Consider the following 56,718-nt stretch of genomic DNA (forward strand, 5'->3'; position numbering starts at 1 on the left):
CGCAAGTATCTCGGAAGTGGTGGGTGATGACGGGATCGAACCGCCGACATTCTGCTTGTAAGGCAGACGCTCTCCCAGCTGAGCTAATCACCCGTTTGCATCTCCGAGGCCGCGAAATTTACGCAGGTAGCGAACCTAAGTCAATAGCAGGATTGAAGTTTTTCTGAAAAAGACAAAATCATTTCATTCCGGCCAGTGTCGGCAACCATCAGCCCGCCTGCTCGCGATGAGGGCGATACATTCAACACCTATATCACTCGCTGTAAATCATCTTTTTGGTCATGCCGCCATCGACCACGAATTCCTGGCCGGTGACAAACCCGGCGCTTCTCGACAGCAGCCAGGCCACCATCGCCGCGACGTCCTCAACCGTCCCTACCCTGCCCGCCGGATGCTGAGCATGATCAGCTTCGCTCAATGGCTCGGCACGTCGTACCGAGGGATCGCGCGCGTCGATCCAGCCAGGGCTGACGGCATTGACCCGGATCTCCGGGCCAAGGCTGATCGCCAACGCATGCGTCAGGGCCAACAGACCACCCTTGCTCGCCGCATAAGCCTCTGTGTCGGGTTCCGACTGCCCGGCGCGGGTCGAGGCCAGATTGACGATGGCACCGCTGTGAGCGCGCAGGTACGGCGCACAGTGCTTGGCCAGCAACATCGGCCCGCTGAGGTTCACCGCCAACACCCGATTCCAGTGAGACAGGTCGAGGCTTTCCAGGGTGATGTTGTGCGGATCGGCAACCGCTGCGTTGCATACCAGCGCATCCAGGCGCCCGAACTGGCCGAGCACCTCGGCCACGCCCAGCGCGACCTGGCCTTCATTCGAGACATCCATGGCGATGAACCAGGCGTTATCGCCCAGCACTTTCGCCACTTTCGAACCGCGCCCCCGGTCCAGGTCCGTCAGCACGACTTGCCAGCCTTCGCTGATCAGCCAGGCCGAGATCCCCAGGCCAATGCCCCGCGCAGCACCAGTCACCAGCGCTACGCGGCCATTTGAGCCGGTGGTCGGTGTAGACAACTCGATCACAACGCAGCCAGACCGCGCGCCAGATCGGCTTGCAGGTCCGCCACGTCTTCCAGGCCGACCGCAACGCGGATCAGGCTGTCACGAATGCCCGCCGCTTCACGCTCCTGCGGCGCCAGGCGACCATGGGAGGTGGTGCTCGGATGGGTGATGGTGGTCTTGCTGTCGCCCAGGTTGGCGGTGATCGAAATCAGGCGCGTGGCATCGATAAAGCGCCAGGCGCCCTCTTTGCCGCCCTTGACCTCAAAACTGACGACCGCACCGAAGCCCTTTTGCTGGCGCAGCGCCAGTTCGTGCTGCGGATGGCTCTTGAGGCCGGCGTAATGGACTTTTTCGATACCTTCCTGCTGCTCCAGCCACTCGGCCAGCTGCTGGGCGTTGGCGCAATGGGCCTTCATCCGCAGATTCAGGGTTTCCAGGCCCTTGAGGAAGATCCAGGCGTTGAACGGGCTCAGGGTCGGCCCGGCGGTACGCAGGAAGCCAACCACCTCTTTCATCTGCTCGCTGCGGCCGGCGACCACGCCGCCCATGCAACGGCCCTGGCCGTCGATGAACTTGGTGGCCGAGTGCACGACGATGTCCGCGCCCATTTTCAGCGGCTGCTGCAAGGCAGGGGTGCAGAAGCAGTTGTCGACCACCAGCATCGCGCCTTTGGCGTGGGCGATTTTCGACAGTTCGGCGATGTCGACCAACTCGGCCAGCGGGTTGGACGGCGACTCGACAAACAGCAATTTGGTGTTGGCCTTGATTGCCGCATCCCAGCCGGACAAGTCCGCCAGGGCCACGTAATCGACTTCAATGCCAAAACGCTTGAAGTACTTCTCGAACAGGCTGATGGTCGAGCCAAACACGCTGCGCGATACCAGAACGTGGTCGCCAGCGCTGCACAGGCTCATCACCACCGCCATGATCGCGGCCATGCCGGTGGCAGTCGCCACGGCTTGCTCAGCGCTTTCCAGGGCGGCAATGCGCTCTTCGAAGGCGCGTACGGTCGGATTGGTGTAGCGCGAGTAAACGTTGCCCGGGACTTCGCCAGCGAAACGCGCAGCGGCGTCGGCGGCGGTACGGAACACGTAGCTGGAGGTAAAGAACATCGGATCACCGTGCTCGCCTTCCGGCGTACGGTGCTGACCGGCACGTACGGCCAGGGTATCGAACGCTACGCCTTCGAGGTCGCTGTCCAGCCGACCGGCATCCCAATCCTGACTCATGCTGTCACTCCTTTCCCTATTCTCGTAAATTAAAAGCCAGATACAAAACCGGCCCCTCAGGGCCGGTAATTACTCAGTTGTTGTACAGATCGATGATCGCACTGACTGCCTGCGTCTTGACCTTGGAGGCATCGTTGCGTGCCTGCTCGATCTTGTTCAGGTAAGCCTCGTCGACGTCGCCGGTGACGTACTGGCCGTCGAACACCGCGCAATCGAACTTGTCGATCTTGATCTTGCCGCCACCGACCGCTTCGATCAAGTCAGGCAGGTCCTGATAGATCAGCCAGTCGGCGCCGATCAGGTCAGCCACGTCCTGGGTCGAACGGTTGTGGGCGATCAGTTCGTGAGCGCTCGGCATGTCGATGCCGTAGACGTTCGGGTAGCGAACCGCTGGCGCCGCTGAGCAGAAGTAGACGTTCTTGGCGCCGGCTTCGCGGGCCATCTGGATGATCTGCTTGCAAGTGGTGCCGCGTACGATGGAGTCATCCACCAGCATCACGTTCTTGCCGCGGAATTCCAGCTCGATGGCGTTGAGCTTCTGGCGTACGGATTTTTTCCGCGCGGCCTGGCCCGGCATGATGAAGGTCCGGCCGATGTAGCGGTTCTTCACGAAGCCTTCACGGAACTTCACGCCCAGGTGGTTCGCCAGCTCCAGCGCAGCGGTGCGGCTGGTATCCGGAATCGGGATGACCACGTCGATGTCGTGATCCGGACGCTCGCGCAGGATCTTCTCGGCCAGTTTCTCACCCATGCGCAGACGGGCCTTGTAGACCGACACGCCGTCGATGATCGAATCCGGACGCGCCAGGTAGACGTGTTCGAAGATGCACGGCGTCAGGGACGGGTTGGTCGCGCACTGACGGGTGTACAGCTTGCCCTCTTCAGTGATGTAGACCGCTTCGCCCGGCGCCAGGTCGCGAATCAGGGTGAAGCCGAGCACGTCCAGGGAAACGCTTTCCGAGGCGATCATGTACTCGACGCCTTCGTCGGTGTGACGCTGGCCGAAAACGATCGGGCGGATGCCGTGCGGGTCGCGGAAGCCGACGATGCCGTAGCCGGTGATCATCGCCACGACAGCATAACCACCGACGCAACGGTTGTGCACGTCGGTGACGGCGGCGAAAACGTCTTCTTCGGTCGGCTGCAACTTGCCGCGCTGGGCCAGTTCGTGCGCGAACACGTTGAGCAGCACTTCCGAATCGGAACTGGTGTTGACGTGGCGCAGGTCAGATTCGTAAATCTCCTTGGCCAGTTGTTCAACGTTGGTCAGGTTACCGTTGTGCGCCAGGGTGATGCCGTAAGGCGAGTTGACGTAAAACGGTTGAGCTTCAGCCGACGTCGAGCTGCCCGCGGTTGGATAACGCACATGGCCAATACCCATGTGACCGACCAGGCGCTGCATGTGACGTTGCTGGAACACGTCACGCACCAGGCCGTTGTCCTTGCGCAGGAATAACCGGCCATCATGGCTGGTCACGATACCGGCAGCGTCCTGGCCGCGGTGCTGGAGGACGGTTAGCGCGTCATACAGCGCCTGATTGACGTTCGACTTACCGACGATACCGACGATGCCACACATGCGACGCAACCCCTACTTAATGGATCTGAACTGAGCACTACTCACTGAGGCGTTTTGGCCGTCGGCAAGAGTTGCTCCTTGAACGGAATATCAGCGGGTACGCTGATTCCGCTGGCAAGCCACTGACTGCTCCACCCGAGGATCAGGTTTTTGGACCAGTCTGCAACCAATAGAAATTTTGGCACGAGCTGTGACTCTTTCCACCACCCGTCCTGCTGTACCGGCCCCAGGCTCAATAGCCCGACGGCGATGACCACCAGCAACCCGCCACGCGCGGCGCCGAAGGCCATGCCGAGGAATCGGTCGGTCCCGGAGAGCCCGGTGACGCGAACCAGTTCGCCGATAAGATAATTGATCATTGCGCCTACGATTAAAGTGGCGACAAACATGATGGCACAGCCCGTGATTATACGTGCCGATGGCGTTTGAATGTACCCGCCGAGGTACTCGGACAGTGAGCCACCGAACATCCAGGCTACGACTCCTGCGATGATCCAGGTCAGCAGCGACAGCGCTTCTTTAACGAAGCCGCGGCTCAGACTGATCAATGCGGAGATGGCGACGATTGCTACGATCGCCCAGTCAACCCAGGTAAATGGCACAGTGCAGCCTACAGACGGATAAGGCGGCGCATTTTAGCAGAGCCCATGCTTATCGGTAAGCTGCGATTGTCAGTGCATTTCATATCGGGGCGATAGTTTTAGCCACGTTCTGGTTGAAAGCGCACCACAAACCCCTTGAGGTTCTGCTGGCGGTTCAACAAGTCACGCAGCCGGTCGGCTTCAGCGCGCTCGATCAGCGGCCCGACAAACACCCGGTTTTTGCCGTCGGCGGTACGGATGTAGGCGTTGTAACCCTGGCTGCGCAGGGTTTTCTGAAGCTTTTCCGCGCTTTCACGGCTGGACAGGCTGGCCAGTTGCACTGACCAGCTGACAGACAAACCATTGGCATCGACACGGCTTTGCGTGGTGTCCGGCTTGCCCGGTGCCGCGGTGATCGGCTGGGCCGGCGCTGTTGCAGGTTTGGCCGCCAAAGCCGGGACCGGCGCGGGCGCGGGCGGTTTGGCTGCTGGCGCTGGAGCCGCAGGCACTGGAACCAACGGCGCAGTTGGCACCGCCGATTCCTGCTGGGCGATTTCGTCATCGCTCGGCACGGGCTCCTGAGGCAGGGCTTGCGGCTCGGGCACCACCACGGGCTCGACCTGTACCTGAGGCATCGCTGGCGCCTGCGGAGCCGCAGGCGCTTCGACCGCCACCTGGCGCTGTTCGTCCTGGCGGGAAAACAGCATCGGCAGAAAAATCACCGCCAGCGCGACCAACACCAGGGCGCCAACCATGCGCTGTTTGTATGCCTTATCCAGCAATGCCATTTGCCGCTTCCTCCGTGGAGCGCCGGGCCAGCCATTCAAGGGCCTCGGCGACACAATAAAATGATCCGAACAACAGGATTTCGTCGTCGCTCGTGGCCTGCGCGCACTGCCCTTCCAGGGCGGCCGCTACGCTGCCGTATGACGTGACCGACGCACCAAGACCTTGCAACGCATCGTGCAAATCCGCAACCGGACGCGCCCGAGGCGAATCCAGCGGTGCAACGGCCCAGTGCTGGACACTAGCATTCAATTCGCCGACAACACCACCCAGGTCTTTGTCCGCCAGCAGCCCGAATACCGCCAGACGCCTGCCGACCGGCGGGCGACTGGCCAGCCGGCGAGCCAGATACTCCGCCGCATGGGGGTTGTGCCCCACATCCAGCAATAGATTCAAGCGCTTGCCTTGCCACTCGAACTCACGGCGATCCAGGCGACCGACCACCTTCGTTGCCCGCAGCGCCTCGATAATCTGCGCATCCACCCAAGGCAAGCCGAGCAGCAGGTACGCCTGCAACGCCAGAGCAGCGTTTTCCATCGGCAGATCGAGCAGTGGCAGGCCGCGCAGCTCAACCGCGCACCCTTGCCCATCGACACCACGCCATTGCCAGTTGTGATCGGTCACACCGAGGTCAAAATCGCGCCCACGCAGGAAAAACGGGCAATTGAGCTCGCGCGCCTTGTCCAGCAAAGGTTGTGGAGGGTTCAGATCGCCGCAGAGCGCAGGCGCGCCCTGACGGAAAATACCGGCCTTCTCGAAGGCCACGGACTCTCGGGTATCACCCAGGTAATCCGCATGATCGACGCCAATACTGGTGACCAGCGCCATGTCGGCGTCCACCACGTTGACCGTGTCCAGACGACCGCCCAGACCGACTTCCAGCACCACCGCATCGAGCCCGGAGCGCTGGAACAGCCAGAATGCCGCCAGGGTGCCCATTTCGAAGTAAGTCAGGGAAGTGTCGCCGCGCCCGGCCTCTACCGCGGCAAAGGCCTCGCACAACTCGGCGTCCGTGGCTTCGACGCCATCGACCGTTACCCGCTCGTTGTAGCGCAGCAGGTGCGGGGAGTTGTAGACCCCCACTTTCAAGCCCTGGGCTCGCAGCAAGGACGCCACGAACGCACAGGTGGAACCCTTGCCGTTGGTCCCGGTGACCGTGATCACCCGAGGCGCCGGCTTGCCCAGTCCCATGCGGGACGCTACCTGCTGCGACCGCTCCAGGCCCATGTCGATGGCCGAAGGGTGCAACTGTTCAAGGTAGGCGAGCCATTCGCCAAGGGTACGTTGGGTCATAGGCTGGCAGGTACCGGTGGAACCACGATCGGCTCGATGGGTGCAGCCACGAACGTCGGCGTCGGCAGGCCCATCATTTGCGCCAGCAGGTTGCCCAGGCGCGGACGCAGCTCCTGACGGTCGACGATCATGTCGATGGCGCCGTGTTCCAGCAGGAACTCGCTGCGCTGGAAGCCTTCCGGCAGTTTTTCACGCACGGTTTGCTCGATCACACGCGGACCGGCAAAACCGATCAACGCCTTCGGCTCGCCGACGATCACGTCGCCCAGCATCGCCAGACTGGCGGAAACGCCGCCGTAGACCGGATCGGTCAACACGGAGATGAACGGGATGCCTTCTTCACGCAGACGAGCCAGCACCGCGGAGGTCTTGGCCATTTGCATCAGGGAAATCAGCGCTTCCTGCATCCGCGCACCACCGGAAGCGGCGAAGCAGATCATCGGGCAACGTTTTTCCAGGGCGTAGTTGGCGGCGCGAACGAAACGCTCACCGACGATGGCGCCCATCGAACCGCCCATGAAGGAAAACTCGAACGCCGAAACCACCACCGGCATGCCCAGCAAAGTACCGCTCATGGAAACCAGCGCGTCTTTTTCGCCGGTCTGCTTTTGTGCAGCGGTCAGGCGATCCTTGTACTTCTTGCCGTCGCGGAATTTCAGACGGTCAACCGGCTCCAGGTCCGCACCCAGCTCGGCACGGCCTTCAACATCGAGGAAGATGTCGATACGGGCACGGGCGCCGATACGCATGTGATGGTTGCACTTGGGGCAAACGTCCAGGGTCTTTTCCAGCTCCGGACGATACAGCACAGCCTCGCAAGACGGGCATTTGTGCCAAAGACCTTCAGGCACCGAGCTCTTCTTGACCTCGGAACGCATGATCGAAGGGATCAGTTTGTCTACTAACCAGTTGCTCATGCTTTCTTTCTCCAGTACCGGCGGCCCGAACGCTCTGGTTCGCGGCCCCGTGTATGCCCTAGCGCTAAATTCATGTGTGCGAAGAGGGTTGATGGACTACCACGGTCAGCGCGAAACATGACCTGCGTGCAACCACAAACCCTCGGATCTGCCTGCTGTGTGCAGTGCATCCGCTTTGTACAGTGCAGTGGACGGCGGCAGTCTGCCAGCCGTCACATCAACAGGTGCTACCGCGTACCGCTTTGATAAATGCCTGGACCTTGGCGTGATCCTTGATGCCCTTGCTCGCCTCTACCCCGCCGCTGACATCCACGGCATAAGGCCGGACGCGCGCAATCGCTTCGGCGACGTTATCCGGCGTCAGACCGCCCGCCAGAATGATCGGCTTGCTCAAGCCTTGCGGTATCAATGACCAGTCAAATGCCTCGCCGGTTCCTCCGGGAACGCCTTCGACATAGGTATCGAGCAGAATCCCGCTGGCGCTGGCATAAGCATCACAGGCCGCGGCGATGTCATCACCCGCCTTGACCCGCAGCGCCTTGATGTACGGGCGGTGCCAGCCTTCACACTCGGCCGCGCTTTCATCGCCGTGAAATTGCAGCAGGTCCAGGGGCACCGCGTCGAGGAGTTCACCCAACTCGCAACGGCTTGCATTGACGAACAAGCCCACGGTGGTCACGAACGGCGGCAGCGCCTTTATGATCGAGCGCGCCTGCTGGAACGTCACCGCACGGGGGCTTTTGGCGTAGAACACGAATCCGATGGCATCCGCCCCGGCCTCGACGGCTGCCAACGCATCCTCTATGCGGGTAATCCCACAGATCTTGCTGCGAACGGCTGACATGTCGACACAACTCCAAGACAAATCCGGGAAAGTCCCGGATGGTAACAAAAGCATTCGAGGGCGTCAGCCGCCAAGTTCCGAGAAGCCGGTCAGGAAGTGTGGGCCGATGTAACGCTCGGGCAATTCGAACTCGTCACGGTACTCGACCTGAACCAGATACAAACCGAAGGGATGCGCGGTCACACCACCGGTGCGTCGAATCCGGCTCTCCAGCACCTCTTTCATCCACTCCACCGGACGCTCTCCGGCGCCAATGGTCATCAGCACACCGGCAATGTTGCGCACCATGTGATGCAGGAAGGCGCTGGCGCGAATATCCAGCACGATCATCTTGCCATGACGGGTGACGCGCAGGTGATGCAGTTCCTTGATCGGCGACTTGGCCTGGCACTGGCCGGCGCGAAAAGCGCTGAAATCATGGGTGCCGAGCAGGTACTGGGCGGCCTCGGCCATGCGCTCGACGTCCAGCGGGCGGTGGTTCCAGGTCACCTCTTCGTTCAGGTGCGCCGGGCGGATCTGATCGTTGTAGATCACGTAGCGATAACGCCGGGCAATGGCCTTGAACCGCGCATGGAAATGCGCCGGCATGACCTTGGCCCAACTGACGCTGACGTCATGGGGCAAGTTGATGTTGGCGCCCATGGTCCAGGCCTTCATCGAACGATCGACCCGGGTGTCGAAATGCACCACCTGTCCGCAGGCATGCACCCCGGCGTCGGTACGTCCGGCACACATCAGCGAAACGGGCGAGTCGGCGACTTTGGACAAGGCGTTTTCGAGGGTTTCCTGCACGGTGAGCACCCCGGACGCCTGGCGCTGCCAGCCGCGGTAGCGCGAGCCTTTGTATTCGACGCCCAGCGCGATCCGGAAAAAGCCGTCGGCTGCCATTTCGGCGACCGGGTTATCTATATTTGCCAAGGAGGGACAGCCTGATGATGTACCAAAGGCTGGCATTATAAGGCCGACTGGTGGGGATGCCAGTACAACTGAGGGACTGGCGTGAATGTTAGGGCCTCATCGCGAGCAAGCTCGCTTGTATGTTTAGACTTGAAGGGGTCACAGCAGACGACATCAACTCATCGGCCAAACAAAAACGGCAGCCTCAATGGGCTGCCGCTTTTTTACAACCTACCGGACACTCAAGCCAGGCGCGAAAGCATTTCCTCAGCTTCACTCTTCTGCTCGGCACTGCCTTCGCTCACCACCTCTTTGAGGATGTCGCGAGCACCGTCGCTGTCGCCCATGTCGATATAGGCCTGAGCAAGATCGAGCTTGGTAGCGGCTTCGTCAGTGCCTGAAAGGAAGTCGAAGTCATCATCGTCGCCCAGTGCGGCATCTGCTTCGGTGAAGGTCGGTTCGCCGATGCTGTTGGACAGGCTCTCCAGCTCGGCGTTGACATCATCCAGCTCTGCCGCGAACGAATCCGGTGTGTCCATTTCGTCGGCCAGCGACAGATCGAAATCGGCCGGCAATTCCAGGTCATCCAGCGCGACCTCAGGAACAGCCGGGGTTTCGGCAACCGGGAAATCTTTCACGCCCTCATCCAGATCCAGCAGGAAATCGTCCTCAGCCAGCATCGCCGGTGACGGTTGCGCACCGAGATCCAGGTCGAGGTCGAAGTCCGACAGGTCGTCGAGGTTTTCCTTGATTTCAGTCTGCTGCTGCAACACCGACTCAAAACTCAGATCGTCGTCCAGCGGGAACTCTTCAAGGTCTGCCAGCGCCGTCACTTCGGGCTCCGGCGCAGGTGCAGGTACTGGCGCCACAGGCGTGATCGCGTCCAGATCATCCAGGCTCAGATCGAAGGCGCTGTCGAGGTCATCCTCGAACGGCGCAGGCGCAGGCTCTGGCTCTGGCTCTGGCTCTGGCTCTGGCGCCGGAGCTTGCGGCTCATCGAGCAACAGATCCTTGACGTATTGCGCGTCCAGCTCGGCAGCAACGGCGGCTGCGGCGATGCCACCGGCAGCCACCAGCGCCATGGCCGGGAAGCGGCTTTTGAGTTTTTCAACCTGGGCGAAGTTGTCGCCATTGGCCACCAACTGACGCTCCTGGCCGACGAACGCATCGCGGTCGCCTTGCTGGCCGTAGACTTCCATCAGTTTCAGGCGCAAGTCGCTGCGCTTGGGCTCTTGTTTGACACCGTCCTCCAGCAACGCGGCAGCCTGGTTCAGGCGACCGGCATTGATGTGCGACTGGGCCTGGCCCAGCACGTCGTCGGAGCGCTCGGCAGCCGGCGCCACCAATGGCGCGGCAATCGGCGTGGTCATCACCTCCGGAGCAACCACCGACGCGGGCGCGGGAGCAGGTGTCGGGGCAGTCGCCAGCTTCACGCTCGGCGGCGGAACTTCCAGGCCTTCGAAGCTGCTTTCCGGCAAGTCGAGATCGGCCGAGAACGGCTGCTCTTCGGCCAGTGCACGGGCCATGCGCAGATGCTTTTCCGCTTCTTGCTGGGCTTTGCGGCGACGCGCCAGCAACAGCAGCAGGAGCAGCAGAATCACCGCACCGCCACCCACCAGGCCCAGCAGCACCGGATTGGTCAGCAATTCATTGAACTTCTGATCGTCGGATGCCGCCGGTGTCGCCTCGACGGGTTTCTCGGCCGGCGCCGGAGTTGCCTCAGGGGCAGGCGCAGCGGCAACCGGAGCAGGCGCTGCGGCCGGGTTGGCAGCCAGTTCGGCCGACATCGCCGGCGCTGTCGCGGCCGCTGGTGCAGCCGCAGCGCCCTCGGTTTGCAACTTGGCCAGCTGATTGTTCTTCAACTCGATCAGGCGCTGCAGCTTGTCCACCTGACTTTGCAGGTCGGCCATGCGGCTTTTCAGTTCGGCGTTATCACGACGACTGGAGTCGAGGCTTTCCTGGGTCACCGCCAGCTTGTTGCCGAGGGCCTTGGCATCTCCGGCAGCCCCTTTGCCAGGGTTCTTGCCGGACTCGGCAGACACCAGGCTCAGCTTGTCGGTGGCCGCTTGCGCCGGAGCACCATCGGTACGAGCGCGATTAGTGGCGTCAAGCTGTTGCTGCCCTGCCCCAGGCTTCGCCACGTAACGACGTCCCTGACGCCATGCAGTGTTCTGCGCGGCCACTTCGGCAATGGCCTTGGCTTGCGGCAGGCCCACGCTTTGTGCCTGGTCCGGCAGGCGCAGCACCTGGCCGGTTTTCAGGCGGTTGATGTTACCGTCGATAAAGGCATCCGGGTTCAGCGCCTGGATGGCCAGCATGGTTTGCTGGATCGAACCGCCATTACGCGCCTTCGCAGCGATTTCCCACAGGGTATCGCGCGGCGTAGTGGTGTACTGGGACGGCTTGGTCGCACCGGTGACGGGCGCGGCAACCGTTGACGTCGGCTGTGCGGCCGCTTCAGCGGTTTGCGGCGAGAATTTGGACGGATCGAGCAGCACACTGTAGTCGCGCAGCAAACGGCCGTTCGGCCACATGACCTGAACCAGGAATTTCACCATGGGTTCGGACAGTGGCTTGCTGGAGGTCACGCGCAGGATGCTTTTGCCGCTGGCGTTGAGCACCGGGGTGAAGGTCAAGTCGTTGAGAAACGCCTGGCGGTCGACACCGGCCTTGGCGAAATCATCTGGTGAGGCCAGGCTCGGCACCACTTCGGCGGCGGTGAGGTCCTTGACATCGAGCAGCTCGATTTCCGCCACCAACGGCTGGTTGAGCGTCGATTTCAGGGTCAACTCCCCGAGCCCGAGGGCATGCGCCATACCGGAGGACAGCGCCGAGGCGGCCGCTATTGCTAACACCAGTTTGCGAACTTGAACCATTAGCTCATCCTTAGTTTGAACATTCCTCGGCCAGCGAGAAGGTATTGATAGTCGCTGCCGCAAGGCATTGCGCGCAACGGCGAGGGTCGTCGCGCGCGATCATTTCATTGATGCCCGGCAACGCCCCGCAGAGGGCCCGCCTTCAGCACTCCGGCAAGCATAGGCTCGCGGGGATTCATTCGACAAATTGTTGCAAAGTATCTTTTACAGCAGGTCTTTTATCAACAACTCGGCCAGCTGCACAGCGTTGAGCGCCGCGCCTTTGCGTACGTTATCTGACGTCAGCCACAGATTAAGTTCCGACGGGTCGTCAATACCACGACGAACCCGACCAACGTAGACCACATCCTGGCCTACCGCATCGCCCACCGGGGTCGGGTAATCGCCGGCTTCCACCAGCTCGATGCCGGGTGCGTCTTCCAGTGCCGCATTGACTTTCCCCAGGTCGATTTCACTCGCGGACTGCAGGGTCACGCTATAGCTATCGCCAAAAAACACCGGGGCTTGAATGCAAGTGACGGAAATCTTCAATGAAGGCAGCCCCATAACCTGACGCAGCTCGCGCACCAGGCGTTTTTCCAGCAGCGTGTGACCTTGCTCATCCGGCTTGCCGACCTGGGCCAACAGGTTGAAGGCCATCTGCCGATCAAAGAATTTCGGCTCCAGCGGACGCACATTCAGCAGCTCGGCGGTCTGCCGGGCGAGCTCGGTCACGGCTTCGCGGCCCTGGGCCGATACCGCAAGGCTCGCGGTCAGGCTGATGCGCTGCAAGTCGAGCAAATCCATCAGTGGCGCGAGTATCACTGCCAGGGTGGTGGCCGACGGGCTTGGGCTGCTGACCTGAAAGGGCTTTTTCAAGCCGGCCAACACCTGGGCGTTGGCCTCGGGCACGACCTGCGGCGCCTTTTCGGCCGCCAAGGCACCGGAGAGATCGATCACCGAGCAACCGGCATCGGTCGCGCGGGAGGCGAAGCTCAACGAAACCGCCGGGCCGGCGGCAAAGAATGCTAATTGCACTTTGCTGAAGTCGAACTCATCGACTTCCCGCACCCGCACGTTCTTGCCGCGGAACGGTACCGAACTGCCGGCCGACTCACTGCTGGCCAGCAGGTGCAGGGTGCCGATCGGGAAATCGCGCTCTTCGAGAATCTGCACGAGTGTTTCGCCGACAGTACCGGTGGCGCCGATCACGGCAATATCAATGGTCTGGCTCATGGGTTTTACCTCTGGCGAAACGGGGGGAGCGGCACTTTACCGGGTGGTGGGGATGCAGGCAATTCGGCGGGAGATTTGTGGTGTTCGTGCCGGCCTCATCGCGAGCAAGCTCGCTCCTGCAAGGATAAAAAAACCCGCACCTCTTGCAAGGCGCGGGTTCTTTCATTGCATCAGTCGATCAACGCTCGAGCAGGATCCGCAGCATGCGGCGCAGCGGTTCGGCCGCGCCCCACAGCAACTGGTCGCCGACGGTAAACGCGCCGATAAATTGCGAACCCATGTTCAGCTTGCGCAGACGGCCAACCGGGATGTTCAGGGTGCCGGTGACCTTGTTCGGGCTCAGCTCCTGAATGCTGGTTTCGCGGCTGTTCGGCACCAGCTTGACCCAAGGGTTGTGCTGGCTGATCAGCCCTTCGATATCAGCGATCGGCACGTCTTTGTTCAGCTTGATGGTCAGCGCCTGGCTGTGGCAGCGCATGGCGCCGATGCGCACGCAGATGCCATCGACCGGGATCGGGCTCTTGAAGCGACCGAGGATTTTGTTGGTTTCGGCCTGGGCCTTCCACTCTTCGCGGCTCTGGCCGTTCGGCAGTTCCTTGTCGATCCACGGGATCAGGCTGCCGGCCAGCGGTACGCCGAAGTTTTCGGTCGGGTACGCGTCGCTGCGCATGGCTTCGGCCACACGACGGTCGATGTCGAGGATCGCGCTGGCCGGATCGGCCAGTTGATCGGCAACAGCGGCGTGGGTCGCGCCCATTTGCTTGATCAGTTCACGCATGTTCTGCGCGCCGGCACCGGAGGCCGCCTGATAAGTCATGGCGCTCATCCACTCCACCAGACCAGCTTCGAACAGGCCACCAAGGCCCATCAGCATCAGGCTGACGGTGCAGTTGCCGCCGATGTAGTTCTTGGTGCCCGCATCCAGCTGCTGGTCGATGACCTTGCGGTTGACCGGATCCAGAACGATCACCGCGTCATCCTGCATGCGCAGGCTGGAAGCGGCGTCGATCCAGTAACCCTGCCATCCGGCTTCACGCAGCTTGGGGAAGACTTCGCTGGTGTAGTCGCCACCCTGGCAGGTCAGAATCACGTCGAGGGTTTTCAGCTCTTCAATGCTGTAAGCGTCCTTGAGCGGAGCAATGTCCTTGCCCACGGACGGGCCTTGGCCACCGACATTGGAAGTGGTGAAAAACACCGGCTCGATAAGATCGAAATCCTGCTCTTCCAGCATCCGCTGCATGAGCACGGAACCGACCATGCCGCGCCAACCGATCAGACCTACACGTTTCATCGCAACTACACCTTCTTGAAATGTGGGCCGCTACCTTGTCTTGAATTTGGCAGCGGGCCCGAGAGATTACAGATTCCGCAGCGCGGCGACTACTGCGTCACCCATTTCCTGCGTACCGACTTTAGTGCAACCGCCCGACCAGATGTCGCCGGTGCGCAAGCCCTGATCCAGCACCAGGCTGACGGCTTTCTCGATGGCGTCGGCCGCGGCCTGCTGGTTGAAGCTGTAACGCAGCATCATCGACACCGACAAAATGGTCGCCAGCGGGTTGGCAATGCCTTTGCCAGCGATGTCCGGCGCCGAACCGTGGCACGGCTCGTACATGCCCTTGTTGTTGGTGTCCAGGGACGCCGACGGCAGCATGCCGATGGAACCGGTGAGCATCGAGGCCTGGTCGGACAGGATGTCGCCGAACATGTTGTCGGTGACGATCACGTCGAACTGCTTGGGTGCACGCACCAGCTGCATCGCGGCGTTGTCGACGTACATGTGGCTCAGTTCGACTTCAGGATAATCCTTGGCCACTTGTTCGACCACTTCACGCCACAGTTGGCTGGAGGCCAGTACGTTGGCCTTGTCCACCGAGCACAGCTTCTTGCCACGGACCATGGCCATGTCGAAACCGACACGGGCGATGCGGCGGATTTCGCTTTCGCTGTACGGCAGGGTGTCGTAGGACTGGCGTTCGCCGTTTTCCAGGGTACGGGTACCGCGTGGCGCGCCGAAGTAGATGCCGCCGGTCAGTTCGCGAACGATCAGGATGTCCAGCCCGGAAACGATTTCCGGCTTCAGGCTGGAAGCCTCGGCCAGTTGCGGGTACAGGATCGCCGGGCGCAGATTGCCGAACAGGCCCAGTTGCGCACGGATTTTCAGCAGGCCGCGCTCAGGGCGGATGTCACGTTCGATGGCATCCCATTTCGGGCCGCCAACGGCGCCCAGCAACACGGCGTCGGCCGCGCGGGCACGCTCCAGCGTCTCGTCGGCCAACGGCACGCCGTGCTTGTCGATGGCAGCGCCACCGATCACATCAAAGCTCAGCTCGAAGCCCAGGGAGAACTTGTCGCTGGCCAACTCCAGCACCTTGACCGCCTCGGCCATGATTTCCGGGCCAATACCGTCACCTGGGAGAATCAGAATCTGCTTGCTCATGCTTTCCTCATGTCATCAGTCGGTGCGCCCATGGACGCACCCGGAAAAATTCTATCGCTCAGCCATCAGCACCAGTACATCGGTACTGAACGAACCATCGGCCTCTATCTCAAAATATTCGCGTACTTCATTACCCATCGACTGCTGCAACTCGCGGATCGCCGCGCGCATCACTTCAGGCGTGCGCATGCGCTCGACCCAGCTGTTGTACTCCAGGCGCAGGCGCTGACGGGTGGTACTGCGGGTGTGCAGCCCCGCTTCGCTGACCTGGCGCAACCACTCGCCGGCGGAATAATCGCGCACATGGCTGGTGTCGCGCAGCACTTCGACGCTTTGCAGGTAAGTGTCGAACAGCGGGCTACCCGGTGACAACACGTCGACGAACGCCGCCACACCGCCCGGCTTCAGGACTCGACGCACCTCCCGCAGGGCCACGCCCAGATCACTCCAATGGTGCGCCGAATAACGGCTGAAGACGAAATCGAATTCGCCATCGGCGAACGGCAGGCGCTCAGCGGCCCCGTTGACCGTGGTCACGTTGCTCAAGCCACGATCGACAGCGGCAGCGGTCACCACGTCGAGCATCTGCTGCGACAGGTCGTAGGCCACTACTTCTTTCACCAATGAGGCTACGTGAAAACTCACGTGACCGGCGCCGCAGCCAAGGTCCAGGACCCGGGCATCGCTCCGCCCCGCCAGCTCGGCCTGTAGCAGCGCGAATTCAGTGCCTTGAGCGTGGACGGCACTGCTCAGGTAGGCCGAAGCCTGCTCACCGAATTGTTTCTGGACTACCTGGGTGTGCTGGGCGGTGCTGGTCATGGGGACTTCCTTTTAGTCTTGTGGTGCCTGTTCCGACCTCATCGCGGGCAAGCCCGCTCCCACAGTAATTGCGGTGCACACAAAACCTGTGGGAGCGGGCTTGCCCGCGAAGGGGCCGGCCCTGACTACATCAATCTCGGATCAATCACGCGTCGCGAAACAACCAAGGCTGGCTCTCACGATGCTTGGCTTCAAACGTCGCAATCGCATCGCCGTCCTGCAAGGTCAGGCCGATATCGTCCAGGCCGTTGAGCAGGCAATGTTTGCGGAAGGCATCGATTTCGAAGCTCAACACCTTGCCGTCAGGGCGGGTCACGGTCTGGGCTTGCAGATCGACCTGCAACTGATAGCCCGGATTGGCCTCGACCTGCTGGAACAGTTCATCGACTTCGGCATCGCTCAAGATGATCGGCAGCAAGCCGTTCTTGAAGCTGTTGTTGAAGAAGATGTCGGCATAGCTCGGCGCGATGATGCTGCGGAAACCGTACTCTTCCAGGGCCCACGGCGCGTGTTCACGGCTGGAGCCGCAACCGAAGTTCTCACGGGCCAGCAACACGCTGGCGCCCTGGTAACGTTCGGCGTTGAGGACGAAGTCCTTGTTCAGTGGACGCTTGGAGTTGTCCTGGTAAGGCTGGCCCACATCCAGGTAACGCCATTCATCGAACAGGTTCGGGCCAAAGCCCGTGCGCTTGATCGACTTCAGGAATTGCTTCGGAATGATCTGGTCGGTGTCGACGTTGGCACGATCCAAAGGCGCGACAAGACCAGTGTGCTGGGTAAAAGCTTTCATGCTGCGCTCCTTTAGATCAATTCACGGACGTCGATGAAACGACCGTTCACAGCTGCGGCCGCGGCCATGGCCGGGCTGACGAGGTGCGTACGACCACCGGCGCCCTGACGGCCTTCGAAGTTACGGTTGGAGGTCGAGGCGCAATGCTCGCCGGACTCCAAACGGTCCGGGTTCATCGCCAGGCACATCGAGCAACCCGGCTCACGCCATTCGAAACCGGCTTCGAGAAAGATCTTGTCCAGGCCTTCCGATTCCGCCTGGGCTTTGACCAGACCCGAGCCCGGCACGACGATGGCCTGCTTGATGGTCGAGGCCACTTTGCGGCCCTTGGCGATTACCGCCGCAGCGCGCAGGTCTTCGATCCGCGAGTTGGTACAGGAACCGATGAACACGCGGTCGAGCTGAATGTCGGTGATCGCCTGGTTGGCGGTCAAACCCATGTACTTCAAGGCGCGCTCGATGGAACCGCGCTTGACCAGGTCCATTTCCTTCGCAGGATCCGGCACATTCTGATCTACCGCCAACACCATTTCCGGCGAGGTGCCCCAGCTGACTTGCGGCTTGATCTGGGTCGCATCGAGCTCAACTACGGTATCGAATTTGGCGTCGACATCAGACACCAGATCTTTCCAGGCTTCGACGGCCAGGTCCCATTCCGCGCCTTTCGGTGCGAAAGGACGGCCCTTGACGTAAGCCACGGTTTTTTCGTCCGCCGCCACCAGGCCTACGCGAGCGCCGGCTTCGATGGACATGTTGCAGATGGTCATGCGGCCTTCGACGGACAGGTCGCGAATCGCGCTGCCGGTGAATTCGATGGCGTGGCCGTTACCGCCGGCGGTGCCGATCTTGCCGATCACGGCGAGCACGATGTCCTTGGCGGTCACGCCGAACGGCAATTGGCCTTCGACCGCTACCCGCATGTTTTTCATTTTCTTGGCGACCAGGCACTGGGTGGCGAGCACATGCTCGACCTCGGAAGTGCCGATACCGTGAGCCAATGCGCCGAATGCGCCGTGGGTCGAGGTGTGGGAGTCGCCGCAGACCACGGTCATGCCCGGCAAGGTTGCGCCCTGCTCCGGGCCGATGACGTGGACGATGCCCTGGCGAACGTCGTTCATCTTGAACTCGACGATGCCGTATTCATCGCAGTTGTCGTCGAGGGTCTGGACTTGCAGGCGCGAGACCTGGTCAACGATGGCGTCGATGCCGCCCTTGCGCTCCGGTGTGGTCGGTACGTTGTGGTCCGGGGTCGCGATGTTGGCATCGATGCGCCATGGCTTGCGCCCGGCCAGACGCAGGCCTTCGAAGGCTTGCGGCGAGGTCACTTCGTGGATGATGTGACGATCGATGTAGATCAGCGCAGAGCCATCGTCGCGCTGCTTGACCAAATGCGAATCCCAGAGCTTGTCGTAGAGCGTTTTGCCGGCCATCAGACGGTTCCTCATCAGCTTGTTTCTATGCCCCGGGCCTTGATGTGCTCAATAACCCTTTGGCTTGTGAGGCTGATCCTATGGGGTTACATTAAATAACTCAAATTCATATTTTTTATGCTTTGGATAACCAGCTGGAATACGACCATGGACCTGGCCAACCTCAATGCTTTTATTGCCATCGCCGAGACCGGAAGCTTCTCCGGCGCCGGCGAGCGGCTGCACCTGACCCAACCTGCGATCAGCAAACGTATCGCCGGCCTGGAGCAGCAATTGAAGGTGCGCTTGTTCGATCGCCTGGGGCGTGAAGTGAGCCTGACCGAGGCCGGGCGCGCCCTGCTGCCGCGGGCCTACCAGATTCTCAATGTCCTTGATGATACGCGCCGCGCCCTGACCAACCTCACCGGCGAAGTGACCGGCCGTCTGACCCTGGCCACCAGTCACCACATCGGCCTGCACCGTTTGCCGCCCTTATTAAGGGAGTTCACCCGGCGATACCCACAGGTGGCGCTGGATATTCAGTTCCTCGATTCGGAAGTGGCCTACGAGGAAATTATCCATGGCCGCGCCGAACTGGCGGTCATTACCCTGGCGCCGGAACCCCATGCGCTGGTCAAGGCCACCCCCGTGTGGGACGACTCGCTGGATTTCGTGGTCGCCCCGGAGCATTCGTTGCTCAATAACGGCAAGGTCAGCCTGGCGGACATCGCCCGACACCCGGCGGTCTTCCCCGGCGGCAACACCTTTACCCACCACATTGTGCAGCGGCTGTTTGAAGCCCAGGGCCTGACGCCCAACATCGCCATGAGCACCAACTACCTTGAAACCATCAAGATGATGGTCTCGATCGGCCTGGCCTGGAGCGTTTTGCCGCGCACCATGCTCGATGACCAGGTGGCGCGCATACCTTTGCCGGGCATACAGCTCACTCGCCAGCTAGGCTATATCCTGCACACGGAAAGGACACTGTCGAACGCCGCGCGGGCCTTCATGGCGCTGCTGGATGCTCAACTCGATCCGCCAGGGACTCAAGGCTAAGTTGTGCTACTCCTATAGAGCCGCGAATTCCCGTGCCAAACGCCCATTCAGCCTAAGGCTTGCCAATGCCCAAATCTGTTGATCGTATTCCGCCTATGCCGCGTATACAGGCACTTGACCCGAAAAACTCCGAACAGAGCTGGGAAAGTGCCTCACAACTGTTGGCCGCGCTCAACGGCGCGCGCCTGGGTGCCTGGTATTGGGACATCGAGCGCGGGCAGATCAGCTGGTCCCGGGGCACACAGGCGCTGTTCGGCTTCGACCCCCGCAAACCGTTGCCTTCGGACCTGGAATACCTTGACCTGCTGCCCCCGGAGGATCGCGCGAAAACCCTTCGCGCATTCCATGCGGTCATCGCTGGCGCGCCACTGGAGCAAGCGATGCATCACCGCATCCGCTGGCCCGATGGCAGCCTGCACTGGCTGGAAATCAACGGCAGCCTATTGCCGGACAAGCACGGCAGGCCACGGATGATCGGCGTTATCCGCGAGATTACCCACCAGCGCCAGCGCGAACAGGCGTTAAGCAGCTCGGAAAAACGCTTCGCCACCCTGTTTCACCTGTGCCCGAACATGGTCCTGCTGACCCGCCAGGAAGACGGCCTGATCTCCGAAGCCAACCAGTATTTCGAAAGCCTGTTCGGCTGGCCGGTGCAAAACGCGATCGGCCGCACCACCCTGGAGCTGGGCCTGTGGGTACATCCCGAGCAACGGGACGAACTGGTCAAGGCCACTAAAGCCAAAGGCGACCTGGTCAGCATGGAAGTGCAGTTTCGCGCCAGCAATGGCCAGATCCACGACGGCATCCTCAGTGCGCAAAAGGTCGAGCTCGAAGGCCAGCCCTATCTACTGAGCACCTTCCTTGACACCACCGAACGCAAAGTCGCCGAACAGGCCCTCAAGGACAGCCAGGAACGCCTCGACCTGGCCCTGGACTCGGCGCAACTCGGCACCTGGGACTGGCACATTCCCAGCGGCATGCTCTACGGATCGGCACGGGCCGCCCAACTGCACGGCCTGGACGCCAAACCTTTCCACGAGTCCTTCGACGAGTTCTTCGAAGGCGTGCCCGGCGAAGAACGCGACACCATGCGCGACGCTTACCGCAGCCTGCGTGAAGGCCCGGCCGGCAACTACCAATTGACCTACCGCGTGCAATTGCCCGACGGCAGCTCGCGCTACCTGGAAAGCCGTGCCCGCCTCTACCGTGATGACAGCGGCGTGCCAGTGCGCATGGCCGGCACATTGCTCGACATCACCGACCAGGTGGAGCGCGAACAACGGCTGGTGGCCTCCGAAGAAAAATTCGCCACGCTATTCCAGGTCAGCCCCGATCCGATCTGCGTCACCCGCCAGGACTCCGGCCAGTTCATTGAAATCAACTCCAGCTTCACCCAGACCTTCGGCTGGAGCACCGCCGACGTGATCGGCCGCAGCGCCGACGAAATCGGCCTGTGGGACGCCTCGGCGAAAAGCCTGCGACGGATCGAACAAGTGATCCGCGAACAAGGCCTGAACAACGTGGCCATTCTGGTCCAGCACAAGGACGGACAGGTCTTGACCTGCGTGATTTCCAGCCGTCAGATCAGCGTCGGCGACCAGCCCTGCATCGTCACCACGCTGCGTGACATCACCCAGCAACAACGCTCGGAAGCGGCGCTCAAGGCCAGTGAGGAGAAATTCGCCAAGGCCTTCCACTCCAGCCCCGACGCCATCACCATCACCGAACGCGATACCGGACGCTATCTGGAGGTCAACGACGGTTTCTGCCGCCTGACCGGCTACCGCGCCGAGGAAGTGGTGGGCCGCACGGTGTACCAGGTCGGGATCTGGGCTGAAGAAAAACAACGCTCGGCGCTGCTGGCTGAATTGCAGATCAAGGGCCGGGTTCATCACCAGGAAATGCTCGGGCGCAACAAGCTCGGCGAACTGCTCACCGTCGAAGTCTCGGTGGAACCGATCACCCTCAACGAAACCGCCTGCCTGCTGCTGACCGCACGAGACGTCAGCCTGCTGAAAAACGCCGAAGCGCAGATCCGCCACCTGGCCTACCACGACCCACTGACCAACCTGCCCAACCGCGCCTTGCTGATGGACCGCCTGAGCCAGCAGATCGCCTTGCTCAAACGGCATAACCTGCGCGGCGCGCTGATGTTCCTCGACCTCGACCACTTCAAGCACATCAACGACTCCCTCGGGCACCCGGTGGGCGATACCGTGCTGAAAATCATTACCGCGCGCCTGGAAGCCAGCGTGCGCATGGAGGACACCGTTGCGCGCCTGGGCGGTGACGAATTCGTGGTATTGCTCAGCGGCCTCGAAGGCTCGCGCAGCGAGGTCAGCGAACAGGTTCGCGAAGTGGCCGACACCATCCGCGAGTTGCTGTCCGAACCAATGTTCCTCGACGGCCAGCGCCTGCAAGTGACACCCAGCATCGGCATTGCCCTGATCCCCGATCACGGTTCGACCCCGACCGACCTGCTCAAACGCGCCGACATCGCGCTTTATCGCGCCAAGGACTCGGGGCGCAATACCGCGCAGATGTACCACAACACCATGCAGAAGGCCGCGAGCGAACGCCTGCGCATGGAAACCGACCTGCGCCTGGCGCTTTCCCGGGGCGAATTTCGCGTGCATTACCAACCCCAGGTCGACGCCCGGGGCGACCGCATCGTTGGTGCCGAGGCCCTGGTACGCTGGAATCATCCGGAGCTTGGCGCGCAGTCACCCACCGAGTTCATCAAGGTGCTGGAAGACAGCGGACTGATTCTGGAGGTTGGCACCTGGATCCTCGACGAAGCCTGCCAGGCCTTCAAACGATTGATCGACGACGGCCTGGTGAATCCGTACAAGTTCAGCCTGTGCGTGAACATCAGCCCGCGCCAGTTCCGCCAGAACGACTTCGTCGAACGGATTGAAAACAGCCTGGCCAGCTATGGCCTGCCCTGCTCCCTGTTGAAGCTGGAAATCACCGAAGGCATCGTCATCCAGAACCTGGAAGACACCATCAGCAAAATGCGCCGCCTGAAAAAGCTCGGTGTGAGCTTCGCCATGGACGACTTCGGCACCGGCTACTCCTCGCTGACCTACCTCAAGCGCTTGCCGGTCGACACCCTGAAAATCGACCAGTCATTCATCCGCGACGCCACCAGCGACCCGAACGACGCCGAGATCATCCGCGCCATCGTCGCCATGGCCCGCAGCCTGGATTTGAAGGTGATTGCCGAAGGGGTGGAAACAGCGGAACAGCTGGAGTTTTTGCAGGGGCTGGAGTGTCACTTCTACCAGGGGTATTTGCACAGCCAGCCGTTGCCGGTTGAGGAGTTTCAGTTATTGCTCAAATAGGCGGTGGGGGGATCATTCTCACTCGCCAACCATCAGGTGACTTGAATACAGAACAAACCTACACCAGATTAAGAAACGTCTGATTTATCCCCCTTATCGCCTCACCTAGCGTGCTCGTCCCTGCAGATTACAGAAGGACAGATCAGGCATGAGGCGCTATCACATCACCGTCGGGGCCAAAACCACTGCTGACGGCACCGTGCGTACCGGCTGGGACTGCAGCACGATCAATGGCCAGGCCATGGCCCGCGAAGGCGATGAGGTCGATTGCCCGAAATGCGACAGCACCGGGACGATTGTCTGCGACGGCCCGCGTCTGGTGGATCTGCTGGAGGAGCGTAACGCCGCTCTGGACGGTGACCTGTGCAAGTGCAAGTGCGACCCCCTGCCACGGCTGATTGCCAACCAGACCCTCAGTTGTCAAGAGATCGAGGGCGGCTTCGCGCCGCATGCCCGAGCCACCGCCCAACCCACGACGCCGGTCACGCCTCGCCCTTCGACAGCCGAACCTCACCCTTCCGGGTTTACTTCAGCGCCAAAGACTGCCACGCCTTCCTTCAGCGAACGGCCGGGAACGGTCTGCGAGAACCTCTGGCGCGGCTACCAGCAACGAGTCGAAAACGTCGTGGCGCCGGGTGGCAGGCTGATCACCGACCCGAAAGCGCGCAACAAAGCAATCAACGCAGCGTACGCGCAGTTGTGGCGTCATGATCAGCGCTTCCAGTGGGCGGGGCTGGCGGCCTTTGCCTCGAAACAGGTCGGTTGTGGTCTGCTGCATGCGGCCGAATCGATCGACAAGATGCAAGCAGAAGAAGAGGCAATGCAGCAATTGAGGGAAAGTTCCCGAAAAGGGCTGGCCGGAATGCTCAGCCCCAGCGAGCGGGAAAAGCGGGCGACGATTCGGGAGTTTGAACAGCGCCAGCGCGACTACGAACAGGCCAACCGTGACAACCCGATGTGGGGCTTCACCCATTGGGGTGTCGACATTGCGTTGCCCCTCGCGCAACGGATGTACCGGTTCGTGCACGAGATGCTGGCCATGGGCAATACCACGCTGTTCCTGGATGTGTATCCGCTGCATGTGTTCTATGCGGAGCGGGGGTTGGAGGCGCTTAAGGCTTGTCTGGATTCACGGAAGAACATCTATGGCACTGGTGAGCATCCGGTGCTGTGGCCGGTCGGGCAGGAAACGCTGAAGTTTGGGACCGATCATGATGAAATCCTCCTGGCCTTCGAAGCGATTGAGGCTGGCAATATCGCGCAAAGTGTCGCGTTTCTTGCAACGCACGAGCAGGTCAATATTTTGCAACCGGCGATGTACGATGACACTGGACTGAAATGGTTGCTGCGCGGTAACCATTTCTCCTACGTCACCAACCTTCCTTCCGGGGCTGCTCAGGCCATTGAACTGACCCTGGCCAGCCAGTGCCGTCCCGTCGAGGACAGACGCACCATTGGGTTTAGCAACTTTCCCTTCGCGGACCTGGCCGACGTCGAGCGGCGCATGGCCTTCGTGCTCAAGGCCGCGGCGCAGTTTGACGATCTGCTGCATAGCGACCAGCGCGATCGGATTGAGCAGTCGATTCGGGAGATCGCTCTAAGTGGAGGAGTGCGATGAGTCTGTTGCATCGTTTAGGCTGGCGCCGCAACTTCTCGTTGCTGGCAGTCGCGGCCCTCCTGACAGCAGCGGCAATTCAAGTCCTGTCGGATGAACCGGAAATCGCCCTACTCATTGGCGAGCCTTACGAGGCTATGCGTCAGCGCTCCAGCGCGGCCATCGGTCCGGCTATTCCCGGGCAGGTGTCGTTCAACATTCCAAAGACCGATGCCCGTCTGCGTTTCATGGATCCCGAGTACAGTTTTATAACCCCGCTAGCCAGCTTTTTTACGATTATTTATAACAAAGAGGTGATCAACAGCGTCCGCATGTCCCCGCAAATCGAGCCACTACTGCTCGACGACACCCTCAAGGTCGTACTTGATCTGCAAGAGCAATGGCGTAAAGCCGGCTGGGTACCCATCCGGCTCAAGGACTACCCATCGTTCGCCGACACCTCGCAATGGCGAGCCCAACTGCGCGACGTCAACAAAGGCGGTACAGCCTACTGGCGAGCCGGTGACAAGTACCAACTGATGCTGGTGGTCAGTCGCTTCAGGGACAACAAGCGTCCCACCGAGGAACGCTACCTCATCACATTGGGAATCCACCGATCACGGGGCGTGCAATGAGTCTGTTGCAGTGCATGGGGGCTGAACTTGAGTCAAAAAAAGACCCCGACAAGTCGGGGTCTTCTGGTGTCGGTCGGCTGAGTGACGCTCACTCAGCCCGACCTTTGACTATGACTCAGTGTTGCAGAGCATTATTCTGCGTGCCGTTGATCGGGATGCGCTTGGCTTTCGCCTCTTCCGGAACCACGCGCAGCAGGTCGATACTCAACAGACCGTTGCTCAGGCCGGCAGCCTTGATCTCGATGTGGTCCGCCAGACGGAAGGACAGTTTGAAGGCACGTTGCGCAATGCCCTGATACAGATAAGTGACGTCTTCGTTCGCGTCGCGTTTACCGCCACTGATGGTCAGCACACCTTTCTCGACTTCGAGTTCCAGATCTTCTTCCTGGAAACCGGCCGCGGCAATCACGATGCGGTATTGATCGTCGCCGTGTTTCTCCACGTTATAGGGTGGATAGCTGCTGCCTGGCTCGTTGCGCAGGGCGGTTTCGAACAGGTCGTTGAAACGGTCGAAACCTACCGAGGAACGGAACAGTGGGGCCAGGGATAATGTAGTAGCCATGATGCAAATCTCCTGAAAACAATCAGCAAGGTTTTTTGTCTCCGCGACCCGAATTCGGCATCGCGTAATCCTTAAATAGGGACCGCTGATTGCATTTCAAGAGGTTATTTTCAGCTTTTTTTACAACAAGTTTCAGGCCGCTTCCGCCACGGGCAGACCCAGCAAATGCGAGACGTTATCCAGCTCAGTCTCACGGCGCAGCACGGTGAAAAGCTCAACCGCCTCGGGATAATTGCGGGTCAACATCGCCAGCCATTGTTTCAGGCGGCCCGGTGACTGGCGTGGCGTCATCTGTGCCTTGGCTTGCAGCCAGAAGTCCTGGATCAACGGCAGCAACTCGGCCCAGGTCATCTCGACGACCTCCTCCCCGGCCCGCGCTGCGGCGATCTGCCGGGCAAGGTCCGGACGCGAAACCAGGCCGCGACCGAGCATGATGTCTTCCACGCCGCTGATCTCGCGGCAGCGACGCCAGTCTTCGACGCTCCAGATGTCGCCATTGGCGAACACCGGCACCTTGACCACGTCCTGCACGCGTGGAATCCACTCCCAGTGCGCCGGCGGCTTGTAGCCGTCGACCTTGGTCCGCGCGTGCACCACGATATGTTCGGCGCCGCCTTCGGCCAAGGCCGTGGCACACACCAGCGAACCGTCCGGGCTGTCGAAGCCCAGGCGCATCTTGGCGGTGACTGGAATGTGCGCGGGAACGGCACGACGGACGTGCTCGACAATCTGGTTGAGCAGCTCAGGCTCCTTGAGCAATACCGCGCCGCCACGGGATTTATTGACGGTCTTGGCTGGACAGCCGAAGTTCAGGTCGATCACTTCGGAACCCAGCTCGCAGGCCAGCGCGGCATTTTCCGCCAGGCACACCGGGTCGGAGCCGAGCAGTTGCACACGCAGCGGCACGCCGGAGGCTGTCCGGGCACCGTTGAGCAACTCCGGGCCGAACTTGTGGAAATAGGCAGGTGTGAGCAACTGGTCGTTGACCCGAATGAACTCGGTCACGCACCAGTCAATACCACCCACGCGGGTCAGCACATCGCGCAGGATGTCGTCGACCAACCCCTCCATGGGCGCCAAAGCAATTTGCATGAAAAACACACTCGAGGAAAAACGTGCGGCAGTTTACTGGATTGCGCGGAGAATCTGCAGAACATCGCGACCACCTGTGGGAGCGAGCAGGCTCGCTCCCACATGAGATCAGGGTTGCACCAACTCCTGCGCCCGGATCGCCGGGCCATAGCCCTCGATGAACTCTACTGGCATGCGCTTGGGCTTGCCGGTAGACAGTTCGATGCAGACGAACGTGGTCTGCGCGCGCAATAGCGTGGTGTTGTCGCTGGGGCGGATCAGCTGGAAGTGTCGGGTCATTTTCAGGCGCTGATCCCAATCGACGATCCAGGTCGCCAATTGCAACTCATCATCCTCATAGGCTGCCGCCAGGTAATCGATCTCGTGCCGCACCACCGCCATCGCCCGGTCCAGCCGCCGATATTCGACCAGGTCCAGGCCAAGGCGCTGGGAGTGGCGCCAGGCACAGCGTTCGAGCCAGGTCACGTAGACCGCGTTGTTCGCGTGCCCCAGCCCGTCAATGTCCTCGGCGCTCACTTGCAGATCAATGATGAACGGCGTTTCCCGATCCCAGCCCATGCCCGACTCCCTGGTCAGATAATTTAGACCGGGGCAGTGTAACGGAAGCTCAGGCGGATTGGCGTGATTGCAAACTGCGCCCGGCCAGCAGTGATATCACGCCATCAATCACCCGCGGGTCGGCCAGCACTCGCTGATGACCACCGTCTTTCAAACGCAACAAGCGGCTGTCGAACCAGGCTTCGTGAATCAGCTGGGATTCCTTCACAGAGACGAGGTTGTCGTCTTCGGCGTGGACAATCAGGCCGGGCATGTCGAGTTGATAGTGCGCGACATCCAGCGTCGCGGCTCGCATGCCGACGTCTTGCTCGACCTGGCGAATGAACGCCGAGCGGGCCTTCGGTGGCAGCCCGACATAGCGGGCAAAACCACGCAACACGCCGAGAATCCGCGCCGGAGCGGCAATGGTGACCAGGGTTTCGGTGCGCAAGCCCAACTGGACCGCGAGCATCGCACTAGCGCCGCCCATGGAGTGGCCGATGACCGCTTGCAGGGGTGGCAGTTCGGCGGCCGCTTCAAGCATGGCCCGGGCGAACAGCACCACATTCGCCTCACTGCCCGGCGAGCGACCATGGGCCGGACCATCCAGGGCCACGACCGAGTAACCGGTATCGACCAGCGCGGTGATGAGGCTGGCAAACTGCGTCGGCCGCCCTTCCCAACCATGCATCAGCAAGACTGCCGGGCCCTGGCCCCAGCGCAAGGCCGAGAGGCCGAAACGCAGGGTGATCCGCTCGGACTTGGCCAACAGTGGCAGCTCCCAGTCACGCAGCGGCAGATCCCGTGGCGTCATGAACGCCTGTCGCATTTTGCTTGCGACCAGTTTCGGGGCGAACCAGCCCAAGGTGCCATTAACGCCACGAACCCACTTTAACGCGCTCATCGCATTCTCCTCAGGCCGCAGCCTTCAGGTCAACGCACTGCCGATTTGGCGGCGCGCAGTAATCGATCGGACAACTCTCCCGGCCCCAGCGCCCGCGCCAGAGCCAGCCCACCCACCATCAAGGCCATGTCGGCCAGGGCTTTTTCGGTTTCTTCAGGACTGGCCGCCAACTGCGCGACCATCAATTCCACATGCTCGTTGAGAGCGACACGAAACGCTTCCGGCAACCGCCCCAGTTCGCCGACCGAAGCCGGGATCGGACAGGCCGATTCGGAGGAATCACGGTGCTTGCGCGACAGATAAAACGCTGCCACCAGCGCGCGACGCTCTTCACCGGTCAACTGCGCGTCCATGTCGGCAATCAGGTCGCGACGATGACCGAGCAATTGCCTGAACGCCTCAAGCATCATCGCGTCCTTGCTTTCGAAGTGGGCGTAGAAGCCGCCGACCGTCAGGCCCGCCGCGCCCATCACTTCGCCCACACTTGGCTCGGCCGGGCCGCGTTGAATCAGCGCTGCGCTGGCAGCCTTGAGGATGCGTTCTCGGGTTTGAGCTTTTTTATCGTTCATCGTTGCCTCCGAATATTACGATTGAAATATTATTCTCATAATAAATTTTAGCAAGTCATGTGTGTGACCGCTGGTCTGAAGAACAGTTTTTTTGGAAATGGAGGAATTTGGCCAAACGCCAGACAAACAAAAGGGCCATTCAATAATTGAATGACCCTTATAAAATCCCGCAGAGCGGGTAATCGTGGCGTCCCCTAGGGGACTCGAACCCCTGTTACCGCCGTGAAAGGGCGGTGTCCTAGGCCACTAGACGAAGGGGACACAAACCCTTCTATACAACTGATCAGTGCTGAGTGCTGATCGATTCAAGGCCGGTGTGGCCAGACCTTGAACTGTAAAATTGGTGGAGCTAAGCGGGATCGAACCGCTGACCTCCTGCATGCCATGCAGGCGCTCTCCCAGCTGAGCTATAGCCCCGGATTTTTCGCCTCGCGGCGGAGCGACATCTTGCAACATCGCTTCTGTAAAACTGGCGTCCCCTAGGGGACTCGAACCCCTGTTACCGCCGTGAAAGGGCGGTGTCCTAGGCCACTAGACGAAGGGGACGCAAACCCTTCTATACAACTGATCAACGCTGAGAGTTGATCGCTTCAAGACCGGTGTGGCCAGGCCTTGAAGTGTAAATTGGTGGAGCTAGACGGGATCGAACCGTCGACCTCTTGCATGCCATGCAAGCGCTCTCCCAGCTGAGCTATAGCCCCTCATCGTTGATGTCATCGCTGAGGACGGGGCGAATCTTAAGGGCGTATCGAAAGCCTGTCAAACTTATTTTTCAAAATATTTAAAATTTTTTGCCGACATAACAACCACTTACCGCCCTCCCCCCATAAATTCGGGGGAAAAACGCCGGAGGACAGGAACAAAAGATCCCGGCCTCCGACGGCTACCGCAGAGTCAGACGTGCTCAGGCGATAGCACCCAGCAGCTTTTCCCACTCTTTGTTTTCTTTCTTCGACACGCCGCCCAGCAGGTCAATGGCCTGGCGCAGACGGAAGCGGGTCAGGTCCGGCCCGAGGATTTCCATCGCATCGAGCACCGACACCGAACTGGCCTGGCCGGTGATCGCAGCGAACATCAGCGGCATGGCGTCACGCAGCTTCAGCTCCAGGGACTCAACCACCGCTTGAATGGTGGCGGTGATGCTGTCCTTCTCCCACTGACGCAGGCTTTCGAGCTTCCACAGGATCAACTGCATCAACTGACGAACCTGATCGCCCGACAGTTTCTTGGATTCGAACAGCTTGGCATCCGGATTCACGCCACCGGCAAAGAAGAACCCGGCCAGGGGTGCCACCTGGCTGAAGGTTTCAACGCGGCCCTGCACGTGCGGCGCGATCTTCATCATGTATTCGGAGTTGAACGCCCACTTCTGCACGCGCGCGGCGAACTCTTCCACGGGCAAGTCACGCAGCCACTGGCCGTTGAGCCACGACAATTTCTCGATGTCGAAGATCGGCCCGCCGAGGGACACGCGCTTGAGGTCGAAGTTATCGACCATTTCCTGCAAGGAGAACTTCTCGCGCTCGTCCGGCATCGACCAGCCCATGCGGCCCAGGTAGTTGAGCATCGCTTCCGGCATGAAGCCCATGCGCTCGTAGAAGGTCACCGAGGTCGGGTTCTTGCGCTTGGACAGCTTGCTCTTGTCCGGGTTACGCAGCAGCGGCATGTAGCACAGCTCCGGTTGTTCCCAGCCGAAGTACTCGTAAAGCAGGATCAGCTTCGGTGCCGATGGCAGCCACTCTTCGCCACGCAATACGTGGGTGATGCCCATCAGGTGGTCATCGACCACGTTGGCCAGGAAGTACGTCGGCAAGCCATCGGTCTTCATCAGGACTTGCATGTCCATGCGGTCCCACGGGATTTCAACGTCGCCGCGCAGCATGTCCGGTACCACGCAGACGCCTTCGCTCGGCACCTTCATCCGAATGACGTGGGGCTCGCCAGCGGCCAGGCGACGGTCGACTTCTTCCTTGGACAGCAGCAGCGCGCGGCCGTCGTAACGCGGGGTTTCACCGCGAGCCATCTGCTCGGCGCGCATCTGGTCCAGCTCTTCGGCGGTGCAGAAGCACGGGAAGGCATGGCCCATTTCAACCAGCTGCTGGCAATACTTCTGATAAATATCGCCGCGCTCGCTTTGACGGTACGGACCGTGCGGACCGCCGACGTCCGGGCCTTCGCTCCAGTCGATCCCCAGCCAGCGCAAGGCGTCGAAAATCTGCTGTTCGGACTCGCGGGTCGAACGCAATTGGTCGGTGTCTTCGATCCGCAGGATGAACTCACCGCCGTGCTGCTTGGCAAAGCAGTAGTTGAACAAGGCGATGTAAGCGGTACCTACGTGGGGATCCCCGGTAGGCGATGGCGCGATGCGAGTGCGGACGGTGGTCATGGCATGTCTCGAAAAGAATAAAAGCAAAGTTCAAACAAGGCGCGAATGGTAACAGGCGATACCCGCCCGGCTCCAGTGAACAGGGCATTTAAGCCAAGGTTGCGTCTGTAACGCCCGTATAGACAGGTGAATGGCCGAATATCAGCCGATGGCATTTACCGCTTATCGGCTGTATGCCAGATTTGCCTGCTGATACCTTCCCTTACAATTTCTCGACTACAGTTTTCCCATGCCTGCCCAACTCAAGCGTCGCCTCTTCACATTCCTGCTGATTGTCCTGCTGATTGCCGGGGGCCTGTTTGCCCATTGGCTGCTCAAGGGACGCTTTTATGAAAGCACCGACAACGCTTATGTCCAGGGCGAGATCACCCGCGTGTCGAGCCAATTGGGCGCGCGCATCGACCAGGTGCTGGTGCAGGACAACCAGCATGTCGAGAAAGGCCAGTTGCTGGTCAAACTCGAAGGCGACGACTTCCGCCTCGCTGTCGACCGCGCCAATGCTGCCCTGGCCACTCGCGAGGCCGAGCGCCTGCAAGCCCAGAGCAAACTGACCCAGCAGGCCAGCCTGATTGCCGCCAGCGAAGCGCAAGTCGCCTCCAGCCAGGCCAGCCTGGGTCGTTCGCAAATCGACCTGACCCGCGCCGAGACCTTGCGCAAACCAGGCTTTATTTCGGAAGAACGGGTGACCACCCTCTCCGCCGAATCCCACATTGCCCGCTCGCAAGTGGCCAAGGCCCAGGCCGACGCGCAAAGTCAGCGCCAACAAGTCAACGCACTGAACGCCGAGATCAAACGCCTCGACGCGCAGATCGCCAACGCCAAAACCGACCTGGCCCAGGCCGAACTGAACCTGACCCGCAGCGAAATCCACGCGCCCATCAGCGGCCTGATCGGCCAGCGTGCGGCCCGCGAAGGCCAATACGTCCAGGCCGGCGCTTATCTGTTGTCGATCGTGCCGGACGAAGACATCTGGATTCAGGCCAATTTCAAGGAAACCCAGATTGGCCACATGCAGCCCGGCCAGGAAGCCGAACTGACCTTCGACGCCTACAGCGACACCCCGATCAAAGCCCGGGTCGACAGCCTGTTCGCCGCCTCGGGTGCGCAGTTCAGCCTGTTGCCGCCGGACAATGCCACGGGCAACTTCACCAAAGTCGTTCAACGGATTCCGGTAAAACTGACCTTCGCCGCGGACAATCCGCTGCGCGGCAAGATCCGCCCGGGCATGTCGGTCACCGCCAAGGTGAACATCAAGGACGCCCCTGAAGATGTCACCCCCAAAGTGAGCCACAAAGACGCCCCTGACGATGGCCGGTGATCAACTGATCCGCCCGGTCGGCGAACCGACCCGGCGGGACTGGATTGCGGTGATGAGCGTGATGCTCGGTGCGTTCATGGCGGTGCTGGACATCCAGATCACCAACTCCTCGCTCAAGGACATCCAGGGTGCGCTGTCGGCGACCCTGGAAGAAGGTTCGTGGATTTCCACCTCGTACCTGGTGGCGGAAATCATCATGATCCCGCTCACCGCCTGGCTCGTGCAGTTGCTGTCGGCGCGACGCCTGGCGGTGTGGGTGTCCCTCGGGTTCCTGGCCGCGTCCCTGCTCTGCTCCATGGCGTGGAGCCTGGAAAGCATGATCGTGTTCCGCGCCCTGCAAGGGTTTACCGGTGGTGCGCTGATCCCGCTGGCGTTCACCCTGACCCTGATCAAGCTGCCAGAACACCACCGCGCCAAAGGCATGGCCATGTTCGCCATGACCGCCACCTTCGCGCCCTCCATCGGCCCGACCCTCGGCGGCTGGCTGACGGAGAACTGGGGCTGGGAATACATCTTCTACATCAACATCCCGCCCGGCCTGATCATGATCGCCGGCCTGATGTACGGCCTGGAGAAGAAAGAGGCCCACTGGGAGTTGCTGAAAAGCACCGACTACGCCGGCATTCTCACCCTCGGCGTCGGGCTCGGCTGCTTGCAGGTGTTTCTGGAGGAAGGCCATCGCAAGGACTGGCTGGAATCGAGCCTGATCGTGACCCTGGGCAGCATCGCGCTGGTCAGCCTGATTACCTTTGTGATCGTGCAGTTTTCCAAACCCAATCCGCTGATCAATCTCGGCATCCTCGGCAACCGCAACTTCGGGTTATCCAGTATTTCCAGCGTCGGGATGGGGGTCGGGCTGTACGGTTCGATCTACCTGTTGCCGCTGTACCTGGCGCAGATCCAGAACTACAACGCCCTGCAGATTGGCGAAGTGATCATGTGGATGGGCGTGCCGCAGCTGTTTCTGATTCCTCTGGTGCCCAAGCTGATGAAGTTCGTCTCGCCGAAATGGCTGTGTACGCTGGGTTTCGGGCTGTTCGGGCTGGCGAGCTTCTCTTCGGGCGTGCTGAACCCGGACTTCGCCGGGCCGCAGTTCAATCAGATCCAGATCATCCGCGCCCTGGGGCAGCCGCTGATCATGGTCACCATCTCGTTGATCGCCACCGCCTACATCCTGCCCCAGGATGCGGGGTCGGCCTCGAGTCTGTTCAACATCCTGCGCAACCTCGGCGGCGCCATCGGCATCGCCCTGCTCGCCACGCTGCTGGATGCGCGGACCAAGGTTTACTTTGACTACCTGCGTGAATCCATCGTACCGAGTAATCCGCAGGTGGCTGAACGGATCGCCTCGCTGGCTGACCGGCTGGGCAACGAAACGGCAGCCCTGGGCAAACTCAGCGAGATCGCCCACCAACAGGCGTCGATCATGGCCTACAACGATGCGTTTCACTTTGTCGGGATTGCGCTGGGGATCAGCATGGTGGCGGTTTTGCTGACCAAGAAGTTGCCGGAGGGGTTGAAGGCTGGAGAAGCGCACTGATATCGAGTCATACACAACACTGTGGCGAGGGGGCTTGCCCCCGCTCGGCTGCGCAGCAGTCGTAAAACCTGCCAACCATGTACAACTGACACAACGTGGCCTCAGGTTTTGGGGCCGCTTCGCGACCCAACGGGGGCAAGCCCCCTCGCCACAGGGACCGCATTTTAAATTCAGACCGTCAGTAGGCGCTCGCGCAACTTGGTAATCTCGTCGCGCATCTGCGCTGCCGCTTCGAACTCCAGATCACGAGCAAGCTGATACATCTTCTCTTCCAGGGCTTTGATACGCTTGGCGATCTCGCCCGGAGAGCGCAGTTCGGCCTCGTACCGGGCGTTTTCCTCGGCGGCCTTGGCCATGCCCTTGCGCTTCTTGCTGCGCGAACCCGGCACGGTGGCGCCTTCCATGATGTCGGCGACGTCCTTGAACACGCCTTTGGGGGTGATGCCGTTGGCCAGGTTGAAGGCGATCTGCTTGTCGCGACGGCGCTCGGTTTCGCCGATGGCCCGCTCCATGGAGCCGGTAATCCTGTCGGCATACAGAATCGCCCGACCATTGAGGTTACGCGCCGCGCGGCCGATGGTCTGGATCAGCGAGCGCTCGGAGCGCAGGAAACCTTCTTTGTCGGCATCGAGGATCGCCACTAATGAGACCTCCGGCATATCCAGGCCTTCGCGCAGCAGGTTGATCCCCACCAGCACATCGAAGGTGCCGAGGCGCAGGTCGCGGATGATCTCGACCCGCTCCACGGTGTCGATGTCCGAGTGCAGATAACGCACACGCACGCCATGATCCGCCAGATAGTCAGTCAAGTCTTCGGCCATGCGTTTGGTCAACGTGGTGACCAACACCCGCTCCTCGACTGCGACGCGCTTGCTGATTTCCGAGAGTAAATCGTCGACCTGGGTCAACGCCGGGCGGATCTCGATTTGTGGGTCTACCAGCCCGGTCGGGCGCACCACCATGTCAATGACGCGCCCGGCGTGCTCGGCTTCGTAGTTGCCCGGTGTCGCCGAGACGAAAATCGTCTGCGGGCTGATCCTTTCCCACTCATCGAAGCGCATCGGCCGGTTGTCCAGGGCCGAAGGCAGGCGGAAACCGTATTCCACCAGGGTCTCTTTACGCGAGCGGTCGCCCTTGTACATGGCGCCAACCTGCGGAACGCTGACATGGGATTCATCGATCACCAGCAAGGCATCGGCCGGCAGGTAATCGTAAAGGGTCGGTGGCGCCGCGCCAGCTTCGCGACCGGACAGATAGCGCGAGTAGTTTTCGATGCCGTTGCAATAACCCAGCTCGAGGATCATCTCCAGGTCGAAACGGGTGCGCTGCTCCAGGCGCTGGGCTTCCACCAGTTTGTTGTTGGAGCGCAGGTATTCCAGGCGCTCCTGCAACTCGACCTTGATGCCTTCGACCGCGCCCATCAGGGTTTCCCGTGGCGTCACGTAGTGGCTCTTCGGGTAGAAGGTGAAGCGCGGCAGTTTGCGAATGACTTCGCCGGTCAGCGGATCGAATGCCGACAGGCTTTCCACTTCATCGTCGAACAACTCGATGCGGATCGCCTCGAAATCGGATTCCGCCGGGTGGATATCGATCACATCGCCACGCACGCGGAAGGTCGCACGGGCAAAATCCATGTCGTTGCGGGTGTATTGCAGGTCGGCCAGGCGGCGTAGCAATTCGCGTTGATCGAGCCGGTCGCCGCGATCCACGTGCAACACCATCTTCAAATAGGTTTCCGGGCTGCCCAAACCGTAGATGCAGGACACCGTGGTGACGATGATCGCGTCCTTGCGCTCAAGCAATGCCTTGGTCGCCGACAGACGCATCTGCTCGATGTGATCGTTGATCGACGCATCCTTCTCGATGAAGGTGTCCGAGGACGGCACGTAGGCTTCCGGCTGGTAGTAGTCGTAGTAGGAAACGAAATATTCCACCGCGTTGTTCGGGAAGAACGCCTTGAACTCCCCGTACAACTGCGCCGCCAGGGTCTTGTTCGGCGCCAGCACCAGGGTCGGGCGCTGCACCTGGGCGATCACGTTGGCGATGCTGAAGGTCTTGCCCGAGCCGGTCACACCGAGCAGCGTCTGGTGCGCCAGCCCGGCCTCGATGCCCTCGACCATCAGGCGGATGGCTTCCGGCTGATCGCCGGCGGGCTCGAAACGGGTGACTAGCTGGAATTCAGACATGAAATACCTCTGGATCACTCTTGCCGGTAAAAACGGCACGAACGAGAAAGACCGCAAACGACCGATGTCGCCCGAAGAAAAAACTGGATTGTGCTCAATGTGGAGCCGATTGCCAGCGCTTTCAAGGCAAACGTCCTACATCGCGCAAAACCTTTGCCGACGCCATTCGACTACCGATCGAGAAATAATCGGAAAAACTTACCCGAAATGCTGATTCGCCTGTCGCCAGCCATCGTCGATGGCCTCTATACTAGCTCCCCGTTTGTGCACCGCTCTAGTGCATTCGGCTGGAGCGCGACACGTCCCTCCACACTCCATTCAGAGCCGCCGCAATAATGAGCCTGTTCTCCGCTGTCGAAATGGCACCACGCGATCCAATCCTGGGCCTCAACGAAGCATTCAACGCCGATACCCGGACCAACAAAGTCAACCTGGGAGTCGGTGTTTACTGCAACGAGGAGGGGCGAATTCCACTCCTGCGCGCCGTTGTCGAAGCCGAAACCATTCGCGCCGCTCAACACGTTTCCCGTGGCTACCTGCCAATCGACGGCATCGCCGCCTACGACCAGGCCGTGCAAAAGCTGCTGTTCGGCAATGATTCGCCGCTGATCGCCGCTGGCCGCGTCATCACCACCCAGGCCGTTGGCGGTACTGGCGCACTGAAAATCGGTGCCGACTTCCTCAAGCAACTGCTGCCGAACGCCGTTGTGGCGATCAGCGACCCGAGCTGGGAAAACCACCGCGCGCTGTTCGAAACCGCCGGTTTCCCGGTGCAGAACTACCGTTACTACGACGCCGCGACCCACGACGTGAACCGTACCGGCATGCTGGAAGACCTGAACGCGCTGCCAAACGGCTCGATCATTGTGCTGCATGCTTGCTGCCACAACCCGACCGGCGTGGACCTGAGCCCGGCGGACTGGAAAAACGTCCTGGAAGTCATTAAAGCCAAAGGCCACGTGCCATTCCTCGACATGGCCTACCAGGGCTTTGGCGATGGCATCGACGAAGACGCCGCCGCCGTGCGCCTGTTCGCTGAGTCGGGCCTGACTTTCTTCGCTTCCAGCTCGTTCTCCAAGTCGTTCTCGCTGTACGGCGAGCGCGTTGGCGCCCTGTCGATCGTCAGCGAATCGAAAGAAGAAAGCGCGCGCGTGCTGTCGCAAGTCAAACGCGTAATCCGCACCAACTACTCCAACCCGCCGACCCACGGTGCCAGCGTTGTTGCTGCCGTACTCAACAGCCCGGAACTGCGCGCCCAGTGGGAAGCCGAACTGGCCGAAATGCGCCTGCGCATTCGTGGCATGCGTACCCAGATGGTCGACCTGCTGGCACAAAAAGCGCCTCAGCGCGATTTCAGCTTCGTCGGTCGTCAGTGCGGCATGTTCTCCTACTCCGGCCTGACGGTTGAGCAAGTTCACCGTCTGCGCAACGAGTTCGGCATCTACGCCCTGGACACCGGCCGCATCTGCGTGGCCGCACTGAACCAGAGCAACATCAAGGTTGTGACGGACGCTATCGTCCAGGTCATCTGATTACGCCTTGAAATGAAAAACGGGAAGCCATGTGGCTTCCCGTTTTTTTATTTGTTGCAGATTAATCTCAAAGCGGTGGCTCTGCCCTCTAAACTCCACAGGCTTGTATACACCCTGGAATTCCTGCGAGAACCCACATGAAAAACGATGACCTGCGCGCCGACCGCGATGACCTGGATGACCTGGATCACTTCACCCCCCGCGCCCCGACAAAACGCGGCAACAACCTGGTGATGCAAGTGGCCGCCGGTGTGTTTCTCGGCGGCCTGGCCCTGTGGCTGGTGCAATTGGGTGCCACGGCGCTCTACGCCAAACTGATGCTTGGCACGATTACCTTCGGCGGTTAAGCCAGTTCGGTCGCACGCTGGCTGGCAGCGTCGTCGTAGGCGACATACAGCGATTCAGCGACCTGGCTCTTGATCGCCTTGGTGCTTTCCAGGCCCAGGACAAAACCTTCGGCCTTGCCGCCAGCGCGATTCAATGCTTCAGCGGTGCCGGCCTGCGTGATGGCGTCGAACAACTTTTCGGCGTGGGGGCCGACACCTTTGGGCAGGCTGATCTGAGAGATGCTCATGGGCGCACCCCGTGGTGTCGAGGTGTGAGGGTCAAATGATTCATGGCGCGTACCTTTTCGGCGAATGGCCGGCAGCGCGTGTCACCACTTCCGGGCGGCCATGGTAGTCCTCTGGGGCGATCCTGGTAACCGCCAATCGCCGCTAAACCACCGCCCGTCCCGCTGATTCGCTCCAATTGTTAATCGATGCTTGACTTCTCTTTTTGAATCAGTAAGATACGCGCCATTCCGCGATAGCTCAGTTGGTAGAGCAAGTGACTGTTAATCACTGGGTCCCTGGTTCGAGTCCAGGTCGTGGAGCCAGACAGCAACATCGAAAAGCCCCTGAATCGAAAGATCCAGGGGCTTTTTTGTGGGCGATTGAAAAGCCAGTTCCTGAAAAGCAAAAAGCCGATCTGTCTATTCGACAGATCGGCCCTTTTCAGTCGCCGTGAACGTCAGACATGCTCACTGCTTTTCGCATGCACCGCGTGTGGCTCGCCATGCCCGTGGTCCACCTCAACCACTGGAATCTCCTTGCCGTCGCAATCATGCAGTTTACCTTCGCTGAAGTAGTCCCCTTCACGCAACGCCGCCAGATCCTGATAACGCAGCACACGCTCGGTACCGGCCGCAAACACCGATTGCTGGTCGGAGTTACCGGCGGTGAGGTGGTTGAAGGTCAGGTTCAGCACGATGGCCATGATCGCCGAAGAACTGATGCCCGAATGGAAAATGGTCGCGAACCAGCTCGGGAACTGATCGTAGAAGCTCGGTGCCGCGATCGGGATCATGCCGAAGCCGATCGAGGTCGCGACGATGATCAGGTTGACGTTGTTGCGGTAATCGACCTTGGACAAGGTCCGAATGCCGCTGGCGGCGACGGTACCGAACAGCACGATGCCGGCGCCACCCAGTACTGAGGTCGGTACGGCGGCGATGACCCGGCCCATGAACGGCAGCAGGCCGAGGAGCACCAGGAACATACCGCCAGTGGCCACCACGTAGCGGCTCTTGATGCCGGTGACCGCCACCAGACCGACGTTCTGGGCGAAGGCGCTCTGGGTGAAGGAACCGAAGATCGGCGCAAACATGCTCGACAGCATGTCGGCGCGCAGGCCGTTGCCCAGGCGCTTGGAGTCAACCTTGGTGCCGATGATCTCACCGACGGCCAGAATGTCCGCCGAAGTCTCCACCAGCGTCACCATCACCACGATGCACATCGACAGGATCGCAGCGAAGTGGAAGGTCGGCATGCCGAAGTGGAACGGCGTCGGGAAGCCGAACATCGGGCCCTGGGTCACGGACGAGAAATCCGCCATGCCGAGGAACACCGCGATCACCGTACCGACGACCATGGCCAGCAGAATCGACAGGCGGGAGATGGTTGCACTGCCGATTTTGCTCAGCAGCAGCACCAGCACCAGCGTTACCGCCGCCAGACCGATGTTCGCCATGCTGCCGAAGTCCGGCGCATGACTGTTGCCGCCCATTGCCCAGCGCGCGGCTACCGGCATCAGTGTCAAGCCGATGGTGGTAATCACGATGCCAGTTACCAGCGGCGGGAAGAACTTGGTGATACGCGAGAACACCGGGGTTATCAGTAACCCGATCAGGGACGCCGCTATCACCGCCCCCAGCACCGATTGAAACCCGCCCTCCCCGCCACTGCTGACAATCGCCACCATGGTCGCGACGCCGGAGAAGGATACGCCCTGCACCAGCGGCAATTGACAACCAAAAAACGGTAAACCCAGGGTTTGCAGCAGCGTTGCCAGCCCCCCCGCAAACAATGAAGCAGCAATCAACAAACCGATGTCCGCCGGCGAGAGCCCGGCCGCCTGGCCGATGATCAATGGCACCGCGACGATACCGCCATACATGGTCAGAACATGTTGCAGGCCATAAGCCATATTCGCGCCGATCCCAAGATTTTCGTCCTCGGGCCGTTGGTGTGAAACATGGGGCGTTTTCATGGAGGGGGTTCCCTGGTTTTTGTTATGCGCACACTGTATGCAAGACACAGGACAAATGTCTATAGAGTTGTATACAACTTATCGGTCACAAAATGGATACTTGTCCATTACCGCCTGATAGCCACCCTCATGGCCCCGCCAAAAACCTTGAAATACATCCCTCGCTGCCCACCACCGGGTGCTGTCTAGTCTTTTGAATTCCTGGCGACCATCGGTAAGGCCCGCCTCTTTTTTATACATATAAAGTATGCATAATGAAGTCATTCGAAATTCAGTTCCACAAGGCCAAGAACGCAGCCAACAAGCTCAAGCACCAAGGCATCAGCCTCGCAGAGACTGAACCGGTATTCCATGACGAACGAGCGCTGACCATCGAGGACAACCACCATGATGAACAACGCTGGATCACCTTGGGGCTGGATGCCAAAGGCCGGTTGCTGGTTGTCGTGTACACCCACCGCGATCCGGATTTCGTTCGAATCATTTCCGCGCGCATCGCCACCAAAAGCGAGCGCCGTCAGTACCTGGAGGCATGACCGATGAAAGACGAATACGATTTCAGCAACGCCAGGCGCGGGGCCGTGGTGCCCGCCAAAGGCAAGACCCGCATAACCATCATGCTCGATGACGCTGTCATCGAAGCGGCCCGGGCACTGGCAGAACACGAGGGGTACGGCTACCAGACGGCGATCAACAATACCTTGCGCCGAGCCCTGCTCAACGAAGGCAAGAGCGCACACCTGAAACAAACCCTAACCCCTGCCGAACTCAAGGGCCTGGAGCAGAAACTGGCCGAGGCCTTGCGCGAAATCCAACGGGTGATGGAACCGGGTGTGCGGCCCTGAAACACAAAGGGCCGATCAATCGGATCAGCCCATTGTGATGCCTGCGATCAGCTAGCTATTGCGGCGCTGCGATCAATCGCTCCAGCGTCCGCGCCAATTGCGCCTGTTCCGGTACGCGAATGCCGAACTCGCGGCCCAGCAGGCCAATCAGTTCCTGCACATCCGTCACCTCCCGCCGCTCGCTGTCATGGCCAATCCGGTGAATCGCGAAGCTGCCGTTGTTGAGTGTGCGCCGCCAGCCCTCCCCGGTGCGCGCCACCATCAACTGCTTGACGAAAGACGACTCGGAGTGGGTCGAGACGTACCAGTTGCCCACCGCAAAATCGATATCTTCCTGGCGTTGCAGGTCGAAGATGTACATCGCTCGCCATTCGCCCGCGACGTTGGCGCGCAAGGTGAAGCCGTCGACGTGCAGGTCGATGCGATACGGCTCGTGCGGAGTGGGTTGTTCGGCGCGGGTATCGAGCAACAGGGGCGCGGTCGGCACCATGCCACCGAAGCCGACGTCGGTGATGTAGCGCACGTCATCGATGATGACCAGGCTCAGGCGATGGGTCCGGGCCGTCCAGGCACCCTCCGGTTGGCCCATCACAACCCGGCCGCTGATGGCTCGGGCTTCGAAACCCAAATCCTGAAGCAAGGCCAGAAACAGGTTGTTGAGTTCGTAGCAGTAACCGCCACGACCATCGTGCAAGACCTTCCGCTCGATGGACGGCAAGTCGATCAGCACCGGTTCGCCGGATAATGTGGTGAGGTTTTCAAACGGAAAAACGCCGGTATGGCGCAATTGCAGTTGGCGCAGGGTTTCAAGGGTCGGTGCAGGAGGTGCATCGAAGCCCAGGCGTCGCAGATACAAAGCAAGGTCGGTCAGGCGTGGCTCGCTCATCGTTCAATCCTTTTGCACGCAAGCGGCGGATTGCTCCGCCAGTGGTCGCTATGTATACGGGATCAAGCACTGCCGCCGACAATTGATTTAGCCAATCGCAAACTCGGTGCGCTTCAGTATCATCGATGACCAGTGGTCGTGGATGCGGCAGAACCTTGAGTGCAAGCTGGACGATGATGGCCTGCGCTGAGACAGCCACTCGTCATTCGGTCGGCACCCACCGCGCGCCCCTTCACACCAACATCAGGTAACGACTCACCCCAGGAGACGACCATGATGAACATCAGAATGACTTCACTGCTCATGGCCGGATGGTTGTCGGCAGCGTCCCTGGCCACCTTTTCGGCGTCCGGCGAAGCCCCTGGCGCGCCCGGTACGGCACCCGGCGCAACCCGCAATTCAACCCTGCTGCCAGACAACAACAGGCCAAGCTATCCCTCGGGCAACAACAGCAGCAGTCGCGGCCCCAGTTCGTCAAGCGGCAGCACCGGCGTCAATGGTCCGGGCAGTGGCGCGGGCGGCGGCACCGGTGCGCCCGGTGGCGGAACCGGCGGTGCTGGCGGCGGGACAGGTAGCTGGACAGGCCAAAGCCGCCAATGACCTGCAGTCATTGGCCGCTTTTTGTCACCGGAGACTTACATCGGCTTGACCGCCGGCGGGTTCCATTTGCCATTCAACGCCTCGGCTTTCGGGCCGTACAGACGCATGGTCAGGTTGAACGGCCCTTTGGGTGCCGGCAGCCAGTTGGCCTCCAGGTCCTTGCCGGGGCTTTCGTTCTGGAAATAGAGATCCAGCGAGCCATCGGCGTTGTCCTTGAACGGCATCCAGCTACTGACCGCAAAACGATCGAGTGAGTTGGCGACCTGGAACCCTTGCGGGTCATACAGGGTGATCGACCAGAAGGCGTTCACCGGCGGCGCCTCGCCCTTGTTGAAATGCAGCACGTACTTGTTGGCACCCTCGAGCGGCTTGCCGTTGCTGTCGCCGATGTTCAGCGGATAGATCGCGTCCTCGGGCAGGTTGGCACCGAGCCCCATCTGCGTAACGATGGCGCGCTTGAGGTAGTAGTTGCCGTAGACGCCCATGGTGTCGGTGTTCATCGACCAGCCATTGACCTCCCGCGCCAGGGTCGGCACTTTCCAGGTCATCAAGGCCTGCGCATCCTGGGGCACTGATTGCAACGCTGCCTGGATTTGCGGATCCAGCGTGTCCATGTTGAACGGTTTGCCGGCTTCGATGCCGATACGCTTGATCTGCGCCAGCATGGGCTGGTCGGTGCTGTGGGGCGGGTTCACCTTCAGCAGTTCGGCAGCGTAAGTGAAGTAGTTGGCAGCCGACATGGAATCGACCTGAATCTTCGGCGGCGTTTTCATGTCCACCGCCGGGTCGACCTTCACGGTGACGGCTTCAGGTTCCTTGCCCAACCGGGACAACGGCGTCACAGTGTAGCCGGCCTGGATCTTGTGCACCGCCGCGTAATCCGCCGCGCCATCGGTCTTGGTGCGGCCGATGACCCAGACAAAGGGGGTTGGCGCCGGCAGGTGGCTCATCCCGGCGGGCACCGTGCCGGTCCACCCCGGCGGTGTCACCAGAAATTGCCCGGCCTCAGTGCCGGTGGTGCGCCAACCCGGCGAAGCGAACACGTCAGTCCACATATCCAGCATCGGCAACAGATAAAAACGCCCGTCGGTATCGGGCGCGGCGATCACCAGCGGTTCCTTGGTCAAGTCCAGCCAGGCAATCGAATACAAGGTGTCGAAATTGGAGCGCACCACCCCTTTGAAATTGGCGGGCGGGTACTGCGGCACACTCACAAACATGTTCATCGGGCCTTTGCCGAACTCCTTGCCCGGCTCGATGTTGGTGAATTGCTTGCGGGTGACGTCCATGCTCAGCAGCGGGTAAAAATAGATGTAGGCATCCACGCCGATCGAGTGAGCTTCTTCGGCGGTGATTTTCGATTGCGCGTGGCTGGCCAGCGGGAAGATGGCAGCGGCTGCGACGGTCAGAGCAACGGCTGTCAATGTTGGAGGTAGCAACATGTTGGCGATCGTCCGTGCGAGGGGGAGCCTGCCGGGTTCGGCAGCGCTAACGGAACTCTAGACGATCAATTCCGCCAGGCCCGGGAGACAGACCACCGGCAGCAAAAGCACTTCAACGGTCTGAACGCATCAACGCCTCGACACCACCGGCCATCGACAAGGTTGCCACGCGGTTTCGCCCCGAATGCTTGGCCTGATACAACGCCGCATCCGCCCGCTCGACAAACACATCCATGCTGTCACGCCCCGACGGCACAAACGAATAGCAACCCAGACTGACCGTCACGTAGCCATTGGGCGAGCCGGTGTGATTGATGTGCCTGTCGATGACGCTGCGGCGGATCTGCTCGGCAATCGTCATGGCGCCGTGGATGTCGGTGTCCGGCAGCAGCACCGCAAATTCTTCACCGCCGTAACGCACCGCCAGATCGGCCTTGCGGTGGCAGCAACTCTTCAGCGCGCGTGCCACTTCGGCCAGGCAGTGATCCCCCACCACGTGGCCGTAGGTGTCGTTGTAGCGCTTGAAGTAATCGATATCGAGCATAATCAGGCTCAACGGGCTGGCCTGCCGGGCGCCGCGTCCGAACTCGACGTCCAGCGCCCGCTCGAACAGTCGGCGGTTGGCCAGCCCGGTCAGGCTGTCGTGGGTGGCGATCAGCTCCAGCGCTTGCTGGGCCCTGCGCAAATCCGCCTCGACCCGCTCGCCGACACGCACCTGATGCAGGAACACCCATCCGAACAGCCCCACGCCCAGCAACACCAGGGCAACAATGAGGCTGGAGCGAAACGCCGTGTCGTACCAGCCCGCGAGAATGGACTCCGTGGACGACGCAGCGGCGACCACCAGCGGATAGGCCTCGAGCTGTCGGTAACCGTACATGCGCGTCACACCATCGATGATGGACGTGAACATCGCATTGCCGGAGGTGGCCAATGGCAGGAACTTCTGGAAAATCTCGCTCTGGGCCAGCGACACGCCAATCTGCGCCTCTTCAAAAGGTCGACGCGCCAACAACGTGCCATCGGTCAGGCCGAGAAACATCGAGCCGTTGTCGTCAAGGCTGAAGCTTTTGAAGAACTGGTCGAAGTACGACATCTTGATGCCGGCCAGCAACACGCCCTGGAAGTGCCCGTTCCGGTCATTGACCCGTTTGGAAATCGGAATGATCCACTCGCCGTTTTCCCGACTGCGAATGGCCGGACCGATATGCGCCACCGACGATGCGTTCTGCTGGTGATACTTGAAGTACTCGCGATCGGCGACGCCGGGGCCACGGGGCAGGTTTTCAAACGAGGTCACCACCCACTGGCCCTTCTGGTCGAACAGCAGGATGCCGTGCAACTGATCCAGCGCCAGCACCCGCCGGGCGAAGGTCTGCTGCAAGCGTGGCCGTTGGTCCGGGCCGAAACCGTCGACCTGAATCCAGTCCACCAGGCTGGTCAGCACCAGGTCGGCCTTCATGAAGGCGTCTTCGGCTTGCTGGGCCATGGCCCGCGTCAGGTTCGAAGACGCCACTTGTGCCAGGCTCAGATCGTGGCGACGGGACTGTTCCAGTTGCAGGTAGAGCAAACCGCACAGGCACAGGCACACCGTGGCAATGAACAATACCGCGGCCTTGCGCAGCGGTATGCGTTTCAATGCGACGCCAGGGGCGTGGTCCGGGTCGTTAAAGCGCGTGGGCAAAAGTTCATCCTGTCGGGGGCAAGGCATGGGCAACAACCCAAAGCCCTCAGTCTTTGTGGGGCGGAGTTTACGGGGTTATCCAGGACAAATGGGTGGCCACTTGCCCAGCGGTATCACGCCGGCCCTGCCTGAGCTGCAAACATGACCCAGGGCAAGCGCTGCCTGTGCGTCAACGAGCTACGATTAGACAGACCTCAATACAGGGAATCGACATGAGCAAAGCAGACGAGCTCGCCGCAAAATTGAAACAGACACGGCTGACCGGCGCGGATCAGGCGATCGATGGCTGGCCGGGCCAGGTCTACGAACTGTACCAACGGATAGAGGCCTGGCTCCTGCCCTTGACCGAAGCGGGCCTGGTCCTGCGGCGCAACCCCACCCACGTGTTCGAGAGTCACCCCGATGGCGACGCTTACAATTACGCCATCGACCAGTTGGTGATCACCGGCAACGAGCACAGCATTACCTTTGACCCGGTTGCACGTTTCACCGCCGATGGCGAGGGGCGGGTCGAGATCCACACCACAGGCAACGAACTCGCCCTGTTGCGCACCGTGGACGAACACGGTGAAACACACTGGTGGCTACAAACGATCGAGCAGGCCACCGCGCAGCTGGACGCGGTGGCGCTGACTGAAACCGATCTGCTTGTGGTGGTGCAACAAGGGTTGGCGCTGTAAAAAGGGCACCCACCGCAAATCCTGTGGGAGCGGGCTTGCTCGCGAAGGCGTCGTGTCAATCGCCTCAGGGTACGCTGACACACCGCTTTCGCGAGCAAGCCCGCTCCCACAATGCCCGGTGTTATTCGTTACTGTTGGTTCTGCCCCGTCACCACCAGCGGTACCTCTGCGCGACGCAAGTCCAGGGCGGGCAACTTCGCAGGCTGACTCAAGCCCTGCAGCACCTTGGCATCGTAATCATAAATGTCGGGCTTGAACGTCACCCGCCCGTCATCGCTCAGGTCCACGGTCCAATAGGCCAACAGCACCGGCACTTTCACCGGCAGCAGGACGTTCTCGGTCCGGCCATTGGCCAACTGCTTCTGGATGCCGGCGCTGTTCCAGCGCACCGGGTCGTTGAACAACAGCTCGACCAGTTGCAGCGGGTTTTCCACGCGGATGCAGCCCGAGCTGGTGGCCCGGACCGTTTTGGCAAAAAGCTCGCGGTGCGGCGTGTCATGCAGGTAAATCGCATAGTCGTTGGGGAAACGAATCACCACCTGCCCCAGCGAACTGTCGGGGCCGGCATCCTGACGCAGGTGGATGCCCCGCGGGTTGCTCCAGTCAACGCTCGACGGATCGAGCACATTGCCTTCGCGGTCAAGCACGCGAATCCGGTTGGCCGCCAGATAGCCCGGATCGTTCTGGACTTTTGGAATCACGTCCTGCTTGAGGATCGTAGGCGGCACGGTCCAGGTCGGGTTGAACGTGATGTAGGTGATTTGGGCCTGGAACACCGGCGTACTGCGCACCGGCTTGCCGACCTGCACCCGCGAACGCCAGATCGGCAGACCGTCGCGGTACATCGCCACCTTGTAGCCGGCGATATCGACGATCACGAACGTGCCCTGAAGTTTGTACAATAGCCACCGGGCGCGCTCCATGTTGACCCGCACCTGATCGATCCGCGCCTCGACCGGCACGTTCAGTGCCGCCAGCGTCGCCGCCCCCGCCACGCCATCGGCCCCCAGGTATTGCTCGGTCTGATACCTCTTCACCGCGGCAACGACCTTGTCGTCGTAACCGGCTTTTTTCGACAGGTGCGCATCCAGGTAACCGCCCGCCACCAGACGCGCGCGCAATTGTGCAACCGCCACCCCGTCCATGCCGGGCTTGAGCGATTGCCCTTCGGTGACCTTCGGCCACCCACCCGTATCGTGCACTTGGCGCAACCGGGCCAGACCCTCACGCAAATTGCGGTAAATCACTTCATGAGGCGGCGCATCGGCGAATGCACGCGCCACGTCATGGGCATCAAGGGCAGTAAACAGGTTGTTCATGTCCTCGCGGGCATCGCCGCCGGCCGGCTCGAAATTCCAGTGAATGTCCAGCCGCGACGGATCGACCTTGCCCCGCCGCAGTTGCAGCAGCGCGGTGATGAAGGTGCGGGTGGCCGCCATGTCGAACATCGCCCGTTGCGCCGTGGACGGCATGGCCGCCACCAGCGATTCATGGGCCTGGGCCAGTTCGGTGATACGGAAATCCGCCGGATTCAGGCCGTCGATCCGGGTGTCTTCGAGGCTTTTAAGCAATTGCGCCACGTCACGATCATCCGTCCACGCGGCGCGATAGTTGCGATGCATATAGAAATCGAGCACCACCCGGCTGACATCCACACGCTGATGGCGCCTGGACGTGAGCAACGGCGGAAAGGCCGAGCGCAGCGGTTCCAGCGTCGCCTGAATCGCTTGGCCGACCGCGTCGTCGGGCGCCGCGGCATCGGTTGCACTGCTCGTCGCAGATACCGGCTCAATCGGCGAAGTTTGCCCAAACGCCGCACCGCTGATCAGAAAGCCCATAAAAAACATGCGGCTTATGACGAATGACCTTGTTAATTGCACCATGGATAATCCTTAATCCTCCGTTTCAAACGGCTAGCTTTCCACTCGCTGCTAGACTCGAAATTATCATGATGAGACCCGACTATGGCGCTAAACCGCTTTGGCCTTTTATTTGCCATTTTACTGACGTGCCTTTCAGTAACGTCAGCCTACGCCGATTCGCTTGAAAACGCGCTGGTCAAAGCAGCACCCGGCGCCGACGCCAAAGTGATTGCCCTGGCCGTTCGTGCCACCCAATGCAGCCGCGCCCAAGGTGTCGCCCCCGCCCAAAGACTGGCGGTGATCGATTACTCCCTGCCCTCGACCGAACAACGCCTGTGGGTCTTCGATCTTAAACAGCGCAAGTTGCTGTTTCACGAACTGGTCGCCCATGGCCGCAACAGCGGTGAAAACATGGCCACGCTGTTCTCCAACCGCAACGAAAGCCACGCCACCAGCCTCGGCCTGTTCCGCACCCAGCAAAGCTACCTCGGCCAGAACGGTTACTCGCTGCGCATGGAAGGCCTGGAGCCCGGCTTCAACGATAATGCCTACGACCGGGCCATCGTCATTCACGGCGCGCCCTATGTCAGCCCGGTGCTGGCCCGCGCCAATGGCCGCATCGGCCGCAGCCTGGGTTGCCCCGCCGTCAGACCGGCGATTGCCCATCGCCTGATTGATTCGATGAAGGACGGGCAGTTGTTGTTTTCCTACTACCCGGACCAACGCTGGCTGAAGTCGTCTTCCTACATCAACTGCGGCGGCGACACCGTGGCCTCAAGGGAAAAGTCCACTTCAAGCCAGAAAGCGTCGCCCAACCTGTCAAAACTGTAATCCCCGCCTCAGCCTGCTGAAAGGCACCGCCCGCTAGCCTCGTCGACAAGTTCAACAGGCTGACGGGCGGAACACACGGCATGCACTCCCACACTTCAAGACGCACCTTCGTCAAAGGCCTGGCCATCGGCGGGCTCTTCGGCGGCCTCGGGTTATGGCGCACGCCGGTCTGGGCGATCAGCAGCCCCGGCGAACCCCAGGTGTTGGCCGGTCATGATTTCGAGCTGTACATCGGCGAATCCCCGGTCAACTTCACCGGCAGCCCGCGCACCGCGATGACCATCAACGGCGGCATCCCCGGCCCGCTGTTGCGCTGGCGCGAAGGCGATACGGTGACGCTGCGGGTGCGCAACAGACTCAAGGACAGCACGTCCATTCACTGGCACGGCATCCTGCTGCCGGCCAACATGGACGGCGTGCCGGGGCTGAGCTTCAAGGGCATCGAGCCCGGCGGCATGTACGTCTACCAGTTCACCGTGCGGCAGAACGGCACCTACTGGTATCACAGCCATTCGGGGTTTCAGGAACAGACCGGCGTCTACGGCCCGCTGGTGATCGACGCCAAGGACCCGGAGCCGTTCCAGTACGACCGCGACTACGTGGTGATGCTCAGCGACTGGACCGACGAAGACCCGGTCGGCCTGATGAAGACCCTGAAAAAACAGTCCGATTACTACAACTACAACAAACGCACCGTGGGCGACTTCATCCACGACGTCAGCGAAAAAGGCTGGGGGCCGACCGTCGCCGATCGCAAGATGTGGGCCGAGATGAAGATGAACCCCACCGACCTGGCGGACGTCGGCGGCGCCACTTACACCTACCTGCTGAACGGCCAGGCGCCGGATTCGAACTGGACCGGGGTATTCCGCCCGGGGGAAAAGCTGCGGCTGCGCTTCATCAACGGCTCGGCCATGACCTACTTCGACGTGCGCATCCCCGGCCTGAAAATGACCGTGGTCGCCGCCGATGGCCTGTACGTCAAACCGGTGAGCGTCGATGAGTTTCGCATCGCCGTGGCGGAAACCTTCGACGTCATCGTCGAACCGACCGAAGCGGCCTACACCCTGTTCGCCCAGGCGATGGATCGCACCGGATACGCACGCGGCACCCTGGCGGTGAAGACAGGACTGGTAGCGCCACTGCCGCCACTGGACCCGCGCCCCCTGGTGACCATGGATGACATGGGCATGGGCGGCATGGACCACGGCAGCATGGCGGGCATGGATCACAGCAACATGGCCATGGGCGACATGCCCGGCATGCAGTCCCACCCGGCCTCGGAAACCGACAACCCGCTGGTGGACATGCAAGCCATGTCCACCTCACCGAAACTCGACGATCCCGGCATGGGCCTGCGCAACAACGGTCGCCGCGTACTCACCTATTCCGACCTGCGCAGCACCTTCGAAGACCCGGACGGCCGCGAGCCTGGCCGCACCCTCGAGCTGCACCTGACCGGGCACATGGAAAAATTCGCCTGGTCGTTCAACGGCGTGAAGTTCTCTGACGCAGAGCCCCTGCGCCTCAAGTACGGCGAGCGCCTGCGGATCGTGCTGGTCAACGACACGATGATGATGCACCCCATCCACCTGCACGGCATGTGGAGCGATCTCGAAGACGAGTACGGCCAGTTCATGGTGCGCAAACACACCATCGACATGCCACCGGGCTCCCGGCGCAGCTATCGGGTCACTGCCGATGCACTCGGCCGCTGGGCCTATCACTGCCATCTCCTGTACCACATGGAAATGGGCATGTTCCGTGAAGTTCGCGTGGAAGAATGAGGCGCACCCCATGATTCGATTCACCCCGTTTTTTTTGGCCCTCGCGACCTCGACGGCGATGGCCGCCAGCGATGACATGCAAGGTATGGATCACAGCCAGATGGACCACGGCCAAATGCAAGGCATGGACGATGGCCAGATGCAGCCCGCCGCCCCCAGCGAAAGCCGCACGCCGATCCCGGTGCTGACCGATGCTGATCGCGCGGCGGTGTATGCCGATCCCGCCGGCCACCACGTACATGACAGCACGCTCAATTCATTCTTCCTCGCCGACAAACTCGAGTGGCAGGACGCCGATGACGGCAGCACCCTGGCCTGGGATTTGTCCGGCTGGGTCGGCGGTGACATCGATCGACTGTGGCTGCGCTCCGAAGGCGAGCGAACCAACGGCGTGACCGAGGATGCAGAAATCCAGGCCCTGTGGGGCCATGCCATTTCCCCGTGGTGGGACGTCGTCAGCGGCGTGCGCCAGGACTTCAAACCCGGCGCCCCGCAAACCTGGGCCGCGTTCGGCGTACAGGGCATGGCGCTGTACAACTTCGAAGCCGAAGCCACGGCCTTCATTGGCGAAGGTGGCCAGAGCGCCGTGCGACTGGAAGGCGACTACGACATCCTGCTGACCAATCGGCTGATCCTGCAGCCGACCGTCGAACTCAACGCCTACGGCAAAAACGACCCGCAACGGGGCATCGGCGCGGGCCTGTCCAACACAGAGGCGGGCTTGCGCCTGCGCTACGAAATCCGCCGGGAATTCGCGCCCTACCTCGGCGTGACCTGGAACCGCACCTACGGCAACACCGCCGACTACGCCAACGACGAAGGCGAGGACCGCAGCGAAACCCGCCTCGTGCTCGGTATTCGGATGTGGTTCTGAACAGTTTCATCTCAAACCAACAACAACCGCTTCGAGCGGTAAAGGACCCTGCATGCGCATCATCAAACCCACCGCTGTCGCAATCGCGTTGCTCAGCGGCCTGCTCATGAGCACCCTCGCTCAAGCGCACCCCAAACTGCTCGCCTCCACTCCAACTGAAGGTGCGGAAGGTGCGCCACCCGAAAAGATCGAACTGCACTTTTCCGAAAACCTCGTCACCCAGTTTTCCGGTGCAAAACTGCTGATGACCGAAATGGCCGGCATGGCCCACGCCCCGATGCCGGTCAAGGCCAAAGTCAGCGGCGGCAGCGATCCGAAGAGCATGTTCATCACCCCGACAACACCCTTGACTGCCGGCACCTACAAGGTCGAATGGCGCGCGGTGTCGTCGGACACCCACCCGATCACCGGCAACGTCACCTTCAAAGTGAAATGATCGATGAGCGACTCGGCGAACGTCGTGCTGCGGTTTGTGTTGTATGTGGATTTGATGCTGTTGTTTGGCGTGGCGCTGTTCGGGCTCTACAGCTTCAAGGGACAGGAACGGCTATCCGGGACAGTGCTGCCCATTCGCCGGTTGTCGACGGCAACAGTCGGGCTCGGCGCGCTGCTGTCCATCGCCGGCATGGTGCTGATGGTCCGCGCCATGAGCGGCGAATCAGACGTTACCGAGTTGCGCCCTCACCTCGAAATGATGCTGTTCGAGACAGACGTCGGCTTGGCCTGGGCCGTGCGGATGATTGCACTAGCGGTCGCGGGATTGGCGTTGATGCTCAACCCGCGCGCCCCCGGCATCAGCCTGGTGATCGCCGCCACGGCCGGCGGCATCGCCCTCACCAGCCTGGCCTGGAGCGGGCATGGCGCCATGGACGAAGGCAGCCGCCGTTTCTGGCACTTTACAGCGGACATCCTGCACCTGTTGGCGGCGGGTGCTTGGCTCGGCGCTTTGCTGGCGTTTACGTTGATGGCGCAACCCCGGGCCCTGCAAACCGAAGCCCACATACGCTTGCTGGCTCGCGCAGTCAGGCGATTTGAGCTGGTCGGTGCGCTGGTCGTTGTGATCATCAGCGTCACGGGCGTGGTGAACTACCTGTTCATTGTCGGGCCGAAACTCGATGAGGTCTTACTCAGCCACTACGGAATTCTGCTGGCGATCAAAGTGCTGCTGTTTGCCGGGATGCTGGTGTTGGCGGCGCTGAACCGCTTTCACCTTGGCCCCTTGCTGGAGCGTTCGTTGCGGGAGGGCCAATATCGCGTGGCGGCCCATGCTCTTCGGCGCAGTGTGGTGGTGGAAATGGCCGCTGCGGTTTTGATTGTGGGCTTGGTGGCGTGGTTGGGGACGTTGAGCCCGGAAGTGGAATGAGCCATCTTCAGGAGGATATCTCTGACACTTACGTACTGATCTAAACTTGGACCAGCCAGGCCAGGGCAATGGCCCAGGATGTGGGATCTTTGCTGGTTGGCATTTTCACCCTCCCGAGTACGAATTTTCTCTAGATTAGCCGTACGTCTCGGCGGACTTGCCAATGAGGAACTCTTGATTCAATGTAATGACAATTGTCATTACATGAGGATCTATCCCATGGCATCTATCAACATCCGTATCGATGACGACCTCAAAGCTCGCGCCTATCTCGAACTGGAAAAACTCGGCGTCACGCCCTCCGAACTGATGCGCCAGACGCTGCAATATGTGGCGGAGCGTGGTCAGTTGCCTTTCAAGCCTGTCTTGATGACTGAAGACGATGAGGCTTTACTGGCCACCGTGCGGGAACGGCTTGCATCTCCTCAACGAGTAAAGGTTTCCATAGATGACCTATAGCCTTGAGTTTGATGCCCGTGCATTGAAGGAATGGCAAAAACTTGGCGACACAGTCCGACAGCAACTCAAAAAGAAGCTGGTGGAGATTCTGAACAATCCACGTATTGAAGCTAACCGCCTGCATGGTTTTCCCGACTGCTACAAGGTCAAACTACGTAGCAGCGGTTACCGCTTGGTCTATCAAGTGATTGACCAGGAAATTACTGTGTTTGTGGTAGCCGTGGATAAACGGGAACGTGAGCAGGTTTATCGCAAGGCGGCTGAACGTTTGAAGTAATGACGCAAGTTGGAAGCCATATGGGGGCGTTCATTTTTCACACCGGTGAAAGTTTCACTACACTCTCCGCTCCAAAACCACTCCAGCACAAAAGCCCGATAACAATGACGAAAATCAAAAGAGCAATGATGCTCGGCGGCTTGCTCGCACTCTCCCTTGGCGCCCAGGCAGAACCTTCACATCTGGACAGCGTCATGCAACAGGGACAACTGCGCGTCTGCACCACCGGCGACTACAAGCCCTACACCCTCAAAGCCGAGGACGGCGAGCATTCCGGCATCGACATCGCCATGGCCCGCGCCCTGGCCGACAGCCTTGGCGTCAAGGTCGAATGGGTGCCCACCACCTGGAAAACCCTGATGCCCGACATGCTCGCCGGCAAGTGCGACATCGCCATGGGCGGCATCTCGGTCACCCTGGAACGGCAGAAAAAAGCCTTCTTCAGCAGCATCCTCGACGTCGACGGCAAAATCCCCCTGGTGCGCTGCGAAGACCAGGCGCTGTACCAGACCGTCGAACAGATCAACCAGCCATCGGTTCGCCTGGTCGAACCCGCCGGCGGCACCAACGAAGCCTTCGTCCACGCCTACCTGCCCAAGGCGCAATTGCAACTGCACGACAACGTGAGCATCTTTCAGGAACTGCTGGATAAAAAAGCCGACGTGATGATCACCGACGCATCGGAAGCGCTGTACCAGCAGAAGCTCAAACCGGGCCTGTGCGCAGTCAACCCCACGCACTACATGCAATACGGCGAAAAAGCCTACCTGCTGCCCCGCGACGACATCACCTGGAAGCTGTACGTCGATCAGTGGCTGCACCTGGCCAAGGCGACAGGCAACTACCAGAAGATCCTGCGCCAGTGGCTGGCGGTGCCTGGCGCCAAGTAACGGATCGTTTTTTTTCGCACAAAAAAGGGCGTTCCCAAAGGAGCGCCCTTTTTCATTGCGGACCGCGTATCAATCGTCGTGCAGCAGACCGGAACCGTATTCGCCGAAGCTATTGCCGAGTGCGCTGCCGTGGAAATTCATCTTGTCGGGAGTACGGCTGGTCGGTCCCGGGCCGAAGCCGGCAGGCTGCACGGAATCGACCGAATAATCGCTGTGGGTACTCACCCCCGAACAGGCGCTCAACAACAACGCACCGGCCATCAGCGAGACTTTGACGAGGTTTGCGATCATTTTTTGATTCCTGTGGGTTGAGGCGCGGGGGGCATGACCTTTGGTGGTTATCCTATGCCTCGGCTCAACGAAACATCATGAAACTTTTCGGCAAGTCAGCGTTGGTTGAGGAACCGTGCGTACCTGGAGATCTGTCATCCCAACTGCCTTGGGGATCGACATTGTCCAAGGCTCGATTCACCAACAACTCCCCCACCACCGCCAGCTGCTGAATCGACAGCGCCAAACTGCGTGTTGAACCTTCGAGCTTGCAAGCCAGGTCAGTGGTCAAGACGTTCAACGATGCGAGGGTTTCGCAGGCGTGACACAGGAGCGTTTCAGTATCGACGTTGGGCAGAATGGTGAACACATGGCAGACGGGATCAGCGTGATTCGGGTTTCGTAGACGTTTGCTGACCACCCGCTGAGAGTCAGCGGAGAGTTGACCAAGATCGAGAGAATCGGAAGCAGCTGCGGTTTCCGGAGGATCAGGCGTGATCTTTTTCATCGTTTTCGTTCCTAGAATTAACCAAAGGAACTGCCAGCATCACTTCCACATGATGGGGTGGCAGCTGTGCGCAGGTGTGGAAGACCGGGGATCTAGGAACCCAGCGCACCCGAAAGTGCCCCGCGCACAGCCGCCATAATTTAACAGCAGACATGAAAAAAGCGCCTGCTTAAATTTAGGTGGCGCTCTGTGCGCCTAGATCTTGTGAAGGGCTTCCACACCCTTGTCGCTGAATTTGCAGCGACGGAGGGAGGTTAACTGGGTGATCAGAGGGAGGGCAATATGGGCAATGGGGACGCGGCTTGAGGGAAATCTCCTACTTTTTCGTGATATTTTCAACGCAATACCCAGCACCTGCTCAATCGTCCTGAGGTATGCCCAAGTCCCATCAGCCCATTCCTGATAAACTCCCCCACCTCCCAGCCTCACCGATTCCAGATCCCCCATGTCCGTAACCACCGCCACACCCGCCCCGCTCTCCCGCCGTTTCTCCGTCGCGCCGATGATGGATTGGACCGACCGCCACTGCCGCTTCTTCCTGCGCCTATTGTCGAAAAACGCCCTGCTCTACACCGAAATGGTCACCACCGGTGCCCTGCTCAACGGCGATCACGAGCGTTTCCTGCGCCATAACGAAGCCGAGCACCCGCTCGCCCTGCAACTCGGTGGCAGTGTCCCGCTGGACCTGGCCGCGTGTGCGCGCATGGCGCAGGAGCATGGTTACGACGAGGTGAACCTGAATGTCGGCTGCCCGAGTGATCGGGTGCAGAACAATATGATCGGCGCCTGCCTGATGGGGCATCCGCAGTTGGTGGCCGATTGTGTGAAGGCGATGCGGGATGCGGTGTCGATTCCGGTGACGGTCAAGCACCGTATCGGGATCAACGGGCGGGACAGTTACGAGGAGCTGTGTGATTTCGTTGGCACGGTGCGGGATGCCGGGTGCACCAGTTTTACCGTGCACGCGCGGATCGCGATTCTGGAGGGGT

General features: G+C 60.7%; 52 protein-coding genes and 6 tRNA genes (1 of these 58 only partly in view). 22 read left to right on the forward strand and 36 right to left on the reverse strand.

Features of this window, described 5'->3' with window-relative positions; all coding sequences use genetic code 11:
- Nucleotides 1-17: 17 nt before the first annotated feature.
- From AABM52_RS20455 to leuC, 17 genes are all read right to left on the reverse strand, one after another.
- Nucleotides 18-93 (reverse strand) — tRNA-Val (locus AABM52_RS20455).
- Nucleotides 94-253: 160 nt separating this feature from the next.
- Nucleotides 254-1,030 carry an SDR family oxidoreductase gene (locus AABM52_RS20460; protein ID WP_347907585.1) on the reverse strand — a complete coding sequence of 259 codons (777 nt, stop codon included), beginning with the start codon at nt 1,028-1,030 and terminating at the stop codon, nt 254-256.
- Nucleotides 1,027-2,238, reverse strand: a complete 1,212-nt coding sequence (locus AABM52_RS20465) for an O-succinylhomoserine sulfhydrylase (RefSeq protein ID WP_046038188.1) — start codon at nt 2,236-2,238, stop codon at nt 1,027-1,029. The genes AABM52_RS20460 and AABM52_RS20465 overlap by 4 nt, the downstream gene beginning before the upstream one ends.
- Nucleotides 2,239-2,311: 73 nt before the next feature.
- On the reverse strand, nt 2,312-3,817 hold the full coding sequence (gene purF / locus AABM52_RS20470; RefSeq protein ID WP_007975670.1) for an amidophosphoribosyltransferase: 1,506 nt from the start codon (nt 3,815-3,817) through the stop codon (nt 2,312-2,314).
- Nucleotides 3,818-3,858: 41 nt separating this feature from the next.
- Nucleotides 3,859-4,419, reverse strand: a complete 561-nt coding sequence (locus AABM52_RS20475) for a CvpA family protein (protein ID WP_056722189.1) — start codon at nt 4,417-4,419, stop codon at nt 3,859-3,861.
- Nucleotides 4,420-4,517: 98 nt separating this feature from the next.
- Nucleotides 4,518-5,186: an SPOR domain-containing protein gene (locus AABM52_RS20480; RefSeq protein WP_347907586.1), complete on the reverse strand. Its 669-nt coding sequence runs from the start codon at nt 5,184-5,186 to the stop codon at nt 4,518-4,520.
- Entirely contained in the window at nt 5,170-6,477 is a 1,308-nt protein-coding gene (gene folC / locus AABM52_RS20485) for a bifunctional tetrahydrofolate synthase/dihydrofolate synthase (RefSeq protein WP_347907587.1), read from the reverse strand. The genes AABM52_RS20480 and folC overlap by 17 nt, the downstream gene beginning before the upstream one ends.
- Entirely contained in the window at nt 6,474-7,394 is a 921-nt protein-coding gene (gene accD, locus AABM52_RS20490) for an acetyl-CoA carboxylase, carboxyltransferase subunit beta (RefSeq protein ID WP_347907588.1), read from the reverse strand. Before accD ends, folC begins: the two co-directional genes overlap by 4 nt.
- Nucleotides 7,395-7,611: 217 nt before the next feature.
- Nucleotides 7,612-8,238, reverse strand: a complete 627-nt coding sequence (locus AABM52_RS20495; RefSeq protein WP_347907589.1) for a phosphoribosylanthranilate isomerase — start codon at nt 8,236-8,238, stop codon at nt 7,612-7,614.
- A gap of 63 nt (nt 8,239-8,301) precedes the next feature.
- Nucleotides 8,302-9,126 (reverse strand): tRNA pseudouridine(38-40) synthase TruA, encoded by an 825-nt coding sequence (gene truA / locus AABM52_RS20500; RefSeq protein ID WP_347912660.1) that lies wholly within the window; start codon nt 9,124-9,126, stop codon nt 8,302-8,304.
- 251 nt (nt 9,127-9,377) lie between these two features.
- Complete coding sequence (locus AABM52_RS20505) at nt 9,378-12,011, reverse strand: FimV/HubP family polar landmark protein (RefSeq protein WP_347907590.1); 2,634 nt, start codon at nt 12,009-12,011, stop codon at nt 9,378-9,380.
- 204 nt (nt 12,012-12,215) lie between these two features.
- Nucleotides 12,216-13,226, reverse strand: a complete 1,011-nt coding sequence (locus tag AABM52_RS20510; RefSeq protein WP_347907591.1) for an aspartate-semialdehyde dehydrogenase — start codon at nt 13,224-13,226, stop codon at nt 12,216-12,218.
- A 178-nt stretch (nt 13,227-13,404) separates the two neighbouring features.
- Complete coding sequence (gene asd, locus AABM52_RS20515; protein ID WP_223464706.1) at nt 13,405-14,517, reverse strand: aspartate-semialdehyde dehydrogenase; 1,113 nt, start codon at nt 14,515-14,517, stop codon at nt 13,405-13,407.
- Between the two features lie 66 nt (nt 14,518-14,583).
- Nucleotides 14,584-15,666, reverse strand: coding sequence for a 3-isopropylmalate dehydrogenase (gene leuB, locus AABM52_RS20520; RefSeq protein ID WP_347907592.1), 1,083 nt, complete (start codon nt 15,664-15,666; stop codon nt 14,584-14,586).
- Nucleotides 15,667-15,717: 51 nt separating this feature from the next.
- Complete coding sequence (locus AABM52_RS20525) at nt 15,718-16,485, reverse strand: class I SAM-dependent methyltransferase (RefSeq protein WP_347907593.1); 768 nt, start codon at nt 16,483-16,485, stop codon at nt 15,718-15,720.
- 145 nt (nt 16,486-16,630) lie between these two features.
- Nucleotides 16,631-17,275, reverse strand: coding sequence for a 3-isopropylmalate dehydratase small subunit (gene leuD / locus AABM52_RS20530; protein ID WP_347907594.1), 645 nt, complete (start codon nt 17,273-17,275; stop codon nt 16,631-16,633).
- 11 nt (nt 17,276-17,286) lie between these two features.
- A complete protein-coding gene (gene leuC, locus AABM52_RS20535; protein WP_347907595.1) occupies nt 17,287-18,705 on the reverse strand; it encodes a 3-isopropylmalate dehydratase large subunit in 1,419 nt (472 codons plus the stop codon).
- 147 nt (nt 18,706-18,852) lie between these two features.
- Between leuC and AABM52_RS20540 the strand changes: the two genes are divergently transcribed.
- The 4 genes from AABM52_RS20540 (at nt 18,853) to AABM52_RS20555 (ending at nt 25,316) form a co-directional block, all read left to right on the forward strand.
- Complete coding sequence (locus AABM52_RS20540) at nt 18,853-19,743, forward strand: LysR family transcriptional regulator (protein ID WP_347907596.1); 891 nt, start codon at nt 18,853-18,855, stop codon at nt 19,741-19,743.
- Between the two features lie 65 nt (nt 19,744-19,808).
- Complete coding sequence (locus AABM52_RS20545) at nt 19,809-23,087, forward strand: EAL domain-containing protein (RefSeq protein ID WP_347907597.1); 3,279 nt, start codon at nt 19,809-19,811, stop codon at nt 23,085-23,087.
- A gap of 148 nt (nt 23,088-23,235) precedes the next feature.
- A complete protein-coding gene (locus tag AABM52_RS20550; protein WP_347907598.1) occupies nt 23,236-24,705 on the forward strand; it encodes a PAAR domain-containing protein in 1,470 nt (489 codons plus the stop codon).
- Nucleotides 24,702-25,316 carry a hypothetical protein gene (locus AABM52_RS20555; protein ID WP_347907599.1) on the forward strand — a complete coding sequence of 205 codons (615 nt, stop codon included), beginning with the start codon at nt 24,702-24,704 and terminating at the stop codon, nt 25,314-25,316. Before AABM52_RS20550 ends, AABM52_RS20555 begins: the two co-directional genes overlap by 4 nt.
- A gap of 115 nt (nt 25,317-25,431) precedes the next feature.
- Here AABM52_RS20555 and AABM52_RS20560 read toward each other — a convergent pair whose 3' ends face one another.
- The 10 genes from AABM52_RS20560 to gltX all read right to left on the reverse strand — a co-directional run bounded on the left by AABM52_RS20560 (nt 25,432) and on the right by gltX (nt 31,366).
- Nucleotides 25,432-25,878 carry an Hsp20 family protein gene (locus tag AABM52_RS20560; RefSeq protein ID WP_347907600.1) on the reverse strand — a complete coding sequence of 149 codons (447 nt, stop codon included), beginning with the start codon at nt 25,876-25,878 and terminating at the stop codon, nt 25,432-25,434.
- Nucleotides 25,879-26,010: 132 nt separating this feature from the next.
- Complete coding sequence (locus tag AABM52_RS20565; RefSeq protein ID WP_108217793.1) at nt 26,011-26,970, reverse strand: tRNA-dihydrouridine synthase; 960 nt, start codon at nt 26,968-26,970, stop codon at nt 26,011-26,013.
- A gap of 108 nt (nt 26,971-27,078) precedes the next feature.
- Nucleotides 27,079-27,528 (reverse strand): thioesterase family protein, encoded by a 450-nt coding sequence (locus tag AABM52_RS20570; RefSeq protein WP_347907601.1) that lies wholly within the window; start codon nt 27,526-27,528, stop codon nt 27,079-27,081.
- A gap of 49 nt (nt 27,529-27,577) precedes the next feature.
- Nucleotides 27,578-28,411, reverse strand: a complete 834-nt coding sequence (locus tag AABM52_RS20575; RefSeq protein WP_347907602.1) for an alpha/beta fold hydrolase — start codon at nt 28,409-28,411, stop codon at nt 27,578-27,580.
- 29 nt (nt 28,412-28,440) lie between these two features.
- A complete protein-coding gene (locus AABM52_RS20580) occupies nt 28,441-28,980 on the reverse strand; it encodes a TetR/AcrR family transcriptional regulator (protein WP_008050839.1) in 540 nt (179 codons plus the stop codon).
- A gap of 185 nt (nt 28,981-29,165) precedes the next feature.
- A tRNA-Glu gene (locus AABM52_RS20585) sits at nt 29,166-29,241 on the reverse strand.
- An 80-nt stretch (nt 29,242-29,321) separates the two neighbouring features.
- Nucleotides 29,322-29,397 (reverse strand) — tRNA-Ala (locus AABM52_RS20590).
- Nucleotides 29,398-29,450: 53 nt separating this feature from the next.
- A tRNA-Glu gene (locus AABM52_RS20595) sits at nt 29,451-29,526 on the reverse strand.
- Nucleotides 29,527-29,605: 79 nt separating this feature from the next.
- Nucleotides 29,606-29,681 (reverse strand) — tRNA-Ala (locus AABM52_RS20600).
- A gap of 203 nt (nt 29,682-29,884) precedes the next feature.
- Complete coding sequence (gene gltX, locus AABM52_RS20605; RefSeq protein WP_057715585.1) at nt 29,885-31,366, reverse strand: glutamate--tRNA ligase; 1,482 nt, start codon at nt 31,364-31,366, stop codon at nt 29,885-29,887.
- Nucleotides 31,367-31,595: 229 nt separating this feature from the next.
- Between gltX and AABM52_RS20610 the strand changes: the two genes are divergently transcribed.
- Nucleotides 31,596-32,684, forward strand: coding sequence for an HlyD family secretion protein (locus tag AABM52_RS20610; protein ID WP_347907603.1), 1,089 nt, complete (start codon nt 31,596-31,598; stop codon nt 32,682-32,684).
- A gap of 49 nt (nt 32,685-32,733) precedes the next feature.
- Entirely contained in the window at nt 32,734-34,224 is a 1,491-nt protein-coding gene (locus tag AABM52_RS20615) for an MDR family MFS transporter (protein WP_347912661.1), read from the forward strand.
- Between the two features lie 170 nt (nt 34,225-34,394).
- Here AABM52_RS20615 and uvrB read toward each other — a convergent pair whose 3' ends face one another.
- Entirely contained in the window at nt 34,395-36,410 is a 2,016-nt protein-coding gene (uvrB, locus tag AABM52_RS20620; protein WP_347907604.1) for an excinuclease ABC subunit UvrB, read from the reverse strand.
- 335 nt (nt 36,411-36,745) lie between these two features.
- Here uvrB and AABM52_RS20625 point away from each other — a divergent pair, with 335 nt between their 5' ends.
- Together AABM52_RS20625 and AABM52_RS20630 are read left to right on the forward strand one after the other, a co-directional pair.
- The gene (locus AABM52_RS20625) at nt 36,746-37,942 is read left to right on the forward strand and encodes an amino acid aminotransferase (RefSeq protein WP_347907605.1); all 1,197 of its coding nucleotides are present in this window, start codon (nt 36,746-36,748) and stop codon (nt 37,940-37,942) included.
- Between the two features lie 137 nt (nt 37,943-38,079).
- Nucleotides 38,080-38,289, forward strand: coding sequence for a hypothetical protein (locus AABM52_RS20630; RefSeq protein ID WP_347907606.1), 210 nt, complete (start codon nt 38,080-38,082; stop codon nt 38,287-38,289).
- Here AABM52_RS20630 and AABM52_RS20635 read toward each other — a convergent pair.
- A complete protein-coding gene (locus AABM52_RS20635; RefSeq protein ID WP_007978659.1) occupies nt 38,286-38,516 on the reverse strand; it encodes a hypothetical protein in 231 nt (76 codons plus the stop codon). The genes AABM52_RS20630 and AABM52_RS20635 overlap by 4 nt on opposite strands.
- A gap of 227 nt (nt 38,517-38,743) precedes the next feature.
- Here AABM52_RS20635 and AABM52_RS20640 point away from each other — a divergent pair.
- Nucleotides 38,744-38,819, forward strand: a tRNA-Asn gene (locus AABM52_RS20640).
- Between the two features lie 134 nt (nt 38,820-38,953).
- Here the strand turns inward: AABM52_RS20640 and AABM52_RS20645 are convergent.
- Nucleotides 38,954-40,471: a nucleobase:cation symporter-2 family protein gene (locus AABM52_RS20645; RefSeq protein WP_347907607.1), complete on the reverse strand. Its 1,518-nt coding sequence runs from the start codon at nt 40,469-40,471 to the stop codon at nt 38,954-38,956.
- Nucleotides 40,472-40,725: 254 nt separating this feature from the next.
- Here AABM52_RS20645 and AABM52_RS20650 point away from each other — a divergent pair, with 254 nt between their 5' ends.
- Nucleotides 40,726-41,007, forward strand: coding sequence for a BrnT family toxin (locus AABM52_RS20650; RefSeq protein ID WP_347907608.1), 282 nt, complete (start codon nt 40,726-40,728; stop codon nt 41,005-41,007).
- A 3-nt stretch (nt 41,008-41,010) separates the two neighbouring features.
- Nucleotides 41,011-41,316 carry a BrnA antitoxin family protein gene (locus tag AABM52_RS20655; protein ID WP_347907609.1) on the forward strand — a complete coding sequence of 102 codons (306 nt, stop codon included), beginning with the start codon at nt 41,011-41,013 and terminating at the stop codon, nt 41,314-41,316.
- Between the two features lie 55 nt (nt 41,317-41,371).
- Here the strand turns inward: AABM52_RS20655 and AABM52_RS20660 are convergent, their stop codons facing one another.
- Nucleotides 41,372-42,202: an arylamine N-acetyltransferase gene (locus AABM52_RS20660; protein WP_347907610.1), complete on the reverse strand. Its 831-nt coding sequence runs from the start codon at nt 42,200-42,202 to the stop codon at nt 41,372-41,374.
- A gap of 273 nt (nt 42,203-42,475) precedes the next feature.
- Here AABM52_RS20660 and AABM52_RS20665 point away from each other — a divergent pair, with 273 nt between their 5' ends.
- The gene (locus AABM52_RS20665; RefSeq protein WP_347907611.1) at nt 42,476-42,802 is read left to right on the forward strand and encodes a hypothetical protein; all 327 of its coding nucleotides are present in this window, start codon (nt 42,476-42,478) and stop codon (nt 42,800-42,802) included.
- A gap of 35 nt (nt 42,803-42,837) precedes the next feature.
- Here the strand turns inward: AABM52_RS20665 and AABM52_RS20670 are convergent, their stop codons facing one another.
- Nucleotides 42,838-44,244, reverse strand: coding sequence for a DUF1254 domain-containing protein (locus AABM52_RS20670; RefSeq protein ID WP_347907612.1), 1,407 nt, complete (start codon nt 44,242-44,244; stop codon nt 42,838-42,840).
- Between the two features lie 112 nt (nt 44,245-44,356).
- A complete protein-coding gene (locus AABM52_RS20675) occupies nt 44,357-45,928 on the reverse strand; it encodes a diguanylate cyclase (protein WP_347907613.1) in 1,572 nt (523 codons plus the stop codon).
- A 212-nt stretch (nt 45,929-46,140) separates the two neighbouring features.
- On the opposite strand from AABM52_RS20675, the gene AABM52_RS20680 reads away from it, so the two are divergent.
- Nucleotides 46,141-46,608 (forward strand): hypothetical protein, encoded by a 468-nt coding sequence (locus tag AABM52_RS20680; RefSeq protein WP_347907614.1) that lies wholly within the window; start codon nt 46,141-46,143, stop codon nt 46,606-46,608.
- 128 nt (nt 46,609-46,736) lie between these two features.
- Here the strand turns inward: AABM52_RS20680 and AABM52_RS20685 are convergent, their stop codons facing one another.
- Nucleotides 46,737-48,491 carry a L,D-transpeptidase family protein gene (locus tag AABM52_RS20685; RefSeq protein WP_347907615.1) on the reverse strand — a complete coding sequence of 585 codons (1,755 nt, stop codon included), beginning with the start codon at nt 48,489-48,491 and terminating at the stop codon, nt 46,737-46,739.
- A gap of 81 nt (nt 48,492-48,572) precedes the next feature.
- Here AABM52_RS20685 and AABM52_RS20690 point away from each other — a divergent pair, with 81 nt between their 5' ends.
- From AABM52_RS20690 to AABM52_RS20725, 8 genes are all read left to right on the forward strand, one after another.
- Nucleotides 48,573-49,301, forward strand: coding sequence for a murein L,D-transpeptidase catalytic domain family protein (locus tag AABM52_RS20690; RefSeq protein WP_347907616.1), 729 nt, complete (start codon nt 48,573-48,575; stop codon nt 49,299-49,301).
- Nucleotides 49,302-49,381: 80 nt separating this feature from the next.
- Nucleotides 49,382-51,088 carry a copper resistance system multicopper oxidase gene (locus tag AABM52_RS20695; RefSeq protein WP_347907617.1) on the forward strand — a complete coding sequence of 569 codons (1,707 nt, stop codon included), beginning with the start codon at nt 49,382-49,384 and terminating at the stop codon, nt 51,086-51,088.
- 10 nt (nt 51,089-51,098) lie between these two features.
- Nucleotides 51,099-51,962: a copper resistance protein B gene (locus AABM52_RS20700; RefSeq protein WP_347907618.1), complete on the forward strand. Its 864-nt coding sequence runs from the start codon at nt 51,099-51,101 to the stop codon at nt 51,960-51,962.
- Between the two features lie 52 nt (nt 51,963-52,014).
- On the forward strand, nt 52,015-52,398 hold the full coding sequence (gene copC / locus AABM52_RS20705; protein ID WP_347907619.1) for a copper homeostasis periplasmic binding protein CopC: 384 nt from the start codon (nt 52,015-52,017) through the stop codon (nt 52,396-52,398).
- A 3-nt stretch (nt 52,399-52,401) separates the two neighbouring features.
- A complete protein-coding gene (gene copD, locus AABM52_RS20710; RefSeq protein ID WP_347907620.1) occupies nt 52,402-53,325 on the forward strand; it encodes a copper homeostasis membrane protein CopD in 924 nt (307 codons plus the stop codon).
- A gap of 219 nt (nt 53,326-53,544) precedes the next feature.
- Nucleotides 53,545-53,784, forward strand: coding sequence for a type II toxin-antitoxin system RelB/DinJ family antitoxin (locus tag AABM52_RS20715; protein ID WP_223457013.1), 240 nt, complete (start codon nt 53,545-53,547; stop codon nt 53,782-53,784).
- On the forward strand, nt 53,774-54,061 hold the full coding sequence (locus AABM52_RS20720) for a type II toxin-antitoxin system RelE/ParE family toxin (protein ID WP_150672807.1): 288 nt from the start codon (nt 53,774-53,776) through the stop codon (nt 54,059-54,061). Before AABM52_RS20715 ends, AABM52_RS20720 begins: the two co-directional genes overlap by 11 nt.
- Nucleotides 54,062-54,165: 104 nt before the next feature.
- Nucleotides 54,166-54,951: a transporter substrate-binding domain-containing protein gene (locus tag AABM52_RS20725; RefSeq protein WP_347907621.1), complete on the forward strand. Its 786-nt coding sequence runs from the start codon at nt 54,166-54,168 to the stop codon at nt 54,949-54,951.
- 69 nt (nt 54,952-55,020) lie between these two features.
- On the opposite strand, the gene AABM52_RS20730 is transcribed toward AABM52_RS20725, so the two are convergent.
- Both AABM52_RS20730 and AABM52_RS20735 read right to left on the reverse strand, forming a co-directional pair.
- Nucleotides 55,021-55,242, reverse strand: coding sequence for a hypothetical protein (locus AABM52_RS20730; RefSeq protein WP_347907622.1), 222 nt, complete (start codon nt 55,240-55,242; stop codon nt 55,021-55,023).
- A gap of 64 nt (nt 55,243-55,306) precedes the next feature.
- On the reverse strand, nt 55,307-55,729 hold the full coding sequence (locus tag AABM52_RS20735) for a DUF6124 family protein (RefSeq protein WP_347907623.1): 423 nt from the start codon (nt 55,727-55,729) through the stop codon (nt 55,307-55,309).
- 445 nt (nt 55,730-56,174) lie between these two features.
- Here AABM52_RS20735 and dusA point away from each other — a divergent pair, with 445 nt between their 5' ends.
- On the forward strand, nt 56,175-56,718 hold the 5' portion of the coding sequence (gene dusA, locus AABM52_RS20740; protein WP_347907624.1) for a tRNA dihydrouridine(20/20a) synthase DusA. It continues 452 nt past the right edge of the window; only the first 544 of its 996 coding nucleotides appear in the window; its start codon is at nt 56,175-56,177; its stop codon lies off the right edge, out of view.

Origin of the sequence: Pseudomonas grandcourensis (assembly GCF_039909015.1) — a bacterium.
GTDB classification, from domain to species: Bacteria; Pseudomonadota; Gammaproteobacteria; order Pseudomonadales; family Pseudomonadaceae; genus Aquipseudomonas; species Aquipseudomonas grandcourensis.

Excerpts from the sequence above, each read along its gene's own strand:
- AABM52_RS20685 (WP_347907615.1), bottom strand. The coding sequence starts at position 48,491 with ATGGTGCAATTAACAAGGTCATTCGTCATAAGCCGCATGTTTTTTATG.
- AABM52_RS20560 (WP_347907600.1), bottom strand. The coding sequence starts at position 25,878 with ATGGCTACTACATTATCCCTGGCCCCACTGTTCCGTTCCTCGGTAGGT.
- AABM52_RS20495 (WP_347907589.1), bottom strand. The coding sequence starts at position 8,238 with ATGTCAGCCGTTCGCAGCAAGATCTGTGGGATTACCCGCATAGAGGAT.
- AABM52_RS20725 (WP_347907621.1), top strand. The coding sequence starts at position 54,166 with ATGACGAAAATCAAAAGAGCAATGATGCTCGGCGGCTTGCTCGCACTC.
- AABM52_RS20565 (WP_108217793.1), bottom strand. The coding sequence starts at position 26,970 with ATGCAAATTGCTTTGGCGCCCATGGAGGGGTTGGTCGACGACATCCTG.
- AABM52_RS20480 (WP_347907586.1), bottom strand. The coding sequence starts at position 5,186 with ATGGCATTGCTGGATAAGGCATACAAACAGCGCATGGTTGGCGCCCTG.
- AABM52_RS20525 (WP_347907593.1), bottom strand. The coding sequence starts at position 16,485 with ATGACCAGCACCGCCCAGCACACCCAGGTAGTCCAGAAACAATTCGGT.
- AABM52_RS20720 (WP_150672807.1), top strand. The coding sequence starts at position 53,774 with ATGACCTATAGCCTTGAGTTTGATGCCCGTGCATTGAAGGAATGGCAA.
- AABM52_RS20645 (WP_347907607.1), bottom strand. The coding sequence starts at position 40,471 with ATGAAAACGCCCCATGTTTCACACCAACGGCCCGAGGACGAAAATCTT.
- gltX (WP_057715585.1), bottom strand. The coding sequence starts at position 31,366 with ATGACCACCGTCCGCACTCGCATCGCGCCATCGCCTACCGGGGATCCC.
- folC (WP_347907587.1), bottom strand. The coding sequence starts at position 6,477 with ATGACCCAACGTACCCTTGGCGAATGGCTCGCCTACCTTGAACAGTTG.
- AABM52_RS20700 (WP_347907618.1), top strand. The coding sequence starts at position 51,099 with ATGATTCGATTCACCCCGTTTTTTTTGGCCCTCGCGACCTCGACGGCG.
- AABM52_RS20540 (WP_347907596.1), top strand. The coding sequence starts at position 18,853 with ATGGACCTGGCCAACCTCAATGCTTTTATTGCCATCGCCGAGACCGGA.
- AABM52_RS20580 (WP_008050839.1), bottom strand. The coding sequence starts at position 28,980 with ATGAACGATAAAAAAGCTCAAACCCGAGAACGCATCCTCAAGGCTGCC.
- accD (WP_347907588.1), bottom strand. The coding sequence starts at position 7,394 with ATGAGCAACTGGTTAGTAGACAAACTGATCCCTTCGATCATGCGTTCC.
- copD (WP_347907620.1), top strand. The coding sequence starts at position 52,402 with ATGAGCGACTCGGCGAACGTCGTGCTGCGGTTTGTGTTGTATGTGGAT.
- AABM52_RS20510 (WP_347907591.1), bottom strand. The coding sequence starts at position 13,226 with ATGAGCCAGACCATTGATATTGCCGTGATCGGCGCCACCGGTACTGTC.
- asd (WP_223464706.1), bottom strand. The coding sequence starts at position 14,517 with ATGAAACGTGTAGGTCTGATCGGTTGGCGCGGCATGGTCGGTTCCGTG.
- AABM52_RS20660 (WP_347907610.1), bottom strand. The coding sequence starts at position 42,202 with ATGAGCGAGCCACGCCTGACCGACCTTGCTTTGTATCTGCGACGCCTG.
- AABM52_RS20655 (WP_347907609.1), top strand. The coding sequence starts at position 41,011 with ATGAAAGACGAATACGATTTCAGCAACGCCAGGCGCGGGGCCGTGGTG.
- AABM52_RS20635 (WP_007978659.1), bottom strand. The coding sequence starts at position 38,516 with ATGAGCATCTCTCAGATCAGCCTGCCCAAAGGTGTCGGCCCCCACGCC.
- AABM52_RS20570 (WP_347907601.1), bottom strand. The coding sequence starts at position 27,528 with ATGGGCTGGGATCGGGAAACGCCGTTCATCATTGATCTGCAAGTGAGC.
- leuD (WP_347907594.1), bottom strand. The coding sequence starts at position 17,275 with ATGAAAGCTTTTACCCAGCACACTGGTCTTGTCGCGCCTTTGGATCGT.
- AABM52_RS20665 (WP_347907611.1), top strand. The coding sequence starts at position 42,476 with ATGATGAACATCAGAATGACTTCACTGCTCATGGCCGGATGGTTGTCG.
- AABM52_RS20630 (WP_347907606.1), top strand. The coding sequence starts at position 38,080 with ATGAAAAACGATGACCTGCGCGCCGACCGCGATGACCTGGATGACCTG.
- AABM52_RS20670 (WP_347907612.1), bottom strand. The coding sequence starts at position 44,244 with ATGTTGCTACCTCCAACATTGACAGCCGTTGCTCTGACCGTCGCAGCC.
- purF (WP_007975670.1), bottom strand. The coding sequence starts at position 3,817 with ATGTGTGGCATCGTCGGTATCGTCGGTAAGTCGAACGTCAATCAGGCG.
- AABM52_RS20735 (WP_347907623.1), bottom strand. The coding sequence starts at position 55,729 with ATGAAAAAGATCACGCCTGATCCTCCGGAAACCGCAGCTGCTTCCGAT.
- AABM52_RS20550 (WP_347907598.1), top strand. The coding sequence starts at position 23,236 with ATGAGGCGCTATCACATCACCGTCGGGGCCAAAACCACTGCTGACGGC.
- AABM52_RS20690 (WP_347907616.1), top strand. The coding sequence starts at position 48,573 with ATGGCGCTAAACCGCTTTGGCCTTTTATTTGCCATTTTACTGACGTGC.
- AABM52_RS20465 (WP_046038188.1), bottom strand. The coding sequence starts at position 2,238 with ATGAGTCAGGATTGGGATGCCGGTCGGCTGGACAGCGACCTCGAAGGC.
- AABM52_RS20715 (WP_223457013.1), top strand. The coding sequence starts at position 53,545 with ATGGCATCTATCAACATCCGTATCGATGACGACCTCAAAGCTCGCGCC.
- AABM52_RS20575 (WP_347907602.1), bottom strand. The coding sequence starts at position 28,411 with ATGAGCGCGTTAAAGTGGGTTCGTGGCGTTAATGGCACCTTGGGCTGG.
- AABM52_RS20505 (WP_347907590.1), bottom strand. The coding sequence starts at position 12,011 with ATGGTTCAAGTTCGCAAACTGGTGTTAGCAATAGCGGCCGCCTCGGCG.
- AABM52_RS20680 (WP_347907614.1), top strand. The coding sequence starts at position 46,141 with ATGAGCAAAGCAGACGAGCTCGCCGCAAAATTGAAACAGACACGGCTG.
- AABM52_RS20545 (WP_347907597.1), top strand. The coding sequence starts at position 19,809 with ATGCCCAAATCTGTTGATCGTATTCCGCCTATGCCGCGTATACAGGCA.
- copC (WP_347907619.1), top strand. The coding sequence starts at position 52,015 with ATGCGCATCATCAAACCCACCGCTGTCGCAATCGCGTTGCTCAGCGGC.
- AABM52_RS20625 (WP_347907605.1), top strand. The coding sequence starts at position 36,746 with ATGAGCCTGTTCTCCGCTGTCGAAATGGCACCACGCGATCCAATCCTG.
- AABM52_RS20650 (WP_347907608.1), top strand. The coding sequence starts at position 40,726 with ATGAAGTCATTCGAAATTCAGTTCCACAAGGCCAAGAACGCAGCCAAC.
- uvrB (WP_347907604.1), bottom strand. The coding sequence starts at position 36,410 with ATGTCTGAATTCCAGCTAGTCACCCGTTTCGAGCCCGCCGGCGATCAG.
- AABM52_RS20695 (WP_347907617.1), top strand. The coding sequence starts at position 49,382 with ATGCACTCCCACACTTCAAGACGCACCTTCGTCAAAGGCCTGGCCATC.
- leuB (WP_347907592.1), bottom strand. The coding sequence starts at position 15,666 with ATGAGCAAGCAGATTCTGATTCTCCCAGGTGACGGTATTGGCCCGGAA.
- truA (WP_347912660.1), bottom strand. The coding sequence starts at position 9,126 with ATGGCAGCCGACGGCTTTTTCCGGATCGCGCTGGGCGTCGAATACAAA.
- AABM52_RS20610 (WP_347907603.1), top strand. The coding sequence starts at position 31,596 with ATGCCTGCCCAACTCAAGCGTCGCCTCTTCACATTCCTGCTGATTGTC.
- leuC (WP_347907595.1), bottom strand. The coding sequence starts at position 18,705 with ATGGCCGGCAAAACGCTCTACGACAAGCTCTGGGATTCGCATTTGGTC.
- AABM52_RS20730 (WP_347907622.1), bottom strand. The coding sequence starts at position 55,242 with ATGATCGCAAACCTCGTCAAAGTCTCGCTGATGGCCGGTGCGTTGTTG.
- AABM52_RS20555 (WP_347907599.1), top strand. The coding sequence starts at position 24,702 with ATGAGTCTGTTGCATCGTTTAGGCTGGCGCCGCAACTTCTCGTTGCTG.